This window comes from Aggregatibacter sp., from assembly GCF_057314075.1.
Genome location: NZ_DBHLAR010000004.1, coordinates 1 through 57,671 on the forward strand (window position 1 = coordinate 1; position 57,671 = coordinate 57,671).

Annotated in this window: 55 protein-coding genes, 2 tRNA genes and 1 pseudogene (1 of these 58 running past the window's edge); 41 read left to right on the forward strand and 17 right to left on the reverse strand. The window is 41.3% G+C overall.

Going from position 1 to position 57,671, the window contains the following annotated elements; translation table 11 throughout:
• Positions 1–55: 55 nt before the first annotated feature.
• A tRNA-Gly gene (locus ACO5E4_RS01770) sits at positions 56–131 on the reverse strand.
• Positions 132–282: 151 nt separating this feature from the next.
• On the reverse strand, positions 283–840 hold the full coding sequence (pgsA, locus tag ACO5E4_RS01775) for a CDP-diacylglycerol--glycerol-3-phosphate 3-phosphatidyltransferase (protein ID WP_109858983.1): 558 nt from the start codon (positions 838–840) through the stop codon (positions 283–285).
• A gap of 184 nt (positions 841–1,024) precedes the next feature.
• Between pgsA and metC the strand changes: the two genes are divergently transcribed.
• On the forward strand, positions 1,025–2,218 hold the full coding sequence (gene metC, locus ACO5E4_RS01780) for a cystathionine beta-lyase (RefSeq protein ID WP_485861861.1): 1,194 nt from the start codon (positions 1,025–1,027) through the stop codon (positions 2,216–2,218).
• 200 nt (positions 2,219–2,418) lie between these two features.
• Positions 2,419–3,483 (forward strand): porin, encoded by a 1,065-nt coding sequence (locus ACO5E4_RS01785; protein ID WP_485861862.1) that lies wholly within the window; start codon positions 2,419–2,421, stop codon positions 3,481–3,483.
• A 130-nt stretch (positions 3,484–3,613) separates the two neighbouring features.
• Here ACO5E4_RS01785 and dnaJ read toward each other — a convergent pair whose 3' ends face one another.
• From dnaJ to dnaK, 3 genes are all read right to left on the reverse strand, one after another.
• A complete protein-coding gene (gene dnaJ, locus ACO5E4_RS01790; protein WP_454905294.1) occupies positions 3,614–4,738 on the reverse strand; it encodes a molecular chaperone DnaJ in 1,125 nt (374 codons plus the stop codon).
• Between the two features lie 419 nt (positions 4,739–5,157).
• A complete protein-coding gene (locus ACO5E4_RS01795) occupies positions 5,158–5,556 on the reverse strand; it encodes a GyrI-like domain-containing protein (RefSeq protein ID WP_485861863.1) in 399 nt (132 codons plus the stop codon).
• A 120-nt stretch (positions 5,557–5,676) separates the two neighbouring features.
• On the reverse strand, positions 5,677–7,578 hold the full coding sequence (gene dnaK, locus ACO5E4_RS01800) for a molecular chaperone DnaK (RefSeq protein ID WP_314953312.1): 1,902 nt from the start codon (positions 7,576–7,578) through the stop codon (positions 5,677–5,679).
• Between the two features lie 54 nt (positions 7,579–7,632).
• Here dnaK and ACO5E4_RS01805 point away from each other — a divergent pair, with 54 nt between their 5' ends.
• Positions 7,633–7,827 (forward strand): hypothetical protein, encoded by a 195-nt coding sequence (locus ACO5E4_RS01805; protein ID WP_485861864.1) that lies wholly within the window; start codon positions 7,633–7,635, stop codon positions 7,825–7,827.
• 91 nt (positions 7,828–7,918) lie between these two features.
• Positions 7,919–9,352 (forward strand): YdgA family protein, encoded by a 1,434-nt coding sequence (locus tag ACO5E4_RS01810; protein WP_485861865.1) that lies wholly within the window; start codon positions 7,919–7,921, stop codon positions 9,350–9,352.
• A 357-nt stretch (positions 9,353–9,709) separates the two neighbouring features.
• Here the strand turns inward: ACO5E4_RS01810 and argS are convergent, their stop codons facing one another.
• A complete protein-coding gene (argS, locus tag ACO5E4_RS01815) occupies positions 9,710–11,443 on the reverse strand; it encodes an arginine--tRNA ligase (RefSeq protein WP_485861866.1) in 1,734 nt (577 codons plus the stop codon).
• Between the two features lie 86 nt (positions 11,444–11,529).
• Between argS and ACO5E4_RS01820 the strand changes: the two genes are divergently transcribed.
• The 6 genes from ACO5E4_RS01820 (at position 11,530) to ACO5E4_RS01845 (ending at position 16,387) form a co-directional block, all read left to right on the forward strand.
• Positions 11,530–12,117: a VOC family protein gene (locus ACO5E4_RS01820; protein ID WP_485861867.1), complete on the forward strand. Its 588-nt coding sequence runs from the start codon at positions 11,530–11,532 to the stop codon at positions 12,115–12,117.
• Between the two features lie 98 nt (positions 12,118–12,215).
• On the forward strand, positions 12,216–12,671 hold the full coding sequence (locus tag ACO5E4_RS01825) for an outer membrane lipoprotein (protein WP_485861868.1): 456 nt from the start codon (positions 12,216–12,218) through the stop codon (positions 12,669–12,671).
• Between the two features lie 137 nt (positions 12,672–12,808).
• Positions 12,809–13,891, forward strand: coding sequence for a peptide chain release factor 1 (gene prfA / locus ACO5E4_RS01830; protein WP_485861869.1), 1,083 nt, complete (start codon positions 12,809–12,811; stop codon positions 13,889–13,891).
• Positions 13,892–13,935: 44 nt separating this feature from the next.
• Positions 13,936–14,835, forward strand: coding sequence for a peptide chain release factor N(5)-glutamine methyltransferase (prmC, locus tag ACO5E4_RS01835; protein ID WP_485861870.1), 900 nt, complete (start codon positions 13,936–13,938; stop codon positions 14,833–14,835).
• Between the two features lie 9 nt (positions 14,836–14,844).
• Positions 14,845–15,699: a 3-deoxy-8-phosphooctulonate synthase gene (kdsA, locus tag ACO5E4_RS01840; protein ID WP_109127853.1), complete on the forward strand. Its 855-nt coding sequence runs from the start codon at positions 14,845–14,847 to the stop codon at positions 15,697–15,699.
• Between the two features lie 175 nt (positions 15,700–15,874).
• A complete protein-coding gene (locus ACO5E4_RS01845) occupies positions 15,875–16,387 on the forward strand; it encodes an NlpC/P60 family protein (RefSeq protein WP_314953294.1) in 513 nt (170 codons plus the stop codon).
• 85 nt (positions 16,388–16,472) lie between these two features.
• Here the strand turns inward: ACO5E4_RS01845 and ACO5E4_RS01850 are convergent, their stop codons facing one another.
• Positions 16,473–16,922 carry a LexA family protein gene (locus tag ACO5E4_RS01850; RefSeq protein WP_314953292.1) on the reverse strand — a complete coding sequence of 150 codons (450 nt, stop codon included), beginning with the start codon at positions 16,920–16,922 and terminating at the stop codon, positions 16,473–16,475.
• Positions 16,923–17,239: 317 nt separating this feature from the next.
• On the opposite strand from ACO5E4_RS01850, the gene sstT reads away from it, so the two are divergent.
• From sstT to ACO5E4_RS01880, 6 genes are all read left to right on the forward strand, one after another.
• Positions 17,240–18,487 (forward strand): serine/threonine transporter SstT, encoded by a 1,248-nt coding sequence (sstT, locus tag ACO5E4_RS01855; protein WP_454906729.1) that lies wholly within the window; start codon positions 17,240–17,242, stop codon positions 18,485–18,487.
• Positions 18,488–18,624: 137 nt separating this feature from the next.
• On the forward strand, positions 18,625–19,731 hold the full coding sequence (gene dinB / locus ACO5E4_RS01860; protein ID WP_485861871.1) for a DNA polymerase IV: 1,107 nt from the start codon (positions 18,625–18,627) through the stop codon (positions 19,729–19,731).
• Positions 19,732–19,821: 90 nt separating this feature from the next.
• Positions 19,822–20,649 carry a dihydropteroate synthase gene (folP, locus tag ACO5E4_RS01865; RefSeq protein WP_485861872.1) on the forward strand — a complete coding sequence of 276 codons (828 nt, stop codon included), beginning with the start codon at positions 19,822–19,824 and terminating at the stop codon, positions 20,647–20,649.
• A 93-nt stretch (positions 20,650–20,742) separates the two neighbouring features.
• A complete protein-coding gene (gene glmM, locus ACO5E4_RS01870) occupies positions 20,743–22,077 on the forward strand; it encodes a phosphoglucosamine mutase (protein WP_485861873.1) in 1,335 nt (444 codons plus the stop codon).
• An 18-nt stretch (positions 22,078–22,095) separates the two neighbouring features.
• Positions 22,096–22,566, forward strand: a complete 471-nt coding sequence (gene sixA, locus ACO5E4_RS01875) for a phosphohistidine phosphatase SixA (RefSeq protein WP_485861874.1) — start codon at positions 22,096–22,098, stop codon at positions 22,564–22,566.
• Between the two features lie 95 nt (positions 22,567–22,661).
• Positions 22,662–23,153 (forward strand): hypothetical protein, encoded by a 492-nt coding sequence (locus tag ACO5E4_RS01880; protein ID WP_485861875.1) that lies wholly within the window; start codon positions 22,662–22,664, stop codon positions 23,151–23,153.
• 18 nt (positions 23,154–23,171) lie between these two features.
• Here ACO5E4_RS01880 and minC read toward each other — a convergent pair whose 3' ends face one another.
• Positions 23,172–23,834: a septum site-determining protein MinC gene (minC, locus tag ACO5E4_RS01885; protein ID WP_485861876.1), complete on the reverse strand. Its 663-nt coding sequence runs from the start codon at positions 23,832–23,834 to the stop codon at positions 23,172–23,174.
• Between the two features lie 84 nt (positions 23,835–23,918).
• Between minC and ACO5E4_RS01890 the strand changes: the two genes are divergently transcribed.
• From ACO5E4_RS01890 to truB, 8 genes are all read left to right on the forward strand, one after another.
• Positions 23,919–24,170 carry a YcgL domain-containing protein gene (locus ACO5E4_RS01890; RefSeq protein ID WP_048748887.1) on the forward strand — a complete coding sequence of 84 codons (252 nt, stop codon included), beginning with the start codon at positions 23,919–23,921 and terminating at the stop codon, positions 24,168–24,170.
• 99 nt (positions 24,171–24,269) lie between these two features.
• Positions 24,270–24,346, forward strand: a tRNA-Met gene (locus ACO5E4_RS01895).
• A gap of 155 nt (positions 24,347–24,501) precedes the next feature.
• A complete protein-coding gene (gene rimP / locus ACO5E4_RS01900; RefSeq protein WP_485861877.1) occupies positions 24,502–24,957 on the forward strand; it encodes a ribosome maturation factor RimP in 456 nt (151 codons plus the stop codon).
• A 23-nt stretch (positions 24,958–24,980) separates the two neighbouring features.
• A complete protein-coding gene (gene nusA, locus ACO5E4_RS01905) occupies positions 24,981–26,477 on the forward strand; it encodes a transcription termination factor NusA (protein ID WP_485861878.1) in 1,497 nt (498 codons plus the stop codon).
• 15 nt (positions 26,478–26,492) lie between these two features.
• Positions 26,493–28,982, forward strand: coding sequence for a translation initiation factor IF-2 (gene infB / locus ACO5E4_RS01910; RefSeq protein WP_485861879.1), 2,490 nt, complete (start codon positions 26,493–26,495; stop codon positions 28,980–28,982).
• A gap of 62 nt (positions 28,983–29,044) precedes the next feature.
• Positions 29,045–29,320 (forward strand): hypothetical protein, encoded by a 276-nt coding sequence (locus ACO5E4_RS01915; RefSeq protein ID WP_485861880.1) that lies wholly within the window; start codon positions 29,045–29,047, stop codon positions 29,318–29,320.
• 48 nt (positions 29,321–29,368) lie between these two features.
• Positions 29,369–29,755, forward strand: a complete 387-nt coding sequence (rbfA, locus tag ACO5E4_RS01920; protein ID WP_314816096.1) for a 30S ribosome-binding factor RbfA — start codon at positions 29,369–29,371, stop codon at positions 29,753–29,755.
• On the forward strand, positions 29,755–30,675 hold the full coding sequence (gene truB, locus ACO5E4_RS01925; protein ID WP_485861881.1) for a tRNA pseudouridine(55) synthase TruB: 921 nt from the start codon (positions 29,755–29,757) through the stop codon (positions 30,673–30,675). The genes rbfA and truB overlap by 1 nt, the downstream gene beginning before the upstream one ends.
• A 37-nt stretch (positions 30,676–30,712) precedes the next feature.
• On the opposite strand, the gene ACO5E4_RS01930 is transcribed toward truB, so the two are convergent.
• The 4 genes from ACO5E4_RS01930 to ACO5E4_RS01945 all read right to left on the reverse strand — a co-directional run bounded on the left by ACO5E4_RS01930 (position 30,713) and on the right by ACO5E4_RS01945 (position 34,980).
• Positions 30,713–31,543 (reverse strand): DNA ligase, encoded by an 831-nt coding sequence (locus ACO5E4_RS01930; protein ID WP_485861882.1) that lies wholly within the window; start codon positions 31,541–31,543, stop codon positions 30,713–30,715.
• A 177-nt stretch (positions 31,544–31,720) separates the two neighbouring features.
• Entirely contained in the window at positions 31,721–32,464 is a 744-nt protein-coding gene (locus ACO5E4_RS01935) for a YdcF family protein (protein ID WP_485861883.1), read from the reverse strand.
• A gap of 30 nt (positions 32,465–32,494) precedes the next feature.
• Positions 32,495–33,460 (reverse strand): polysaccharide pyruvyl transferase family protein, encoded by a 966-nt coding sequence (locus ACO5E4_RS01940; RefSeq protein ID WP_485861884.1) that lies wholly within the window; start codon positions 33,458–33,460, stop codon positions 32,495–32,497.
• On the reverse strand, positions 33,457–34,980 hold the full coding sequence (locus ACO5E4_RS01945) for an oligosaccharide flippase family protein (RefSeq protein ID WP_485861885.1): 1,524 nt from the start codon (positions 34,978–34,980) through the stop codon (positions 33,457–33,459). Before ACO5E4_RS01945 ends, ACO5E4_RS01940 begins: the two co-directional genes overlap by 4 nt.
• Positions 34,981–35,116: 136 nt before the next feature.
• On the opposite strand from ACO5E4_RS01945, the gene ACO5E4_RS01950 reads away from it, so the two are divergent.
• From ACO5E4_RS01950 to rfbB, 8 genes are all read left to right on the forward strand, one after another.
• Positions 35,117–35,887, forward strand: a complete 771-nt coding sequence (locus ACO5E4_RS01950; protein WP_314953255.1) for a glycosyltransferase family 25 protein — start codon at positions 35,117–35,119, stop codon at positions 35,885–35,887.
• Between the two features lie 8 nt (positions 35,888–35,895).
• A complete protein-coding gene (locus ACO5E4_RS01955; RefSeq protein ID WP_485861886.1) occupies positions 35,896–37,095 on the forward strand; it encodes a hypothetical protein in 1,200 nt (399 codons plus the stop codon).
• A complete protein-coding gene (locus ACO5E4_RS01960; protein ID WP_485861887.1) occupies positions 37,088–37,969 on the forward strand; it encodes a glycosyltransferase family 2 protein in 882 nt (293 codons plus the stop codon). The genes ACO5E4_RS01955 and ACO5E4_RS01960 overlap by 8 nt, the downstream gene beginning before the upstream one ends.
• A 95-nt stretch (positions 37,970–38,064) precedes the next feature.
• Positions 38,065–38,868: a glycosyltransferase family 2 protein gene (locus tag ACO5E4_RS01965; RefSeq protein WP_485861888.1), complete on the forward strand. Its 804-nt coding sequence runs from the start codon at positions 38,065–38,067 to the stop codon at positions 38,866–38,868.
• A gap of 1 nt (position 38,869) precedes the next feature.
• A complete protein-coding gene (locus ACO5E4_RS01970) occupies positions 38,870–39,988 on the forward strand; it encodes a lytic murein transglycosylase (RefSeq protein ID WP_485861889.1) in 1,119 nt (372 codons plus the stop codon).
• A 22-nt stretch (positions 39,989–40,010) separates the two neighbouring features.
• Positions 40,011–40,814, forward strand: coding sequence for an exodeoxyribonuclease III (xthA, locus tag ACO5E4_RS01975; protein WP_485861890.1), 804 nt, complete (start codon positions 40,011–40,013; stop codon positions 40,812–40,814).
• Positions 40,814–41,602 carry a TIGR01619 family protein gene (locus ACO5E4_RS01980; protein WP_485861891.1) on the forward strand — a complete coding sequence of 263 codons (789 nt, stop codon included), beginning with the start codon at positions 40,814–40,816 and terminating at the stop codon, positions 41,600–41,602. Before xthA ends, ACO5E4_RS01980 begins: the two co-directional genes overlap by 1 nt.
• Before the next feature lie 6 nt (positions 41,603–41,608).
• The gene (rfbB, locus tag ACO5E4_RS01985; protein ID WP_485861892.1) at positions 41,609–42,637 is read left to right on the forward strand and encodes a dTDP-glucose 4,6-dehydratase; all 1,029 of its coding nucleotides are present in this window, start codon (positions 41,609–41,611) and stop codon (positions 42,635–42,637) included.
• A gap of 71 nt (positions 42,638–42,708) precedes the next feature.
• On the opposite strand, the gene ACO5E4_RS01990 is transcribed toward rfbB, so the two are convergent.
• The 4 genes from ACO5E4_RS01990 to ACO5E4_RS02005 form a co-directional block, all read right to left on the reverse strand.
• Positions 42,709–43,011, reverse strand: coding sequence for an ArsR/SmtB family transcription factor (locus ACO5E4_RS01990; protein ID WP_485861893.1), 303 nt, complete (start codon positions 43,009–43,011; stop codon positions 42,709–42,711).
• Positions 43,012–43,124: 113 nt separating this feature from the next.
• On the reverse strand, positions 43,125–43,655 hold the full coding sequence (locus ACO5E4_RS01995; protein WP_485861894.1) for a rhodanese family protein: 531 nt from the start codon (positions 43,653–43,655) through the stop codon (positions 43,125–43,127).
• A 73-nt stretch (positions 43,656–43,728) separates the two neighbouring features.
• The gene (locus ACO5E4_RS02000; RefSeq protein WP_006717876.1) at positions 43,729–43,920 is read right to left on the reverse strand and encodes a YgaP family membrane protein; all 192 of its coding nucleotides are present in this window, start codon (positions 43,918–43,920) and stop codon (positions 43,729–43,731) included.
• A gap of 247 nt (positions 43,921–44,167) precedes the next feature.
• A complete protein-coding gene (locus ACO5E4_RS02005) occupies positions 44,168–44,722 on the reverse strand; it encodes an NAD(P)H nitroreductase (protein ID WP_485861895.1) in 555 nt (184 codons plus the stop codon).
• A gap of 134 nt (positions 44,723–44,856) precedes the next feature.
• Here ACO5E4_RS02005 and sppA point away from each other — a divergent pair, with 134 nt between their 5' ends.
• From sppA to dapD, 6 genes and pseudogenes are all read left to right on the forward strand, one after another.
• The gene (gene sppA, locus ACO5E4_RS02010; RefSeq protein ID WP_485861896.1) at positions 44,857–46,725 is read left to right on the forward strand and encodes a signal peptide peptidase SppA; all 1,869 of its coding nucleotides are present in this window, start codon (positions 44,857–44,859) and stop codon (positions 46,723–46,725) included.
• 39 nt (positions 46,726–46,764) lie between these two features.
• Positions 46,765–47,888 (forward strand): annotated as a pseudogene (tyrA, locus tag ACO5E4_RS02015) (bifunctional chorismate mutase/prephenate dehydrogenase).
• Positions 47,889–47,967: 79 nt separating this feature from the next.
• A complete protein-coding gene (locus ACO5E4_RS02020; RefSeq protein ID WP_314953234.1) occupies positions 47,968–48,591 on the forward strand; it encodes an L-threonylcarbamoyladenylate synthase in 624 nt (207 codons plus the stop codon).
• A 45-nt stretch (positions 48,592–48,636) separates the two neighbouring features.
• The gene (gene rluB / locus ACO5E4_RS02025) at positions 48,637–49,623 is read left to right on the forward strand and encodes a 23S rRNA pseudouridine(2605) synthase RluB (protein ID WP_314953233.1); all 987 of its coding nucleotides are present in this window, start codon (positions 48,637–48,639) and stop codon (positions 49,621–49,623) included.
• 34 nt (positions 49,624–49,657) lie between these two features.
• A complete protein-coding gene (gene cysB, locus ACO5E4_RS02030) occupies positions 49,658–50,629 on the forward strand; it encodes an HTH-type transcriptional regulator CysB (protein WP_314953232.1) in 972 nt (323 codons plus the stop codon).
• A 43-nt stretch (positions 50,630–50,672) separates the two neighbouring features.
• Positions 50,673–51,500, forward strand: a complete 828-nt coding sequence (gene dapD, locus ACO5E4_RS02035) for a 2,3,4,5-tetrahydropyridine-2,6-dicarboxylate N-succinyltransferase (protein WP_485861897.1) — start codon at positions 50,673–50,675, stop codon at positions 51,498–51,500.
• Between the two features lie 72 nt (positions 51,501–51,572).
• Here the strand turns inward: dapD and tehB are convergent, their stop codons facing one another.
• On the reverse strand, positions 51,573–52,433 hold the full coding sequence (tehB, locus tag ACO5E4_RS02040; RefSeq protein WP_485861898.1) for an SAM-dependent methyltransferase TehB: 861 nt from the start codon (positions 52,431–52,433) through the stop codon (positions 51,573–51,575).
• Between the two features lie 428 nt (positions 52,434–52,861).
• Here tehB and aceE point away from each other — a divergent pair, with 428 nt between their 5' ends.
• The 3 genes from aceE to lpdA all read left to right on the forward strand — a co-directional run.
• On the forward strand, positions 52,862–55,519 hold the full coding sequence (gene aceE, locus ACO5E4_RS02045; RefSeq protein ID WP_485861899.1) for a pyruvate dehydrogenase (acetyl-transferring), homodimeric type: 2,658 nt from the start codon (positions 52,862–52,864) through the stop codon (positions 55,517–55,519).
• A 72-nt stretch (positions 55,520–55,591) separates the two neighbouring features.
• Positions 55,592–57,472, forward strand: coding sequence for a pyruvate dehydrogenase complex dihydrolipoyllysine-residue acetyltransferase (gene aceF / locus ACO5E4_RS02050; RefSeq protein ID WP_485861900.1), 1,881 nt, complete (start codon positions 55,592–55,594; stop codon positions 57,470–57,472).
• Between the two features lie 98 nt (positions 57,473–57,570).
• Positions 57,571–57,671, forward strand: the beginning of a protein-coding gene (gene lpdA, locus ACO5E4_RS02055) for a dihydrolipoyl dehydrogenase (RefSeq protein WP_485861901.1). The gene runs 1,324 nt beyond the window's last position; the window shows 101 of its 1,425 coding nt (coding positions 1–101); it begins with the start codon at positions 57,571–57,573; the stop codon falls past the right edge of the window.

The following is a 57,671-nucleotide window of genomic DNA, read 5'->3' on the forward strand; positions in this document are numbered from 1 at the left end:
TCGAAAGGCGAGGGATTTTAAATCCCTTGTGTCTACCGATTCCACCACTCGGGCTTGGAGCGGGAAACGAGGCTCGAACTCGCGACCCCGACCTTGGCAAGGTCGTGCTCTACCAACTGAGCTATTCCCGCGTCATCATTTAGCAGTGCTAAACAACGGAGTGCATTTTACTCATTTATGATTGTGAGTCAAATAGAAATTTAAAAAAATTATTTAACTGCTTAAAAAAAATTCAACTTTCAAAATACACAAAATAAAAATAGGGTTAAAAACGACCGCACTTTATTTACGTAAGTCTTCTAGTAAGCTGTCTTTAGCCGCATTCAAATATTGCAACATAGACCAAATTGTTAAAATTGCAGCAACATAAAGAAGAATGATGGCAATGATTTCCATCGCAGTGTTATAACGCCATAATAATCCGCCTAATGCGAGCATTTGGGATGTGGTTTTTACTTTGCCTAGCCAAGATACAGCAACTTTACTACGGCTACCTAATTCAGCCATCCATTCACGTAAGGCAGAAATAATAATTTCTCGTGAAATGACCACGATTGCCGGAATCGTAATCCAAAAAGTATGGTTATATTCCACCACCAATACCAAGCCTGCGACTACCATGATTTTATCTGCAACAGGATCCAAAAAGGCACCGAATCGGGTAGTTTGTTTCCATTTTCTTGCTAAGTAACCGTCAAGCCAATCGGTGACACCGGCAATGAAGAAAAGCAGAGTAGTTAAGAAAGGTGCCCAATCGAAAGGCAAATAAAAGGTAATAACAAAGAAAGGAATCAAAATAACACGAAAAATCGTAAGAAAAATGGGAATATTAAGTTTCATGATTCATTTTTGCTAGAGGTGAATGGTGCGTTTATTCTAAATCAGATTCACCTCTTTTAAAATGCCAATTTAGAAATTTGATTTAAAAAGAAGCTAGTGATGATAAGAATTTAGCGTTAATATTTTTAACGGTAAAAACGACCGCACTTTTACTTGATTTTTTATTGTTTTATAGGATGTCATCATGTCAGAAAAATCTCTTGCAACCGCATTAGTTCATGCGGGTAGAAAAAAACGTTATACCCAAGGTTCTGTGAATCCGGTGGTACAGCGTGCTTCTTCTTTGGTTTTTGATTGCTTAGCCGATAAAAAACACGCCACGATTAATAGAGCAAAAGGTGAGCTTTTTTATGGCAGACGCGGCACGTTGACACATTTTGCTTTGCAAGATGCGATGTGTGAATTAGAAGGCGGTGCAGGTTGTTATTTATATCCTTGTGGTGCAGCTGCTGTGACAAACAGTATTCTGTCCTTTGTGCAATCCGGTGATCACGTATTAATGACCGGCGCAGCTTATGAACCGACACAGGACTTTTGCAATATCATTCTGAAAAAAATGGGGATAACAACCACATATTATGATCCGATGATTGGCGAAGATATAGCCCGGTTAGTTCAACCGAATAGCAAAGTCTTATTCCTTGAATCGCCGAGTTCGTTAACCATGGAAGTGCCCGATATTCCCGCCATTGTAAAAGCTGTTCGAAAAGTTAATCCGGATATCGTGATTATGATTGACAATACGTGGGGCGGCGGTGTCCTTTTTAAAGCTTTAGAACATGATATTGATATTTCTATCCAGGCGGGAACAAAATATTTAGTAGGGCATTCTGATGTGATGATCGGTACCGCCGTGTCTAATGCGCGTTGTTGGGATAAATTGCGTGAGCATTCCTATTTAATGGGACAAATGGTAGATGCTGATAGCGCTTATACGACAGCTCGAGGTTTGCGTACGTTGGGTATTCGATTAAAACAACATGAGGAAAATAGCATAAAAGTGGCACAATGGTTGGCACAGCAACCTGAAGTCAAAGCGGTATATCATCCAGCATTGCCAAGTTGCCCGGGGCATGTATTTTTCCAACGAGATTTTCTTGGGGCAAGTGGCCTATTTTCATTTGAATTAAAACAAAGGCTTACTCAACAACAGCTGGAAGCATTTATGGACCATTTTGAATTATTTACGATGGCGTATTCTTGGGGCGGCTTCGAATCACTTATTCTTTGTAATCAACCGGAAGAAATTGCCAAAATTCGCCCGAATATTTCACGTAAATTAGAGGGAACGTTGATTCGTATTCATGTTGGTTTGGAAGATGTTGATGATTTAATTGAAGATTTAAATGCCGGATTTAAACGATTAAATGCAATTTAAAAATGTTTTTTCGTAAATTGACGTGGAAAAATGTGATCTGTGTCAGAAAATGGGGAGAAAAAATTGAACTTTTTATTGACGGTCTAATTTTTCTTTGGCAAGATTTAACCACTTCAAAAGAAGTAGCTTGGACTATTCGCAATTTGAAAAGTTCAAATTTACCTTAATAACAAGTAAAGTTCTGAAAAGGAATGAAGATTATGAAAAAGACAGTAATCGCATTAGCAATCGCTGCTTTAGCAGCAGCAGGCACTTCAAGTGCAGCAACAGTTTACAACCAAGATGGTACTAAAGTTGAACTTGGTGGTTCAATTCGTATTTTCTTAGGTAAATTAGGTGAAAACCAACGTGGTAATTTAGTTAACGATGGTTCCCGTATTAATATCAAAGCATCTAAAGCATTAGAAAATGGTTTATCTGCATTTGCAGGTTATGAATTGCGTTTTGAAAGAGATGCACTTAAAAACAAAGAAGCATCAAATAATAACTTTGGTGACCCAACAACCCGTAAATTATTTGTTGGTTTAGGCTTTGAAAATGTAGGTAAATTAAGCTTTGGTCGTCAATCAACCACAGCTGATGATGTTGTGGGCGATAGCTTATACTATGATTCTGGAGCATTAAACCCATTAACAACTCGTTCAGACAAATCTGTTCAATTCCGTTCTGATGAATTTGGTGGCTTTAGTTTCGGTGTAGATTACTTGTTCGGTAATGCTGAGAAACACACTGCAAAAAATTATAAAAATGGTTACCAAGTTGGTGCATTTTATAACTACGAAATTGCTGATAACCACAAAGTTGATGCCGCTGCAGTTTATACAGTAGATCAATATGATACTCAAGCAAGCTCTGAAACTAACCAAAAAAATCATACTTGGGTCTTAGCAACTCATTATCAATTGCAAGACTTGAAATTAGGTGCTGCTTATGGTCAAGGTGTTCATAAATATAGAACTCAAGATGATAATAACAAATCTAAGTATATTTTCTTAGAAGCTAAATATGACTTAAATGGTCTTACAGGTATTCCTACGACATTTGGTTTACAATGGGAACGTTTGAGTAAGAAATATGATACTGCAGCAGCGACAGCGCAAGATGACGGTAAAACTATCAAAAACCATTATATTGCGGTTGTTGATTACAAACTTCACAAAAATGTAGTTCCTTATGTACAATATACTCGTGCAACTGAAAAAGATAACCTTGGTCAACGTACCAACGAAAATATCTACGGTGCAGGTTTACGTGTACACTTCTAATTTGAGTTAATACTCATTAAAAAGACCGACATAATGTCGGTCTTTTTTTGTTCCTGAGTTTTTATGATTAAAAAGTGCGGTAGAAATTCTAAGTATTTCTACCGCACTTTGGTGTTAGATTTTGTTAACTTTACTTCGTTAAATCATCAAAGAAGCGTTTTACACCATCGAGGAAGCTAGAGGATTTCGGGCGCTGTTTGGTTTGCCCTTCTAAGCTTTCTTCAAGCTTCCGTAGCAATGCTTTTTGTTCTTCGTTGAGTTTTACCGGTGTTTCTACCACAATTCGACAGATTAAATCACCGGCATAACCGCCTCGTGAGGTAACGCCTTTGCCACGCATACGGAATAATTTGCCGGTTTGGGTCTCTTCCGGAATTTTTAATTTAACGCGTCCATCCAATGTTGGCACTTCAATTTCACCACCAAGAGCAGCCATAGTGAAGCTAATCGGCACTTCACAATAAAGGTTGCTGCCATCACGCTCAAAAATGTGATGCTCTTTCACATGGATTACAACATATAAATCGCCTGCCGGTGCGCCATTTTCACCTGCTGCGCCTTCGCCTGATAAGCGTAATTGATTTCCTGTATCCACACCTGCCGGGATTTTTACGGAAAGGTTTTTCGGTTTATTCACTCTGCCGTCACCATGGCAAGTTTTACACGGTTTCTCAATTTTCTTACCGGTCCCATGACAGAAATGACAAGGTTGTTCCGTCACAAAGAAACCTTGTTGGCGGCGTAAGCGGCCAGCTCCGTGACAATGTGGACAGGTTTCCACTTTTGAACCGGCTTCAGCGCCAGAGCCATGACAAGTTTCGCAAGGGGCAAGCGTATGAATTTTAATGTCTTTTGTCGTGCCTTTGACGGCTTCTTCAAGGGTGATTTCTAGGTCATAGCGTAAATCATCACCACGCACAACACGTTGGCGACCACGTCCGCCGCCACCGAAGATATCCCCGAACATATCGCCAAAAATATCGCCGAAATCTGCACCGCCAAAACCACCACCGCCGGCACCAAAACCTTGTTCAAATGCGGCATGTCCGTATTGATCATAGTTGGCCCGTTTTTGCTTATCGCTAAGGACTTCATAGGCTTCTTGGATTTCTTTAAATTTTTCTTCTTTCGCTTTATCACCTTGAGTTCTGTCCGGGTGATATTGCATAGCAAGCTTTTTATAGGCTCGCTTAATTTCCTTTTCATCGGCGGATTTAGAAACGCCGAGAAGTTCGTAGTAGTCTTGTTTTGCCATAATGTTTCAATTTTCCGTTTAAAATATCAAATGCTACTTCTATGATTATGTATTGTATTATATGAACAATAGTTTTAAACACCAAAATGATGTCAAAGGCAGAAATATCAAGAGCCAACACATGAATTTATTAAGGTATGACCCAGCTTATTTTCGTTTGTATATAGCCAAATGAAAATCAACAAACCAAAATGAGCCGTTCATATTTCTGTTACGATATGTTGTTGTTCAAAGAGGCAGGCTGAATTACCTGTCTTGAATGCCCTTATTTTGCTGCAGAGGAAGAAATAAAGTGATCGTCGACTTCTAAAATATTCAACATTGCATAAAAAACCGCAGATTGTCCTGATGCGGAACACATTATCGCCACATGACCTTAAAGTGCGGTCATTTTTTATAAAATTTTACGCACTTTGGGCTTAGCAATGTGGTGCAATGGCGATATAAATTTCTACTAAACCATCAGGGTGGTATTTTTCAAAATCCACCGAATAAGCCCGCTTAAGTAAACCTTGTTGTTCTTTTTTCCAGATCAGTTGCCATGTTTGATAAATTTCATCTATTTTACAGCGAAAAACTTCGTAGAAACTCAAATCTTCAATTTCAATCACCGGGATATCAGTCTCTAATACTGCTTCACTTGCAATCGCAAAATCATAGTCTGATTGGTAATTCGCAGCATAATTAAAATAAATGCCATAACAATAGTGACCTTGTGGCAGTCTATCGAAATTGTTTTGCCAAAGGGTTGGGATGATCTTATTTGCTATGTTGTTATTTAAGCGTTGTTGTACGATTGGGTAGAGTTTTAGCGCCATTTGTTCTCCTGGTTTATTTTTTCTGACTTCACTTTTTTAAATAAAGTCAGAAAAAATTGTGGTTGATGAATACACCAAAAGGGCGTATTGCTACGCCCTTTTATTTTAGTGAGAGTGAAACTACTTATTATCTTTCACTTCTTCAAACTCAGCATCCACAACATCATCATTTGGTTTGCCGTTGCTTTGCGCTTGTTGTGGCTCACCTTGCGGTTGTGCTGTTTGTGCAAGTTTTTGTGCAACTTCGGCAAGGGCTTGAAGTTTGGCTTCAATCACTGCTTTGTCTTCGCCTTTTGCTGCAGCTTCTAAGTCGCTTAATGCGCTTTCGATAGCGGCACGATCTGCTGCTGGTACATTGTCACCGGCTTCACTTAATTGTTTGCGGGTGCTGTGTACAAGGTGATCTGCTTGGTTGCGAGCTTGTACTAATTCTTCAAATTTACGGTCAGACTCCGCGTTCGCTTCAGCATCGCGTACCATTTGTTGAATTTCTTCATCACTTAAACCGGAAGATGCTTTAATGGTGATTTGTTGTTCTTTACCTGTGCCTTTGTCTTTCGCAGAAACGTGGATGATACCGTCTGCATCGATGTCGAAGGTTACTTCAATTTGTGGCATACCGCGTGGTGCCGGGTTGATGCCTTCAAGGTTGAATTGACCTAAAGATTTATTGGCAGAAGCCTGTTTACGTTCACCTTGTAACACATGAATGGTTACCGCACTTTGGTTATCTTCCGCAGTTGAGAACACTTGCGATTTTTTGGTTGGAATCGTCGTGTTTTTCTCAATTAAAGTGGTCATCACACCACCCATGGTTTCGATACCTAATGATAATGGGGTAACGTCTAACAACAATACGTCTTTCACATCACCGGCTAACACACCACCTTGTACCGCTGCACCAATTGCAACAGCTTCATCCGGGTTCACGTCTTTACGTGGTGCTTTGCCGAAGAATTCTTCTACTTTTTGTTGTACTAATGGCATACGGGTTTGACCGCCCACGAGAATAACATCATCAATTTGAGACGCTGTTAATCCGGCATCGTTTAATGCAACTTTTACCGGCTCAAGGGATTTCGCCACTAAATCTTCCACTAAGGATTCTAATTTCGCACGAGTCAACTTGATGTTTAAGTGTTTAGGACCGGTTGCATCCGCTGTGATGTAAGGAAGATTTACATCGGTTTGTTGTGCGGAAGAAAGCTCAATTTTTGCTTTTTCACCGGCTTCTTTTAAACGTTGCATTGCAAGTGGATCTTTGCGTAAGTCAATGCCTTGTTCTTTTTGGAATTCATCGACTAAATAGTTGATCACACGGTTATCGAAGTCTTCACCCCCTAAGTGAGTATCACCGTTGGTTGCCAACACTTCAAAGGTTTTTTCGCCACCCACTTCATCAATTTCGATGATAGATAAGTCGAATGTACCGCCCCCTAAGTCGTAAACCGCGATAGTTTTGTTACCTTGACCTTTATCTAAGCCGTAAGCTAGTGCGGCTGCAGTAGGCTCGTTGATGATACGTTTAACTTCTAGGCCTGCGATACGACCTGCATCTTTGGTTGCTTGACGTTGCGCATCGTTAAAGTAGGCAGGCACGGTAATAACCGCTTCAGTAACCGGTTCGCCCAAGAAATCTTCGGCCGTTTTTTTCATTTTTTTCAATACTTCGGCAGAAATTTGCGGAGGTGCTAGTTTGTCGCCTTTCACTTCAACCCATGCATCGCCATTATCGGCTTTTGTAATAGTAAATGGCATGATGTCGATATCACGTTTTACTTCAGCATCTTCAAAACGACGGCCGATTAAACGTTTGATGGCAAATAAGGTGTTTTTCGGGTTAGTCACCGCTTGGCGTTTTGCCGGTTGACCGACTAACGTTTCGTTATCATTTGTATAAGCAATAATTGACGGGGTGGTGCGATCGCCTTCTGCGTTTTCAATCACGCGCGGTTTATCGCCATCCATAACTGCCACACAAGAGTTTGTTGTACCTAAGTCAATACCAATAATTTTTCCCATTTGTTTTCTCCTAATGAAATTTTAAATTCGGTGTAACGATTTACGGATTATAAAATGTGGATTGAATTTTGCATTTCAAGGCATTTATTTAAAAATTTTTTCAATGCACTGCAAAGTGCGGTTCAAAAATCAGATGGATTTTCTTCACTAGCGTTACCAAAACGTATTATGAGAAAGGCACCTTGGCAGTTCAATCCTGATTCGCTTTGTAAAATGAGGATAAAAATAAGAGATTCAAGAGGAGAATAAAAATTTCGTGATCTTTTTTCTAAAGAACTAAATTCGTGTTAAATTAGCCACGTTGTTTCACCTTCTTATTTATTCATTAAGGACAAAGAGTATGAAAAAATCAGCGTTAGCATTGGGCGTTATTGTAGCATTAGGCGCGGCTTGGACCGGTGGTGCTTGGTACACCGGGAAAGTAGCGGAGACGGAATTTGCTCGACAAATTCAGCTTGCCAATAAAGATATTAATCAATCTGCGTATTCTTTAGGCTTGGATGTTCGATTTGATAATGTTTATTTTGAACGCGGTTTGTTTAGCTCCAAAACCAAATATGAAGTGCTTGTAACGAAACTTGATGATCCGAGTAAAACTTGGACGTTGCCGTTTGAAGGTACGTTATATCATGGCCCATTGCCGTTGAATCAACTGAGTCATTTCAATTTGGCGCCCCAAATGTTTTCCAGCGTGGATCAAATTACCAAAAACGAGACCACCACGCCTTGGTTTGATGCAACCAAAGGCAAAACCCCGATTAGCGTAACGACGTCGGTCAGTTATAGCCAAAGTGGTGATGCCAAAGTCGAATTGGTGCCGTTTGAGGCGGCTATGGACGATGGTATCTTGGCAGCTAGCGGACTTGATTTGACATTCGGTTTTGTGCGCGAAGGCATCAATAAATTGGATCTGGAACTTGATAAGCTCGCCTACAACGAATTTGACAAAAAAAGCGGCATTGAATTTGAGAAAGTAAAAATTGACGCTAATTACGAGCATATTCCGGAATGGGATTACCTTGCGACAGGCAAACAATTTATCTCCGGCGGGGCTATTAAAATCAACGGTACGGATGAGCAAGGCAAGTTAAATAGCTTTGGTGTTAAAGATTGGAAAATGGATTTTGACACGGTGAGAAAAGATAAAATCTTAGATTCCGGTGCAAAAATTGTGTTTAGCGGAATTTCTGTCCGTGATGCTGATTTAGGAGATTTAACCGTTGATATGGCGTTAAACCACATTGATGGTGAGATCCTTAACCAATTAATTCAAGTTTATAACGATTCTGCTAAACAACCGCATGATGAATTGAGTGATGAGGAAGTGCGGATCATGAGAAAATTCATTGATTCTCAACCGCAGTTTATTTTTAATCCGACACTTAACAATAAAGCCGGTAAGCTAGCTTCCAATTTAGATATTTCTATGGCAAGTGCTGATTTTGAAAATGCTATCAGCCAAGGAAAGATTTTCAGTTTGTTCAACCACTTTATTTTCAAAGTGGATGCTAATAAAGAGGCGCTAATTGAGGAAGCAGCGGTGATATTGCAGTTAGACCAACTTGATAAAGAACACGCAACTAAAGTGGCAACAGAACAAGTTAATTTAGGCGTTAAAAATAGTGTGCAGCAAGGTATTCTGGTTGAGGACGGAAAATCCGTTAAACTCGATCTTGTGCTAGAAAAAGGTGAGCTTAAATTAAACGGAAAAGAGATTCCGGAAGAACAGGTGGCTTCAATGTTATTCTTACTGGTGATGTCAATGGGGCAGTAGTTTATATTGATATCACTCGATAATATTAAGCATACAAAGTGCGGTCGATTTACAAAACGTTTTGAATTTCGACCGCACTTTCTGTTTATAGCGGCTTTACTTATCAGAGAATAAATTGATGTAAAACCGTGAGTTAGTTCACAAAATTACAAATAACCGTTTGCTTTATAATGTCATGTTGCTATCCTTAGCCCTAACAAAAATAAGTGCTATACAAATAGCCAAACATATTTTGCTTTCCGAGTAGTGCCTCCTGTGAGGCACTTTTTTTTACCCAATTTTTCTCCGTCTTGATGGCATGGTTTTAAGCATAAAAAAATCCCGCCATAAAAAGCGGGATGTGATTTATTAATGAGATTACATTTTCTCGACAGTTTTAATGCCGAGTAAATCCAATCCTTGTTTTAGCGTTCTTTCTGTTAACAACGCCAGTTTTAAGCGACTGAGTTTCACTTGCTGATCGTCGTGATTTAAAATCGGGCAATTCTCGTAGAAAGAAGAGAATGCACCGGCTAATTCGTATAAATAAGCGCAAAGCACATGCGGTGTACCGTCTTTTCCGACCACTTGAACCGCTTCTTCAAATTGCAATAATTTGATTGCCAAAGCACGTTCTTTTTCATCTGTAATGCTTAATTGGGCTTGTTCCACTTCGCTTAGGGCAATTTGGCTACGATTGAAAATCGAACGAATACGGGTGTAGGCATATTGCATATAAGGCGCGGTGTTGCCTTCAAAGCTCAACATATTGTCCCAGTCGAACACATAATCCGTGGTGCGGTTTTTCGATAAGTCCGCATATTTCACCGAACCGATACCAACGGCTTCAATGACATCCGCTTTTTCTTGCTCAGAAAGTGCGGTGGATTTTTGCGAAATTAATACGCCGGCACGTTCAATGGCTTCGTCTAATAAATCGGCCAGTTTCACGGTGTCGCCACTACGGGTTTTGAATGGTTTGCCGTCTTTGCCTAACATCATGCCGAAGTTTTTGTGTTCGAGTTGGAAGCTATCCGGCACATAGCCTGCTTTACGAGTAATCAGCCAAGCTTGTTGCATATGTTGGCTTTGACGCGTATCGGAGAAGACTAATGCACGCTGAGCTTTTAAGGTTTCGTAACGGTATTTCGCGGCGGCAATGTCAGTGGTAGTGTAAAGGAAGCCACCGTCTTTTTTCTGCACAATAACGCCCATTGAATCGCCATCTTTATTTTTGAATTCATCCAAATAAACCACTAATGCGCCGTCATCTTCTACAGCCAAACCTTGTTTTTTCAGATCTTCAACAATGCTAGGCAACATTGGATTATACAAGCTTTCACCCATCACATCTTTGTCTGTTAAGGTCACGTTGAGACGATCGTAGTTGTGTTGGTTTTGTTGCATCGTGATCTTCACCAGTTTTTGCCACATGGTTCGGCAATATTCATCGCCACTTTGTAATTTCACCACGTAATTACGGGCTTTTTCGGCAAATACCGGATCTTCGTCATAATGTTTTTTGGCTGCGCGATAAAAGGCTTCTAAATCGCTCAATTCCATTTCACTGGCATGTTCGTTTTCCATTTTTTCCAAATAGGCAATGAGCATACCGAATTGCGTTCCCCAGTCGCCCACATGGTTCGCGCGGATAACGTGGTTACCTAAAAATTCCAGTGTGCGTACGACGGCATCACCGATAATGGTTGAACGCAAATGTCCCACGTGCATTTCTTTGGCAACGTTTGGGGAGGAATAGTCCACCACGACCGTTTGTTTTTCCGGATTGTGTACACCTAATTTCGGATCTTGCACAGCACGGTTAATATTTTCTGCCAGCCAAGTGTTTTTTAGAAAAATATTAATAAATCCCGGACCGGCAATTTCCGTTTTTTCTGCAATGTCTTGTAATTCGGCTTTGTCTAATACGCTTTGAGCAAATTCACGTGGGTTTAAACCCAATTTTTTGGCAGCGGGCATGATGCCGTTAGCTTGATAGTCACCAAATTGCACTTTGCCCGATTGGCGAACGAGGGCTTCACATTGTGCGTCGGCACCGGCAGCGATCATCGCCTGTTTAATTTTTTCAGATAAAATAGATTGAATATTCACGACTGAACCTTAAATTCTTTTGAGGGATAAAAATAGCGGATATAATACCGTTCTTTCACTTTTCAGAAAAGCCAAAAAGGAAAATTATGTCGTGTCATTTGCCCCACGAAATGTTTCAAAATCAGACCGCATTTTTGGCTGATTTTCAGGATTTTGAACAAAAAATTCAGGCGCTTGCCGCGGAGATTCATTTAGATCTTAGCCAATATGAAATCGATCATCTGTCATTGCGTGTGAATTACGAACAAACGGCAAATGCGTGGTTAACCCGATTGTTAGCGTATGGCTCGGTGTTGAGCGATAACCTGATTAACGGTAGAGTGATTTATTTGATTCAGTTACATGAGCCTTTGCGTTTGGCGCAACAAGAGGTCGATGTGGTGGAATTACCTTTCCCAAAAGATAAACATTATCCGCAGGAAACCTGGGAGCACATTGAGGTGGTTGTTCCATTTTTACCCAATGAAACCGCTGCAGAATGGTTAGCAAGAATAAAAAATACATATTTTGGGAACCAACCTGAACGTTTTACGCTCAAAACGAGCGAACCGAAAGGGGATGGTGAAAAACTGCTCAATTTATCTGTTGCAGTAAGCTTTTTAGATAAAACGCAGAATCCTACTTGTATTAAGTTCCATCCATACAGTATCAAACAAATTGTGAGCGTAGTTTGATTATGTAAAGCGGTTTTAATAAAATTAGATTCATCGTTTATTTATCAAAAAATAAATAAGTAAAATAGAAAGGTTAATTTCGTATTTAAGGAGCGTTTATGAAAAAGATCGCATTAGCTGTTTTGATGAGCTTAACTCTTGTTAGTTGTGCCAATGAAGATATTTATGGCGGTAACGTCTATTCGGGCGCTCAAGCGAAAGAAGCCCGTTCGATTAGTTATGGCACCATTGTTTCCACCCGCCCGGTGAAGATCCAGTCGGATAATCAAGGCGTGCTCGGTACGATCGGTGGTGGCGCGATTGGCGGTATTGCCGGTTCAGCGATCGGTGGTGGCACAGGCAGGGCATTAGCTACAGCCGTGGGAGCCGTTGCCGGTGCTGTTGTCGGCACTAAGGTTGAAGAAAAAGCCAGCCAAGTTAGTGCCATTGAAATGGTTATTCGCAAAGATGACGGCAAAGAAATTGTTGTGGTGCAAAAAGCCGAAGCGAATCTCGTGCCAGGTGCGCGTGTGCGTATTGTTGGTGGCTCACGTTTGAACGTTTCCGCACTTTAATTTAACTAAGATGAGAAAGGCTTTTGAGATAGCTCGAAAGCCTTTTTTATTGCCTAAACTTCAATAACATTTCTATTCTGTGCTAGAATGCTCCGATTTTTTTATTTCCCTTTCCATTTTCCTTCGAAGGTTAAAGAATGAAACCCTCTATTATCAATAAATTAGATAGCTTAAAAGAACGTTATGAAGAGCTTGAAGCGTTGCTAGGCGATGCTTCTGTCATTAGTGATCAAGATAAATTCAGAGCCTATTCCAAAGAATATGCGCAACTTGAAGACGTGGTGAAAAGTTTTAGCCGTTGGAATCAGCTCAATGCCAATTTAGAAGAAGCACAGCTCCTGCTTGACGATCCGGAAATGAAAGAAATGGCACAAATGGAGATTGAAGAATCCAAAGCCGAACTGGAACAAGTTGAGCAGCATTTACAAATTCTCTTATTACCGAAAGATCCGAACGACGAATATAACTGCTACCTTGAGATCCGCGCTGGTACCGGTGGTGATGAAGCCGGGATTTTCGCCGGCGATCTTTTCCGTATGTACAGTCGTTATGCGGAAACCAAACGCTGGCGTGTTGAAGTGCTGAGTGAAAACGAAAGCGAGCAGGGCGGATTTAAAGAAATTATTGCCCTTGTGAGCGGTGAGGGTGTTTACGGCCAATTAAAATTTGAATCAGGCGGACACCGTGTACAACGTGTACCGAAAACTGAGTCACAAGGGCGTATTCATACCTCGGCTTGTACTGTTGCGGTGATGCCGGAATTGCCGGAATCGGAAATGCCGGAAATTAACCCATCAGATTTGCGTATCGATACTTATCGCGCCTCCGGTGCGGGGGGGCAGCACATCAATAAAACTGATTCCGCCGTGCGTATTACGCATATTCCAACCGGCATGGTGGTGGAATGTCAGGATGAGCGTTCACAACATAAAAATAAAGCCAAAGCCTTGTCCGTGCTTGCTTCCCGCTTAGTGCAACAAGAACAGGAAAAATTGGCGCAAGAGCAAGCGGATACCCGTCGTAACCTTTTGGGTTCCGGTGACCGTTCTGACAAAATTCGTACCTATAATTACCCACAAGGGCGTGTGACTGATCACCGCATTAACCTGACGATTTATCGCTTAGATGAGGTGATGAACGGTAAAATTGACGACTTGATTCAGCCGATTATTACTGAATATCAGGCGGATCAGTTGGCGGCATTATCCGAGCAGAATTAACGAGAGAACGAGCTTAACGGCTCGTTCATTTTATTTGAACAAACATGAACTACCAACAATGGCTGCAACACGCCGCGCAAGCGTTAAATCAAGCAAATCCCGCTGAAAATGGTAAAACCGATGCACAAGTGTTATTGCAATCTGTGACGCAAAAATCGCGTGCATTTATTTTGGCTTTTGGTGAGACACAGCTGGATGAAAAAACACAAGAAAAACTGACCGCACTTTTATCCCGCCGTTTGCAAGGTGAGCCCATCGCTTATCTTCTCGGTGAAAAAGAGTTTTGGTCGTTGCCGTTAAATGTCTCAGCAGGCACGCTGATTCCGCGTCCGGATACCGAAATTTTGGTGGAAAAAGCCGTGGCGATTGCCACAGAGGCGTTACAAAAGTGCGGTCAATATTCCCAATGTTTTCGTATTTTAGATTTGGGTACCGGCACGGGCGCGATTGCCTTGGCGTTAGCCTCTGAACTGAAACCCATTGCGCAAAAACAGCATATTCAACTAGAAATTATCGGCGTGGATGTCATGCCGGATGTGGTGGCGTTGGCGACATCCAATGCGGAAAAAAATCAGTTAGACGTTCGTTTTTTACAAAGCCATTGGTTTGACAAGGTGACAGGCGTATTTGATTTGATTGTGAGTAATCCGCCTTATATTGATGCAAAGGATGAACATTTAACCCAAGGAGATGTACGCTTTGAGCCCTTGTCAGCGTTAGTGGCGGAAGACGAAGGCTATGCGGACTTACGTCATATTATCGCCAACGCACCGAAATTTATGCGGACAGGCGGTTATTTGTTGGTGGAACACGGTTGGCAACAAGGGGAAAAAGTGCGGTCGATTTTCCAAGAGAATTTTTGGACATCGATTGAAACTTTACGGGATTACGGAAATAATGAGCGGGTAACCTTAGGTTGTTGGGCTCAAACTGAAAATAAATAAGGAAGACATATGCAAAATAAATGCATTCAATTAGGCGATATTCAAATTGCCAACGATAAACCCTTTGTCTTATTTGGCGGCATGAATGTGCTCGAAAGCCGCGATATGGCAATGCAAGTGTGTGAAAAATATGTGGAAGTGACGCAAAAATTGGGCGTGCCTTATGTGTTTAAAGCCTCTTTTGATAAGGCGAACCGTTCTTCCATTCATTCTTATCGCGGCCCGGGCATGGAACAGGGATTGAAAATTTTTGCTGAGTTAAAGCAAACATTCGGTGTAAAAATCATTACGGATGTACATGAAATTTACCAATGCCAACCGGTTGCCGAGGTGGCGGATATTATTCAGTTACCGGCATTTCTTGCTCGCCAAACAGATTTGGTCGAAGCGATGGCGCGCACCGGTGCGATTATTAATGTGAAAAAACCGCAATTTTTAAGTCCGGGACAAATGGGCAATATTGTGGAAAAAATCGCTGAATGCGGCAACGATAAAGTAATTTTGTGTGATCGTGGCACGAATTTCGGCTATGACAATTTAATTGTTGATATGCTGGGTTTCAGCGTGATGAAAAATGTCTCTAAAGGTTGTCCGGTGATTTTTGATGTAACCCATTCATTGCAATGTCGTGACCCGTTTGGCGCGGCCTCCGGTGGACGTCGCGCGCAAGTCACCGAACTTGCTCGTGCCGGTTTAGCGGTTGGTTTGGCGGGCCTATTCCTCGAAGCTCACCCGGAACCGAGCAAAGCCAAATGTGATGGCCCGTCAGCCTTACCGTTAGATAAATTGGAAGCTTTTGTTTCACAAATGAAAGCGGTGGATGATTTGGTGAAATCCTTCCCTGAATTAGACACCTCTAACTAGTCTCTTCAATATTCAATATATAGTGCATAAAATTCTTTTTATGCACTATATAGGCGATAAAACATGAATTTTATGAAATTAAATTGCACTTTTTCTGGATTTTTTCTTCATTTTACGCTAGGATTCAGCAAAATTTTGTCAATGAATCTCTATTTAAATAAAAAATTTAATGTTTATGTTTAAAAAATTTTTGATGATTGTTCCTTTATTTGTTTTGACGGCATGTTCAAATTCTACAAAGAATGTTGCAGCTTCAGTGCAAGATCAAGAACAGTTAAACCAATTAATTCATGCGCAACTGAAAACGAATAAGCCGCATCAATATTCTGAAGTAATGGATAAACGACTTGCAAACGTATATCAAGAATGGGCGGGCACCCGTTATCGTTTAGGTGGTCTCACGAAAGGGGGGATTGATTGCTCCGGTTTTATGCAAACTACTTTTTTAAAAGCTTATGGTTTAGCATTGCCTCGTTCTACATCTGAACAACGTCATGTCGGTACAAAAATTGAAAAAAGTGAATTAAAAGTTGGTGATTTAGTTTTCTTCCGTAAGAATAATCATGTTGGCGTGTATATTGGTGGTGATAAATTTATGCATTCTAGTACAAGTCGTGGCGTGATTATTGAGTCATTAAATGACGATTACTGGGCAAGAACTTATACCCAATCTCGTCGAGTGCTTTAAGTTTATTTTCTGAAACATAAAAGAGCGGTCAAAAGTGTTAGCATTTTTGACCGCTCTTTTATTTGAGATGCAGGTAGTTATTTTATTAGGCGGCAAACCGGAGTGTATTTTTACGTTGTAGTTGATGAATGACGTTGGTTACAGTGCCTACAATCGGTAGTTCTCGCCAATTGGTTGTTTTAATATTTTCCATTTTAGAGTCCAAAGATAAGAAAATAAATTCCCCGTTGTTGTGTGCAATAAACTCATATACGTGAAATTCATTGTTTACTTCAAGGACGATCAATTCGTCTAAAAATAATTCCTCATTATTTTCTACGACCAACATATCACCTTCTTCAATTCCCCAGGCGAGCATATTGGGATTTGTCATTCGAATAAAACATGTTTGTTGAGGACGTTTAATGCAGTACAAGTTGAGATCAAGTTTTTTATTGAAACCACGATTTTCTTGTTTCATATCTTCAAAAAAAGGCATGGGTTGATAAGAAAATATATGATCGTTTTGGGCAAAAACATTGTGATGGTAGTTCATATCTGCTCCTCAGTAAAATAAACTGTATTTTTATACAGTCAAATATACTGTTTTTATATCCAGTAAGTCAACAGGTGAAAAATAAATTTTTGAATTATTTTTTCGATAGGATAATGTAGGAATTATTTTTTTCTAAAAAAGTATTAGGTTTATTGGATTTAATCTAAAGAAATTCATCAAAATTTCTATAAACTTAATGAAAGTTAAATGTTCATATTTATTTTATCAAAAAATTCCGCTATCTTTATTGGCCTAGGGGAATCAGTTTTGATTCTAAGATCAACCGCAAGTAATTGCATAACTCTCGTTAACTTATTATGAATATGTCTCGTTTAATTTCGCTCTTCTTCCAAGGCAGTTTGGTCAAACGTATTGCTGCTGGTTTAGTGTTGGGTATTTTGGTCGCACTCATTACGCCTATGTTACAACCGACATTAGGTTTTAACTTGGCCGAGAAAGTTGGTGTGTTAGGTCAAATTTTTGTTCGTTCACTACGTGCTGTTGCACCATTATTGATCTTTGTTTTGGTTATGGCAGCAATTGCCAATAAGAAAGTGGGCTCCAAAACCAGCATGAAATCCATCATTGTGTTGTATTTGGTCGGTACTTTCTTAGCTGCATTAGTTGCTGTTATTGCAGGGTTCTTGTTCCCAACAGAAGTGGCATTATCAGTGAAAGAAGATATTTCCGCTGCACCCAAAGGTGTTGGAACCGTATTGTTAGATTTAATTTTCAATATGGTAGATAACCCGTTAAATGCCTTATTTAAGGCGAATTTCATTGGCGTATTAACTTGGTCTATTGGTTTAGGTTTGGCCTTCCGTCATGCTTCTGATGCAACTAAAACCGTGATTTCTGATATTTCTGAAGCGGTATCCAAAATTGTTTATGTCGTTATTTCATTTGCACCAATTGGAGTATTCGGTTTAGTTTCTGAAACATTAGCGGATAAAGGCTTAATGGCATTAGGTGGCTATATTCAATTACTAAGTGTGTTGGTCGGTTCCATGTTGTTTGTGGCTTTTGTTGTGAATCCTGTTTTAGTTTTCTGGAAAATCCGTCGTAATCCGTATCCACTGGTTTGGACTTGTTTGCGTGAAAGTGGCGTAACCGCATTCTTTACCCGTAGCTCTGCAGCGAATATTCCGGTGAATATTAATCTTGCTAAACGCCTGAATTTAGATGAAGAAACGTATTCTGTTTCTATCCCATTGGGTGCAACCATTAATATGGCCGGTGCTGCGATTACCATTACGATTTTAACGCTTGCGGCCGTGCATACCTTAGGTATTGAGGTTTCTTTCGGTAGCGCGATTCTGCTAAGTCTTGTTGCTAGTTTATGTGCTTGCGGGGCTTCAGGGGTTGCAGGCGGTTCATTATTGTTAATCCCATTAGCATGTAGCCTATTTGGAATTTCTGATGATGTTGCGGCACAAATGATCGGGGTTGGTTTCATTATTGGTATCTTACAAGATTCTACAGAAACCGCACTTAACTCATCTACTGATGTACTTTTCACAGCAGCCGCTTGTATTGCAGATGAAGGGAAAAATAATAACAATTGATTGTCGATTTATTTAGTGAAAAGGATGGGGGGTAACCATCCTTTTTTTATTTCCAAAAACTAAACACTGTTTTTTTATCCAGTGATTTATGCTAAAGTGCGGTTAGAAAATAACATGTTTTTTAACCGCACTTTTTTATGCCTGATTCTCTTTCCTACAAGCCTAGAAAAATTATTCACATTGATATGGACTGTTTTTACGCTTCCATTGAAATGCGTGAAAATCCTACATTGGCGGATAAACCTGTTGCTGTTGGTGGAAGACCAGAGCAACGAGGCGTGCTGACAACATGTAATTACATTGCCCGCAAGTTTGGGCTACACAGTGCAATGCCAACCGCACAGGCGCTAAAATTGTGCCCTCATTTGGTTTTACTGCCGGTTAACATGCCTCTATATCGCGAGGTTTCCCGTCAAATTCATCAAATTTTCCAGCGTTATACGACGATCATTGAACCGCTTTCTTTAGATGAGGCTTATTTAGATGTAACCAATTGTGATAAATGTGCCGGTTCGGCAACTTGGATCGCACAAGATATTCGCCAAGCCATTTGGGATGAACTTCGGTTGACCGCTTCTGCCGGTGTTGCACCATTAAAATTTTTAGCCAAAATCGCCTCTGATCAAAATAAACCGAACGGGCAATTTGTGATTGATCCCAAAGATGTCGATGAGTTTGTTGCTCATTTGCCACTCAAAAAAATTCCAGGCGTGGGCAAAGTAACCTCGGAAAAATTACTGCAAATGGGCTTAGCATGTTGTGCAGATGTACAAAAGATTGATCGGCATATCTTGTTAAACGCATTGGGTAAGATGGGACAACAAATTTGGTCATACAGCCATGGTATTGATGAGCGAATGATTCAGCCTCATCGAGAGCGTAAATCTATTGGTGTTGAAACGACATTATTGACGAATATTATTGCTTTGGAACAGGGAGTTGCCGTGTTGGATGAGCTATATGCTCAATTAGTAAAACGAGTGCAACGTTCTGCTGCCAATATTCCTTTTTCACAGTTGAGAAAAATCGGCGTGAAACTCAAGTTTGAAGATTTTCAGGTAACAACTCTAGAAAAAAGTGCGGTAGTATTTTCGAGAGAAAATTTTGAACAGCTGCTAAGTCAAATTTGGCAACGGAGACAAGGGCGAAGTATTCGTTTAATTGGTTTGCATGTCATGTTGCCGGAAGAAAATCATTCAGGGCAAATGAGCTTGTGGGGATTTTCTGAAGAGGGTGATAAATAACCGCCTTTCTTTATGCTTTTTTTTTGGCAGGCTATAGAAATTCTCTTATAATACACCGCACTTTTTACCTAAACGGTAAGCGAATAATCTATGAAATTAACAGCAAATAATAAAACACTCGATCTTTCTACCCCTAAAATTATGGGAATCCTCAATTTCACTCCAGATTCTTTTTCTGATATCGGTAAATTTTTCCAATTAGACAAGGCGTTGTTCCAAGTAGAAAGGATGTTGAATCAAGGCGCATCGATTATTGACATTGGGGGAGAATCAACCCGTCCGATGGCAGAAGAGGTAACGTTAGAACAGGAACTGGAGCGCGTTGTCCCTTTAGTGGAGGCGGTAAGAAAACGGTTCGATTGCTGGATTTCGGTGGATAGCTCCAAAGCACAGGTGATGCAAGAGGCCGCTAATGTGGGCATGGATTTGATTAATGATATTCGCGCGTTACAAGAACCTGATGCATTACAAACTGCCGTTCGTTTGGCATTGCCTGTGTGCATTATGCATATGCAAGGGCAGCCGCGAACAATGCAGCTCAATCCGCATTACGATGATGTGGTGGCGGATGTTTTAAAATTTATGCAACAGAGAACGGAACAATGTTTGGCTTCGGGAATCAAAAAAGAGAATCTGATCTGGGATCCCGGCTTTGGGTTTGGCAAAAGCGTGCAACATAATTATTGTTTGTTACAACAATTTTCTGTTTTCTGTGAACAAGGGTATCCGGTGTTGGCGGGAATTTCCCGTAAATCCATGATTGGTGCCGTGTTGGATAAGCCTGTAGAACAACGCACAGTGGGTAGTGTGGCTGCCGCATTAATTGCTGCGATGAAAGGCGCCAGCATTTTGCGTGTGCATGATGTTGGTGAAACTGCCGATGCGCTTAAAATTTGGTTGGCAACGCAAAATGCTTAAATACGTAGTTGTGCTGTCGGACGCTAGCTGTCTTATCGGAAGAACGATAGCATAAAATAATAAATAACATTTTTATTGAGAAGGAATTGAAACATGGCTGAACGTAAATATTTTGGGACTGATGGGGTGCGTGGCAAAGTCGGTAGCTATCCGATTACGCCTGATTTTGTTTTAAAACTCGGTTGGGCTGCAGGTAAAGTGTTAGCGACACAAGGGTCTCGTATCGTGCTGATTGGTAAAGATACCCGAATTTCGGGCTATATGCTTGAATCCGCCCTTGAAGCCGGTTTAGCGGCAGCCGGTTTATCCGCTGCATTCACCGGCCCAATGCCGACCCCGGCCATTGCTTATTTAACCCGCACTTTCCGCGCGGAAGCCGGTATCGTGATTTCCGCTTCCCATAATCTGTATTATGACAATGGGATTAAATTCTTTTCTACACAAGGGACGAAATTACCCGATGATGTGGAAGAAGCCATCGAAGCCATGTTGGAGCAACCTATGGACTGTGTTGAATCTGCTGAATTAGGTCGAGCCAGCCGAATTAAAGATGCTGCAGGCCGTTATATTGAATTCTGTAAAAGTACGTTTCCGGCGCATTTGAGTTTAGAAGGTTATAAAATTGTGGTGGATTGTGCCAATGGCGCAACCTACCATATTGCGCCGAATGTTATGCGTGAATTAGGTGCAGAGGTAATTGAAATCGGCACCCATCCGAATGGCATGAACATTAACGAAAAATGCGGTGCAACGGATATCAAATCCTTGCAACAAAAAGTGTTAGAAGTAAAAGCGGATGTGGGGTTGGCATACGATGGTGATGGCGACCGTTTAATTATGGTGGATCATCTCGGGAATAAAGTCGATGGTGACCAAATATTATTTATTATTGCGCGTGAAGCCTTGCGCGAAGGGCGTTTGCAAGGCGGTGTCGTAGGCACCTTAATGAGCAATATGAGTCTTGAACTTGCCTTAAAACAATTAGCCATTCCGTTTGTGCGCGCCAATGTGGGCGACCGTTATGTGTTGGAACAAATGCAAGAACGCGGTTGGGGCTTAGGCGGTGAAAACTCGGGGCATATTATTATTGCTGATCGCAATACGACCGGTGATGGCATTATCGCTTCTTTAGCCGTGTTGACAGCAATGGTAAAACATCATTTGTCGCTGAACGAATTAGCAGATGCAGTCAAATTATTCCCTCAAGTGTTAATTAATGTGCGTTTTGCCGGTGGTAAGAATCCATTAGAAAGTGATGCTGTAAAAGCAGTGGCTGCCGAGGTTGAAAAACGCCTTGCCGGCAAAGGACGTATTTTACTGCGTAAATCAGGCACTGAGCCGTTAATTCGCGTGATGGTGGAATGTGAAGATGGCACATTGGCTCAGCAATGTGCAGAAGAAATCGCGGAAGCGGTGAAGGCCAATTAATCTTTAAGGTCGTTATAAATGCATTTATTTATTATGCGTCATGGCGAAGCAGAATTGATGGCGAACTCGGATAAAGCGCGTCATCTTAACGCTAACGGCAGAGAGCAATCCCGACTTCAAGGAATGTGGCTAAAATCCACCGCACTTGAGTTCGATAAAGTCTTGGTGAGCCCTTATACCCGTGCTTTAGAAACCTTTGATGAAATTAATCAGGTTTTTGACCAACAACTTTCTGATAAATTGGAAGTGTGGGAAGGCATTACGCCTTATGGTGATTCCGGCTTGGTTAGTTCTTATGTGGCTTTGTTGGAAAAAGAAGGACATTGCAATCTCCTGCTGATCTCTCATTTGCCTTTAGTCGGTGATATTGTGAAAGAATTGTGCGGTCGAAATCCGGCGAGTTTTTATCCCGCTACGATTGTTGAGGTTCATTTGAATAATCACCGAGCTGAAGTTAAAGAAATAAAATATTTCAGTAAAACGAATTAAAAAACATTTCTTTTTACGTCATTTTGTTACACACTGTAAACGTCTTACAAAATAGGTTTGTGAGGCGTTTATTTTTTTATTTGTTAGGAGCTACTATGAAAAAATCAGTATTAACCGCCTTAATCTTAGGTGCAGTGTTAAGTCTTACCGCGTGTGATGACAATAAAACTTCACAACAAGTTGAACAGGCTAAAGCCAGTGTTTCAGAAGCAAAAGAAGCGGTAGTCAGTGCAGCACAAGATGTAAAAACAGCAACCGTTGAAGCTGTTAAAGAAACAAAAGACGCTGTGGCAGCAAAAGCAGGCGAAATGAAAGATGCCGCTGCTGAGAAAGTCTCTGAAGCAAAAGAAGCTGCAACTGAAAAAATGGATGCAATGGCAACCAAAGCAGGAGAAATGAAAGACGCTGCGGCTGAGAAAGTGGCTGAAGCAAAAGAAACTGCAGCTGAAAAAATGGATGCAATGGCAACTAAAGCAGGTGAAATGAAAGATGCCGCAGCAGAGAAAGTGAGTCAAGCTGCAGATGCAGTATCTGAAAAAGCGGCTGAAGTGAAAGAAGCCGTAAAAGAACGCACTGAAAATAAATAAAAAGCAGATTGTCTGCTTTTAGAATGGGATAAAAACTAATTTATCCTTTTCAGCAAAAATCCTGACTGAACGATATAAAAATTCAGTTGGGATTTTTTCTTTGTGTAAGAAACGGCTATTTACCGCTAAAAATTCGGCATCTAAATATTGTGTATAGATCGCACCGGAATTGCTGTTGACCCCCGCCATGGCACGTCCTAATAATTCGCCATAAATATGAATATTGCCATCTGCGGCGACTTCAGCACCTTGTTCTACGTCGCCATGAATAATCAAATCACTGTTTTTCGCATAAATGACCTGTTTATCAATAACATTGTGGGTTATGACTTTTGTCGGCAGATAACGTGGCTCGGGAAGTATTTCTGAAAGATTATCAATATTGCCTAGAATCGGTAAATCGGCGGTTAAAATTAATTCTCTTTGCAGATGGTTTTGCCAGTCGGCAACCCCAATGACGTGAATGTGATATTCGGCAAGCAGGGCTTTTAGGTCGGTTAAATTCACTTTTTCCAGCATAGGATTGAATTGCAAAATTACTTCAATGTTTTTAAATAATGAAGGGGAAGTTTTGCTTTTCTTCACCAATGCGCGCTTAATTGCGGTCAAGCTTGAACTATGGATACTGATAAATACAGCAGAAAATTGACCTGTTCGTAGTTCGATAATATCTTGAGCCATAAAGAAATTCCAAGGAAAAAAGTTGCTTAATGATAATGAATTATTGCAAAATCGGCAACTTGAACCTTGTCTTGGAGCAAAATTATGCTATGTGCTATTTATAAAAGCCCAAAAGAAGCGGGCATGTATCTTTATATTGAAAAACGCGATCAATTTGATGCGCTACCTGAAGCGTTATTAACGGTTTTTGGTAAACCGGTTTTTGTTATGTTGTTTAATCTTGCCGGTACAAAACCGTTGGTAAATGCCGATAAAACGGAAGTGTTGCAGCAAATTAAAGAAAAAGGATTTTACTTACAAACACCGAAAAAAGACGATTGGTTGTTTAGTCTTTAAAAGTGCGGTGGATTTTCAGGCATTTTTTTCTCAGGCTTTTACTGAATTAAATCTTGCTATTTGTGTTCTAGAACACTATAATACGCCACATATTTCGGACGCGGGGTGGAGCAGCTTGGTAGCTCGTCGGGCTCATAACCCGAAGGTCGTCGGTTCAAATCCGGCCCCCGCAACCAATCACAAGTTCAGTAAAAAGAACCCCAATTTTGGGGTTTTTTTATACGATAAATTTGTTGTTTAAATATCAACGCGTTGTTTTTAATACGTTGATAATTATTGAAAAACTGGGCTGTAAGCCCTTTTTTTACGTCTATCGTTTAGGGAGGTTGTTTTGGCAACTTTGGAACAAAAATTACAGGATTTATTACAAGGTTCGGTAGAAGATCTAGGCTGCGAGCTTTGGGGCATTGAATGCCAACGCGTCGGTCGTTATTTAACCGTGCGTTTATTTATTGATAAAGAAGGTGGCGTAACAGTAGATGATTGTGCCGATGTAAGCCGTCAAGTGAGCGCTGTGTTAGATGTGGAAGATCCGATTGCCGATAAATATAACCTAGAAGTCTCTTCACCAGGTTTAGATCGCCCATTATTTACCTTGGCGCAATATGCCCGTTATGTCGGGCAGGAAATTGTTGTGCATTTGCGTATTCCGGTGGCGGATCGTCGTAAATGGCAAGGCGAATTGGCGAAAATTGAAAATGACATGATTACGTTGATTGTGGATAAACAAGAACAGGTTTTGGCGTTTGGCAACATTCAGAAAGCCAACGTTGTTGCGAAATTTTAAATTTAAAGAAGGATAGAAAAAGCATGAGTAAAGAAATTTTATTAGCGGCAGAAGCCGTATCCAATGAGAAATTGCTTCCGCGTGAAAAAATTTTTGAAGCGTTGGAAAGCGCCATCGCCCTTTCCACCAAAAAGAAATACGAATATGACGTTGATGTTCGTGTTGCAATTAATACTAAGACCGGTGAGTTTGACACATTCCGTCGTTGGTTAGTGGTGGAAGAAGTGAATAACCCGACAAAAGAAATCACCTTAGAAGCAGCTCGTTTTGAAGACCCTGATGCACAAATTGGTGATTATGTGGAAGATCAAATCGAATCTATCGCCTTTGACCGTATTGCGATGCAAACTGCGCGTCAAGTGATTAGTACGAAAATTCGTGAAGCGGAACGTAGTAAAATTGTTGAACAATTCCGCGCGAAAGAAGGACAAATTATTACTGCGACGGTGAAGAAAAGTAACCGCGACAGCCTGATTTTGGATGTGAACGGTGAAGATGGTAATAAAGCTGAAGCCGTGATGTTGCGTGAAGATATGTTGCCACGTGAAAACTTCCGTCCGGGTGACCGTGTGCGCGGCGTGTTATATAAAGTAAGCCCGGAAAGCAAAGGTGCACAATTATTCGTAACACGTGCTAAACCGGAAATGTTAATTGAATTGTTCCGTTTGGAAGTGCCGGAAATTGGTGAAGAATTGATCGAAATTAGAAGTGCAGCACGCGATCCCGGTTCTCGCGCCAAAATTGCGGTGAAGAGCAATGATAAACGTATTGACCCTGTAGGTGCTTGCGTAGGGATGCGTGGTGCTCGTGTTCAAGCGATTACCAATGAGTTAGGCGGCGAACGTGTTGATATCGTGCTTTGGGATGACAATCCGGCACAGTTCGTGATTAATGCTATGGCGCCGGCAGATGTGAGTTCTATCGTTGTGGATGAAGATAAACATGCGATGGATATTGCGGTAGAAGAAGCTAACTTGGCGCAAGCCATTGGTCGTAATGGTCAAAATGTACGTTTGGCCACTCAATTAACCGGTTGGATGTTAAATGTCATGACTACACAAGACTTAAATGCGAAACACCAAGCAGAAGACGACAAAGTATTGAACTTGTTCATTGATGCGTTGGAGATTGATGAGGAATTTGCACAGTTATTAATTGATGAAGGTTTCTCTACGTTAGAAGAATTGGCTTATGTTTCCGTGAGCGAATTAACCGCCATTGACGGTTTGGAAGATGAAGATTTAGTAGAGGAATTGCAAACCCGCGTGAAAAATGCCATTACAGCGAAAGCATTGGCAGAAGAAGAAGCGTTGAAGAAAGCAAAAATTGAAGATCGTTTGTTGAATCTTGAAGGCATGAATCGTCATATTGCCTTTAAATTGGCAGAAAAACAAATCACGACCTTGGAAGATCTTGCTGAGCAAGGCGTTGATGATTTAGCCGACATTGAAGGACTCAGTGCCGAACAAGCTGCAGATTTCATTATGGCAGCTCGAAACATTTGTTGGTTCACTGAGTAATGAAGGAGTGAAAAGATGACAGAAGAATTAAAAAATGCCCCAAAGAAACTGAGCTTGCAGCGTAGAACAAAAACGACCGTGAGCGGAACGAGCGCTTCCGGTAAGAGTAAAGAAGTGCAGGTTGAAGTGCGTAAAAAACGTACAATTCCAACAGAGGCGGCACAAAGAGCTGAAGAAGCTGCAAAATTAAAAGCGAAACAAGAAGCTGAACAAAAAGCGGCGGAAGAAAAAGCGCTAAGAGAAAAAGCGGCAAAAGAGAAAGCAGCAAAAGACAAAGAAGCGGCGGAAAAAGCGAAACAAGCACAAAGTGCGGTTGAAAATAAACCTAAATCGGTTGATCCGGAAAAAGAAAAACGTAAAGCCGAAGAAGCAGAATTACGCCGTAAAGCGGAAGAGTTAGCCCGTCAAAAAGCGGAAGAACAAGCGCGTAAAGCGGCTGAGGAAGCAAAACGTTATGCTGAAGCTGATACGTCAAGCAATGAAAGCGCATCAGAAGATTATACCGATTACAATTTAAGCTCTCGTTATGCTTTAGAAGCAGAAGATGAAGAAGAACGTCGTAATGAAAATCGTGGCCGCGGTAAAAATAAAGTCGCTAAAGCGAAAAAAGGCGGGCGTGATGATGAAAGCAATAAAAACGAGCGCGAGTCTAACCGCCGTAATCTAAAAGACGGTAAATTCGGCAAAGGTAAAAATGGTAAGAAAGGTGCTGCATTACAACAAGCCTTTACAAAACCTGTTCAGGCAGTGAAAACAGATGTTGTCATTGGTGAAACCATTACCGTTGCAGAATTAGCAAATAAGATGGCGACCAAGGCGACTGAAATCATCAAAGCGATGATGAAAATGGGCGAAATGGTGACCATTAACCAAGTGCTTGACCAAGAAACGGCGCAATTAGTAGCAGAAGAATTAGGTCACAAAGTTATTCTTCGTAATGAAAATGAACTTGAAGAAGAAGTATTAGGCGATCGTGATATTAATGCTGAAAAAGTAACTCGTGCGCCGGTTGTTACCATTATGGGGCACGTTGACCATGGTAAAACCTCATTACTTGACTATATTCGTAAAGCCAAAGTGGCAGCCAGCGAGGCGGGTGGTATTACTCAGCATATTGGTGCATACCATGTAGAAATGGATGACGGTAAGATGATTACTTTCCTAGATACTCCGGGACACGCGGCATTTACCTCTATGCGTGCACGTGGTGCGAAAGCAACGGATATTGTTGTGCTTGTGGTGGCAGCTGATGATGGTGTGATGCCTCAAACCATTGAAGCGATCCAACATGCGAAAGCAGCCGGTGCGCCTTTAGTCGTTGCGGTAAATAAAATTGATAAACCGGAAGCTAATCCGGAGCGTGTAGAACAAGAACTACTTCAACATGAAGTCATTTCTGAAAAATTCGGTGGTGATGTGCAATTCGTACCGGTTTCTGCGAAGAAAGGTATGGGTATCGATGATTTATTAGATGCCATCCTACTTCAATCAGAAGTCCTTGAATTAACCGCAGTGAAAGACGGCATGGCAAGTGGAGTTGTTATCGAATCTTACCTTGATAAAGGTCGCGGTCCGGTGGCAACCATTCTGGTTCAATCCGGTACTTTACGTAAAGGCGATATCGTACTTTGCGGTTTTGAGTATGGCCGTGTACGTGCAATGCGCGATGAAAATGGCCAAGAAATCAATGAAGCAGGCCCATCTATTCCAGTGGAAGTGTTAGGCCTTTCCGGTGTGCCGGCAGCCGGTGATGAAGCAACAGTCGTTCGTGATGAGAAAAAAGCACGTGAAGTGGCATTACACCGTCAAGGTAAATTCCGCGAAGTGAAACTTGCTCGTCAGCAAAAAGCGAAACTCGAAAATATGTTTAGCAACATGACAGAAGGTGATGTTGCTGAACTTAATGTCATTGTGAAAGCTGACGTACAAGGTTCTGTAGAAGCGATTATTCAATCGTTACAAGAGCTTTCTACTGATGAGGTAAAAGTGAAAGTAGTTGGTTCCGGTGTAGGCGGTATTTCTGAAACCGATGCAACGTTAGCGGCAGCTTCTAACGCGATTATGGTTGGCTTTAACGTTCGTGCGGATGCCTCTGCTCGTCGTATTATCGAAGCCGAAAATATCGACCTGCGTTATTACTCCATCATTTATGAGCTATTAAATGATGTAAAAGCAGCGATGAGCGGTATGTTACAACCTGAATTTAAACAAGAAATCATTGGCTTGGCTGAAGTACGTGATGTGTTTAAACATCCGAAATTCGGTGCTATCGCAGGTTGTATGGTGACCGAAGGTGTTGTGAAACGTAACAACCCAATCCGGGTATTACGCGACAACGTGGTGATCTTTGAAGGTGAATTAGAATCTCTTCGCCGCTTTAAAGATGACGTATCTGAAGTGCGTAACGGTATGGAATGTGGTATCGGCGTGAAGAACTACAATGACGTAAAAGTTGGCGACCAAATCGAAGTGTTTGAAGTCGTTGAAATTAAGCGTTCAATCTAATCGATAAAAAGAGCGGTCAAAATTCAACGTATTTTTGACCGCTTTTGTCATGGGAGCTAAAAATGGAATCAATGGTTGGTTGGGCAGCTATCAATGCTATTTTGATTGCTTATGGGTTTGGGCAGAAGAAATGGAAATTTCTAATGCTCCCCATTGCTGTAAAACTTTGTTTTTGGATAGCCAGCATTTATCATGCCCAGTTATCCTATGAAGAACGTGGGGCAGACTGGAGTCTAGTTGTTGTTGTGATGGATGTCATCGTGAATGTCATCGCAGGTCTCATTGGCGTAGTGATCGGTTTTATCCTTCGCCGAAATAAAACCAAATCAGAGAAATAATTTGTAACCTATAAATGTAGGTAACACTTACTTAGTAAGAGAAATATTATGGCAAGAGAATTTAAACGCAGCGATCGTGTCGCACAAGAATTACAAAAAGAAATCGCCATCATTTTGCAACGTGAAGTGAAAGATCCGCGTATTGGCATGGTGACGGTGTCCGATGTGGAAGTATCCAGTGATTTGGCTTATGCAAAGGTTTTTGTCACTTTCTTATTTGATCATGATGAACAAGCGATTGCGCAGGGCATGAAAGGCTTGGAAAAAGCCGCACCGTATATTCGCACGCTGTTAGGTAAAGCTATGCGTCTGCGTATCGTGCCGGAGATTCGTTTTATCTACGATCAATCCTTAGTGGAAGGTATGCGCATGTCTAACTTGGTGACAAATGTTGTGCGCGAAGATGAGAAAAAACACGTTGAGGACAAAGACTAATGTCCAAACCGCGTAAACGTGGGCGTGATATTCACGGCGTGTTTTTATTGGATAAGCCGCAAGGTATGTCTTCCAATGACATCATGCAGAAAGTGAAACGCATTTTTCAGGCGAACAAAGCAGGGCATACCGGCGCGTTAGATCCTTTGGCTACCGGCATGTTGCCTATTTGTTTGGGCGAAGCCACCAAGTTTTCGCAGTTCTTGTTGGATGCCGATAAACGTTATTTAGTCACGGCAAAACTGGGAGAACGTACCGACACATCGGATGCAGAAGGACAGGTTGTCGACACCCGTGAAGTGAAGGTTAAAACGCCTGAAATTTTGACCGCACTTGAGCAATTCCGTGGGGATATTTTGCAAGTGCCGACCATGTTTTCAGCATTGAAACACAATGGTAAACCGCTTTATGAATATGCTCGTCAAGGTATTACGGTAGAGCGGGAAGCACGTCCCATTACGATCTTTGAACTGAACTTCATCGAATACAATGCGCCTTATTTAACCCTTGAGGTACATTGTTCCAAAGGCACTTACATTCGCACCTTGGTGGATGATTTAGGTGAGCTATTGGGCTGCGGTGCCCATGTAACGATGTTGCGTCGCACGGCAGTGGCAGATTACCCGACAGAAAAAATGCTAGATTGGCACACTTTACAAAGCTTGGCAGAACAGCAAGATTTGAGTTCGTTAGATGCTTTATTATTGCCGATGGATACTGCTGTGGCAAAATTGCCGGCATTAACCTTAAATGAAAGTCAAAAACAAGGTATCGGATTTGGTCAACGGATAAAATTTGATAACCCTAACAGGTTGCAAGGACAAGTGCGGTTATTTTCCTATGAAAATCGCTTTCTTGGCGTGGCGGTGATTGATGAGAATAACGTAATCCGCCCACAGCGATTAGTGGTGTATGAATAAAAAGTGCGGTGAAATTTCACCGCACTTTTTTTATGTTTTATGGTGCGCTAGGTTCTTCGATTTTTTTGCGCCAGTAAGTAGCAAATCTTGGTTTCCCCTTGTTGGTTAACCCGCGGTATTTATAGGTTATGCTTGAGCCGATAGGTGGGGGATTGAGGCGATCAGCCAATTTAAACCCGGAACCAATTTTGAATTGACCACGGTGATTCTCACAGGTAATCGAACCCATGACATTTTCAAATTGCCCTTTGCCTACGTGGTGGGCAATCACCGTGCATTCTTCATCAAGTGCGGTCTTTAATTTGAGAATTTGTGCGCTACGTTTTCTTTCGTAGGGCGCATTGGGATTACGAATCACGATACCTTCGCCTTTTTGCTGTTCCACCTGTTGTAAGAATTGTTGAATGTGTTGCGAATTTTCAATGGGGATTTGTTCGATAATTTCGATGGGCGCCGTTGGGTGTTGTGCCAAATAGATTTTTAATTGCGCTAAGCGTTCAAATAAATTGCCTTTGGCATCAGGCACATCAAACACATGAAGCTTTAGCTTATGCCAACCTTTATCTTGTTGAGAACGAACAATCGAGGAAATTTCCGCAAATTGATCACGTTGGCTAAATAATTCGCCATCAATGGCAAACGGAGGAAATTCCGCTAAAAAATCCTTTGGTGGCGATAGTGTTATTCCACCTCGAGTAAAAAGCTGTTTGCCGTCCCAATAGCCACGGACACCATCCAATTTTTCACTCATCACCCATCCAACCACGTTTTGATCTTTATAGTTTTCTAACAACATTAAATCAGGTTTTTCGGCGTGACAGGAAATACTAAAAAAGAGTAGATTAAAGAAAAGTTTAAAATAGCGCATAAGGAGACCTTGAAATAAAAATTATCCTAAAACAAGGCGGCGAGACTCATGAAAAATGTCCTCGACTTTTGTGAACCTGATCGCAAATAAAAGATAAATGGATATAAAAAATGCGCCTGAAGAAGAGCGCATTTTTACGAAGAATTGATTAAAAGTGCGGTGAGAAAAACAGAGACATTATTTCTCTTTGAGATAGCCGATCCACTCTTTCAGTAATTGCATATTTTTTGCCATTGCACCGGCTTGAGGCACAAAGTGCATCATGTTTAATCCGTAAGAGTCAGGTGTAATGCCTTCGCCTACGCTTGCCGGCAAGACATCAAAGCCTTGCTGTTGAAACAAGAGTTTTGCCCGTTGCATATGCCATTCATTGGTCACCAGAATGATTTTATGGATGCCTTCTTTTTCTAATAATTGACGGGTGTATAAGGCATTTTCTTTGGTGGTTAAAGATTTTTCTTCTAGCCATTTCGTCGGCACATTAAAGAAAGTTTGTAATTCTTGGGCAGAAACCTTGCCTTCTGAGGCACCGGTCGGGCTGACTCCGCTAATCAACAAGGGCAGTTGCGTTTCTTTTTGTAAGTAAGCCGCATAGCGCAAACGTTCCAGCTGTGTAGCAGAAGACGCCAGTGGCGCATAGAGTTCTTTGCTATCACGTACACCCCCACCCAATAAAACAATGGCTTGTGCTTGTTTATAATCGTTTAAGGTTAAATGATCTTCGGTGACTAAGCTGTCTTTTAACGTTTGTGCCGTATAGGGAATGCTGACCAGATAGAGCAACACAATGCCGGAAAAAGCACAAAGGCGGCTTAGTGTTTTGTATTTAAAGACTGAAAATAAAAGCGAGAATAGCCATAAAATCAAAATATTAAATGGCGGTAGCATCATGGCGGTGATGAGTTTTTTTAGTTCAAACATGATTTCTTCCATTAATCAAGGCACAACATCTCATTTGTGTTGTGTGTAAAACGCAACGAAATCCAATGTTTTTGTCCATAAATTGGCGTAGCCGGTGTTTTTGCCGTAAGAGTTATCACAAACCACGTTTGGAATTTCCAATAAACAGGAAAAAATGTGACCGTGAAGACGGGTCGTGGTGATGTTGTCATAGCTTAAAAAGGTTTTGGCAACGCGTTTTATAATGCATCGGGTGTATGCTTTCCAAAAGCGGTGGACAAGGTTTTTTAAACCGGTTAACTGATGACGCTTGGCGAATTTAGCTAAACGCCAAGTAACGGCTAAGACTAAATCATCTCGTTCAGATAACATATCTTCCCAGTCTTTAATATGACTTCCCGCAGGGAGTTGAGCGGTAATATTTTTTTCGATATCACTGGCTTCGATGTCTTTTCGTAAGAAATAAAGCGATTGCCCTGTTTGGGTATTTTTTGTTGGCAATGTCCCATACAGTTCATGCGCCATGTCCGGTGATAAATACACGTTGGTCGAAAATTGTTCAAAAGTTTTTGCCGTTCTTTCGTCACGCGCCAATAAATGACAATCAGGATGTTGAGCAAAAAGTGCGGCGGATTTTTCCAGTGTTTCTTGGCTTTTATAGAACAACGTTTGTGGTAACACAATTACACGGTTGTGGAGAAACGTTTGCACCACCATTTCGCGAATTTTTTGGTGTTGTGGATAAAGATCGCCGAAATTCCCCCCACCATGCAGCAAAATCGTGGTGTGTGGTGTGATTTTTTGTTTAAGCTCTTCAATATCCACATCAAATTCACTGCGTTTTAAGGTGACACGAATATTGTGATCCGTAAAAAACTGTTCTGTTCCGTGATAAATCAATAAATCGCCCACGTTTAAATGCAACGGGTAATCAAGATAAAAAACATCGTTTTTATCTTCAATTAAATCTGCAATCGGAGCTAACTTGTTTTTTAAATCAATGAGTTGTTGATTCATCTTTTCACTCTTTTTCTTAAATAGCTAAATAAAAAGTCTTTTTCAGATTTGTTGAGACCCATTATGAGAATCACTGAAATTAACACAACTTCAAGCAGGATAGCTTCTCCCACGAATTCAAAGAATGAATAAGTGCGTTGGGTATCCGAGAAATAAATTAAGCCTAATAATAAGGCGAAAACCAAGCTAATATTTGTTAAGTATGAGACAAATTCTTTGCGATTAAATTTAATTCTTTTGTTTATAAAGTAGAGGCGATAAAGCTGCATGAAAAGTGCGGTGCAGAATTTTCCAATAAAGGCATAGACCGGATTGTAGCCTAAAGTAAACAGATAATAGGCAAGCGGCACAGTGCAAAGATCGATAATCGCCAAGATAACGTTGTATTGTTTAATGGTTTTAGAACCGATAGCCAGCGCCGTCATCCAAAATGACCCTGCCATGGCACTGATGAGAGAACAAACAAGCGTGGCTTGTACGAGTTTATCGGTATACATTGGCACATGATCGCCCAGCCATAATGTCAGCAATGTGTGGCTGAAATACAACACCGGTGCAGATAAAATGGCAATTAGATAAAAAGAATATTTTGAGGTGCCCAAGATTAGCTTTTTATTTCGCTCATAGTCTTTTGCCGCATAGGATTGCACCAATTGCGGGTTAAACGCCACTTGGAAGTTGTTTACAAAACTATACACGGCGGTATCCACTTGAGTCGCAATGCCCACCGCCGCATTTGCGGCAACACCGAAGAACAGGTTAGTCACCATATTCAGCCCTTGCGTTGATCCTACATACGCAAGTTGCCCCACCAGCATCCAGCCGGAAAAACTCATCATTTCTTTGGTGGTATGCCAATCTTTTTCAAAATGGAAACGGGTTTCCGTGTAGAAAGCTTGGCGTGTGAAACGAAAATAAAGGGTAAACACCAATAGGCTGACACACAACAACAAGAGGCTGTAAGAAATCAGTTTGTCGTAGTGTTCGATATGCATCAAGATAAAGATGGCCGTCAGTTTAAAAGCGGTTTCAGCTAACCCCAACCAGGCATAAAAAGCCATTCTTTCATGGGCAACAATCATGGCGTTAAAAGGCACTTTGATAATTTCAATCAAGGCAATGATCAAGGCGACCTGATAAACAATATTGGCCGCTTGCATACGCGCGGCAGGAATAATTAATTTATGGTTAAGGAACCACAGCCCAACGGTTTCTGCCAATAGCACCACAACCAACATAATCAATAAGTGATTGAGAATACTGATGTTAAAGACTTTATTAATGCGCTTGCTGTCGTTGGAGGCTTTTTCGACGTTAATGAAACGTTGTGTGGTGGCAGTCATGGTGCCGTTAAAGAAGGAGAATAAAATCACCACGCCCATAACAATGTTGTAGATCCCGAAATCTTCCACGCCTAATACGCGCAACACCACGCGTGAGATATACAGCATCGCGCCCATATTGAATAACATACGGACATAAAGAAAGAGGGTATTTTTAGCAATGGTTTTGTTGGACATCGGGAAAATCGAACTTGTGTTTTTGCCGTAAAATAGGTGGGGGATTATAGATTTCTTTAGTATAATCAGCAATCTTTTATGCAACTATTTCCCCTTAATAGCATCAAATGGGAAATGGATTTTAACTGAGATAATTATGAATAAATATTTGATTTCACTTGATAAAGATGTTCAGCGCCGTGAGCTGTTTTTCGCTCAACCCGATACCGCCGATTTCGCGGTTTTTTCAGCGATTAATACCATGCAAAAAGAATGGGATGCGTTGGCAGAGGTGTTTAATCCAACGAAGTTTGAGCAGCATTATGGACGCAGCGTCACAAAAGGCGAAATTGGTTGTACATTAAGCCATTTAGCGGTTTATCGTCAGATCGTAGAAGATCAAAATGTGGCAGAGAATGACTATGCATTGATCTGTGAAGATGATGCCTTGTTCAATGCAAATTTATCGCCAAAAACGACCGCACTTTTAACCGAAAAATGTGATGCGGATATTGTATTAATCGGGCAATCAAAAATTGCGGAATTTGACGATGTGGAATTAGAGATTAATTATCCAACCACCTTTTCTTTTTTACGTCAAACCGTTGGCGATGTTACCGTCGCGTATCCGTATAAAAGTTATTTTGCCGGCACGGTGGCATATTTAATTAAAAAATCCGCGGCACGTGCATTTTTAAAACAACTTGAACAGGAAAAACCGTTTTGGCTTGCCGATGATTTCTTATTATTTGAAACCCAATTCCAGATTAATAACAAAGTGGTTCGCCCGCTTATTGCGATTGAAAACCCACAATTAGTGAGTAATTTGGAAGCGATTCGTGGTTCAAAATCCAATAATTGGGTGAAGAAATTAATGAAATATCCGCTCAAAAAAATCTTAGCAGTGAAAAAAAATTTAGGAAAATAACGTAAAAAATGACCGCACTTTTTAACCTTTTTTATCTTTACGATCCTTGGCTGTTTCATGTTGTACGAATGTCATTTGTCGCAGGCCTCGCCGCATTGGTTGTGTTGGCGTATCAGTACGTTAAAAAGCAGAAACCGCAAGGCATCATTCTGCCGTTAGACAGTCTGGCTGTCTTAGGTGGATTGATTGTTTTCAGTGTGATTCCGTTACTGCTTAATGGGACAAAAGATCTTTCCGTCATCATCATGTATGTGAAAGCACTGATTTTATTTATCTTTGGTGTGGGGCTTTATAATGCCTTTTACGCCAATGTAAATGGTCAACAGAACGTGGTGCGTGATTTGCAAATTGGCGTGGTGGTGCAGTTTATCGTAGGCGTGATTGGCTTACTGGGCGCATCATTTATGATTGATTTCTTGCTTTCAACCAATGCGGTGTTGCCTGCACGTTTTTATGGTTCAGAGCAGGAGTATCGCTTATATAACATCACTGCAACCGCCTTTTTTCAGCTGAGTTTATTCTATTTAATGCTGTTGCATTTTTTGCTGGCTTACAACGCTAAACATAATACGCTTCCAAGTGTTTTAGTCTTTTTTATGCTATGTATTGGATTGATTTCAGGACGTACATTCCTCCTATTATCCGTCGTGAGCATTTTCGTGTATTTCAAAGTGCGGTATCTTCCGGCATTAATTTCTTTTGCGTTTTTAGTGTTGTTACTGGCGTATTTCCTACCGGAAAATCCTTATGTGGCCCATGCGTTAGAACCCGTGATTAATCTGCTACACGGTGCGGGATTTGTGAGTTCCTCCACGGATACCTTAATGAAAAACCACCTCTTTATGCCAACACTCAAGCAGTTCATTTATGGCGATGGCATGTATATGACCGGTGAGTTAGAAGTTGGCCGTTATTATGGACATACGGATTCCGGTTTCTTACGCCAAATTCTTTATGGTGGCCTGTCTTATGCTTTGGTGTGTTTTGCTGTGACTTTCTATTTTGTCCGCAAAGTTGCCTTAAACTGGTTTGATGGTAGCTGGAAATTTATCCTTTCTGCCTTTGTGATTTTAGCGTTCTGTAACATCAAAGCAGACACCTTCGCTTTCCCGGGCATTATGTTTGTCATGCTGATGTTCTTGTCGCTTTTTGGTACTCACGGTAAGCAATTGATTTTATTTAAACAAAAGGAGCCGAAAGATGTTTAGTATCATCGTGCCTTCTTATAATCGGAAAGAAGAAATTCCTGCCTTATTGGACAGTTTAACCAAGCAAACCACCTATAATTTTGATGTGGTGATTGTGGATGATTGCTCAAAAGAACCTGTTGAAGTGACACAATCGTATCCATTTGCTGTTAACGTTATTCGTAATGAAACCAATCAAGGGGCGGCAGAAAGCCGAAATATTGGGGCAAGAAATGCCGATAATGAGTGGTTGTTATTCTTGGATGACGATGATCGTTTTGCAAATGATAAATGTCAGAAATTAGCCGATGTGATTGCTGATCATCCTGATGTGAATTTTATTTATCATCCGGCTAAATGCGAAATGGTCAATGAAGGTTTTAGCTATGTGACAACCCCCATTGAGCCGCAAGAGATTAGTGTAGAGCGAATTTTATTAGCGAATAAAATTGGTGGCATGCCGATGATTGGTGTGAAAAAAGATCTGTTTTTAAAAATAGGCGGATTATCCACCGCACTTCGTTCTTTGGAAGACTATGATTTCTTGCTGAAGCTTGTACAAGATCCAACGTTTAAAGCGTACAAAGTGGCAGAACCATTAACTTACTGTACCTTCCATACCAAGCGCTCAAGTGTTTCTACGGATACCACCAATACGCAAAAAGCGATTGATTATATCCGTGAACATTATGTGAAAACGGCACAGCAAGAAAAGCATTTTGCTATTAACGCACAATATATGTTGGCTTATCCACATATTATGAATTTATCCCGTAAGGCCGCTTTTTACTATTTTGAGATTTTTAAATTAACGAAAAGTATTAAGCAGCTTGTGATTGCCATTGTGGTTCTAATTTCCCCTAAATTGGCAATTAATTTGAAACGGTTTATGTGATGTTTGTGGGGCAGGCGTTATACCTGTCCTATGTCAAAATTGAATGTGTAAGGACAGACATAAAGTCTGTCCCTACGAAGACAAAGAGAAAAGAGATGAAATTTTCAGTTTTAATGTCCCTATATATTAAGGAAAATCCACATTATTTAAGAGAATGTTTTGAAAGTTTAGTGGCTCAAACTTATCCGGCTGATGAGATCGTGTTAGTATTTGATGGTGCGGTAACGCCGGAATTGGAAGCCGTGGTTTCTGAATTCGAAACCAAATTACCTTTAAGCTTAGTGAAATTGCCAAAAAATTTAGGTTTAGGTAAAGCACTCAATGAAGGATTGAAACATTGTTCATACGATTGGGTCTTCCGTATGGATACGGACGACATTTGTGTGCCGGAGCGCTTTGAAAAGCAAGTGGCATTTATTGAACAACATCCGGATACGATCATTTTCGGCGGACAAATCGTTGAATTTGGTGACAATGTGAATGATATTGTGGCGTATCGTCATGTGCCGACTGAGGCACAAGAGATTGTGAAATTCACGCAAAAACGTTGTCCTTTCAATCACATGACCGTGGCGTATCAAAAAAGTGCGGTCATCAATTGTGGCGGATATGAAGATCTGCAAGAAGATTATTATTTGTGGATCAAGCTTGTGGCTCAAGGTCAAAACGTGGCGAATTTGCCGGATATTTTGGTGTACGCTCGTGTTGGTAACGGCATGGTAGGACGCCGTCGCGGCTTAAATCAAGCCAAAGCGGAGTGGCGTTTATTTAAATTGAAATATCGTTTAGGTATTCAAGGCTTATTTTCCGGCTTATTTACGTTTGCTTTGCGCTTTGGTTCCCGCTTAATTCCCACCGCCTTATTAAAAGGGATTTATCAAACATTTTTGAGAAAATAATATGATGAAATTGACAACCTTTTTAAAATTTTCTTCCATTTTGACCGCACTTTCGTTAGCCGGCTGTTCAAGTGATGTGACTTCCGTAGCATCAGGCAACGGAATTCATCGTGTGGATCTTCATGCGAGCTACAATAAACCGCGCACCTTAGAAAACTTTCAGGATTATGTAAATTTCTTGAAAGGCAAAGCCGCCGCTGAAGGGGTTTCATTGGCGATCTTAAATGCGCAAAATAACATTAACTACATTCAAAAATCCGTGGATTTGGACGATCAACAAGCAGGACGAATTCGTAAACGTGATCCTAATGCACCGCCGGTGGTCAATCCCAATGGCACGACCAATTACTTAAATCGTGTGTTAACTCAAAACAAAGTGGATATTGCCGTCTCAAAATATTGGGCGCAACTGCCGCAACAGGAAAAGGCAAGCCGACGATTTGGCGTACCGAAAAATTATTTGATGGCGTTGTGGGGCATGGAAAGCAGCTTCGGTCATTATCAAGGCAAGTATGACGTGTTATCTGTGTTGGCTACCTTAGCCTTTGATGGTCGCCGCGAAGCGCTGTTTAGCAAGGAGTTTATTGCTGCTATGAAAATGCTGCAACGGGATCATATCCAACGCCACCAGATGTTGGGTTCTTGGGCAGGTGCCATGGGGCAAACGCAATTCATGCCAAGTTCTTATTTGAATTATGCTGCTGATGGAAACGGCGATGGCATGAAAAATATTTGGACAGAACACTATGACGTGTTTGCCTCTATTGCCAATTATTTGCACACAGAGGGCTGGAATCCGAATTTGCCTTGGGGCGTTGAAGTGACCGTAAATCAGCCGATTGATATGGCTCTCTCCGGCACGGAAGAGGGGAAGCAGCGTCGCTTAACCGATTGGCAAAATCGAGGGGTTAGCCTGAAATTCCAAACACCGGAAACGCAGCAAAAATTGACCGCACTTTCTCAAACAGATCTGTGGTTGGTGAGACCGGATCGGGAATTAGGGCGAGCATTTTTAGTGTCAAATAACTATCGCACGCTATTGCATTGGAACAAGTCGAATTATTTCGCCGTGAGTATCGGTATGTTTGCTGATAGAATTCAGCAACGTGTAGGCGAGTAACGCAATTAAATAAGGAATGAATATGAAAGTGATGTCGTTTAACATCAACGGACTAAGAGCAAGACCTCATCAATTAGAAGAAATTATTAAGAAATACCAACCGGATGTCCTTGGTTTGCAAGAAATTAAAGTGGCGGATGAAGTCTTTCCTTATGAGTTGGTGGATCATCTTGGCTATCACGTCAACCATTTTGGTCAAAAAGGGCATTATGGCGTGGCTTTGTTGAGTAAACAGGCGCCGTTATTGGTGAGAAAAGGTTTCCCAACCGATGATGAAGAAGCCCAAAAACGCATTATCATGATTGACTTAGACACGCCATTTGGGCAATTAACGGTGATTAACGGCTATTTCCCCCAAGGTGAAAGCCGTGAACATCCAACCAAATTCCCGGCAAAACAAAAATTCTATGCGGATTTACAGCGCTATTTGGAACAAGACCATAATGCAGAAAATCCCGTGATTATTATGGGCGATATGAACATCAGCCCGTCTGATTTGGACATTGGTATCGGCGAAGAAAATCGTAAACGCTGGTTGCGCACCGGTAAATGTTCCTTCTTGCCGGAAGAGCGCGAATGGTATCAGCGTTTATATGCATATGGTTTAGAAGACACCTTCCGTTATTTGAACCCGACGGTAAACGACAAATTCTCATGGTTTGATTACCGCTCAAAAGGGTTTGATGATAATCGCGGTTTACGCATTGACCATATTTTGGCAAATAAAGCATTAGTAGCGCATTGCGTGGATACCGGGATTGCGCTTGATATTCGTGCCATGGACAAACCATCGGATCACGCACCGATTTGGGCGGAGTTTAAATAATGCCGTTAAAAAATCCTGAACAAAATTGGCAAAATTACCGTACGTTAATTAACGGCAATATGGCTTCGTGTACCGTTAATTTAGATATTTTTGAACAATTTACCCCTGATAAATTTAACAAGATTGTGCAGGTTTCATTGCCTTATGAAGCGGATGAAAATACGATGCCGACGTTAGATGAACATCATCGGGTGGTGAAGGAATTATTCAAAATTTTGGTGCAGGCTTCCGCATTACCAGAGCTACTTTATGCCGGACATATTTTTACTGAAGGGCATTTAAAGCTTTATTTTTATTGCGATGAAACCACCGCACTTTTCGATGTACTCGACCAGTTTAAGGAAGACATTGAAGAGATTACGGTGCAAGAGGATCCGAATTGGGATACTTATTTTGATTTTTTATTGCCGTCACCACTGGAAATGAAACTCAATGTCACAGAAGAAATTTTGGATATGTTGCTACAAAATGGCAGAGATTTAGCGGATAACTATCTTGTTGAACATACGTTTCAGTTTGCAGAAGAACAGCAGATGTTCCAATTTATGGAAGCGGTCAATCTTGGCGATCTTTCTTTTCATTCCATGAGTTACAGCAGTGCCCCGGTGATTTTTGAGGATGAAGACGACAAAGAAGGGTTTTATATCGTCAAAATAGAACAGGAAATGACGTTAGACAACGATGATATTTTCCATTATGTAGAGCAGTTTGAACGTTTGGCAGAAAAATTCTCCGGTGAGTATGTGGGCTGGGAAAGTGATACGATTAATCAGGTGAAAGCAAATTAATCTTCTATGAAAATTCTTGTCACCGGCGGTGCCGGATTCATTGGTTCAGCGTTTATTCGTCATAGCATTCATCACACGCAAGATCAGATTGTGAATCTGGATAAATTGACTTATGCAGGCAATCTTGAGTCGTTGCATGAGGTGGCGACTAATCCGCGTTATGTTTTTGAACAGGCTGATATTTGTGATGCGCAAGCGGTTCAACGCATTTTAAAAGAACATCAGCCCGATTGTGTGGTGCATTTTGCGGCAGAAAGCCATGTGGATCGTTCTATTTATGGCGCGGCGGCATTTATCCAAACCAATATTGTTGGCACCTATACGTTGTTAGAAGCCTCAAGTGATTATTATCAACAACTGTCAGCCGAGAAGAAAAAGACCTTCCGTTTTTTGCATATTTCGACAGACGAAGTTTATGGTGATGTGGCAGGGACGTCAGATTTGTCTTCGGAAACATCAGCTTATGCACCTAGTAGCCCTTATTCAGCTTCAAAAGCCTCATCGGATCATTTGGTTCGTGGTTGGCACCGCACTTATGGACTGCCGATAATCATCACGCATTGCGCGAATAATTACGGACCTTACCAATATCCGGAAAAATTGATTCCAGTGATGATTTTAAATGCATTAAGTGGAGAGCCATTGCCGATTTATGGTAATGGGCAACAAATTCGGGATTGGCTATACGTTGAGGATCATGTGCAAGCGTTGTATCTCGTTCTTCAGCAAGGGCGTATTGGGGAAAGCTACAATATTAGCGCGCATTGTGAAAAAACGAATCTTGAGATTGTACAGGTACTTTGTGATATTTTGGAGGAATTGGTTCCCAATAAGCCTCAGGGAATAAAACATTATCAAGATCTTATTGTGCATACGGCTGACCGTCCCGGACATGATGTGCGTTACGCCCTTGATGCCACAAAAATTCGCCAAGAATTGTATTGGCAGCCGCAAGCGGACTTTATGGAGGCGATGCACAGTACTGTTCAATGGTATCTAGCACATCTTGATTGGTGCGCAAAAGTGCGGTCATAAAATTCGATAAAAATGCAAGTATGGATTTTATAAAATGAAAAAACGCAGAAGTGGTTCTGCGTTTTTTATGTTCATTTTTCAGCGGATGAGTCACAGAAAAAGCCGTGCAATAATTTCATCATTTCAACAACTTTGGGATCGTTAATGTAATACACACGTTCCCGATGTTTGACATCACTTGCCACTAAGCCTGCTTTACGCAAAAGGGCGAGTTGGTTAGACATAGCGGCTTGTGGCATGTTCATTTTGATAGTCAATTCAGTGACGTTATATCGCTGTTCATGTAAGCAGCACAAAATGGCTAAGCGATTTGGATTGGCTAACAATTTTAAGAAGTTGCTGGCTTCGTTACTTTTTTCCAATATATCTTTCATCAGATTCTATTTCAGTCTTTACTCATTATGGGTAGGGTCACGTATTCTACACACCTCGACGAGTGAAACCAATAACCGAACTGTTTTTTTCCGTTATTTTATGATCTAATCGACTATTTTTGATTCCATGGCATGAGGGCTAGTAGTTTAGCCATACCACAAAAACCGCTGATTCCGGCAAACGTGAGTCCTGCACCGACAAATACGGGTAGCCAATAAAAATAAAGTGAAACAGACCACCCTAATACTGAACCTAGTAAAATCAAGCTTCCTGCAGCAATTTGAACTTGACGCATAATATCAATCGGTTGTGAGAGATTAACTCGTGTGGCAAGTCCGGCATTTTTCCAACCGGTTATCCCATCTTGAAGAAGATATGCTTCGCAATGATGCTCTTGTGCCAGTTGTTTGAGAAACGTCGATTGGCTACCGGTTCTTGCACCGGATTTACAGTGGAAAATAAGGTAACTTCCTTGTTTTAGGGTTTTATCTAGACCTTGACGTTGTAATTCAGAAAGGGGATGTAACATTGCTCCTTCAATATGTTCACGTTGATATTCTTCAGGTTGGCGAATATCAATTAATAATGCTCCGGAGGCTAACTTATCTTTTGCTTCTAGAGCAGAAATGATGGAAATCGTCATAGTATTTTTATGTTTTCTTTAAAATAGAAAAACACTCGGCATTTCTGCCGAGTGAAAATGATGTGTTAATGAATTATTTTTTTAATGGGCAGGTGTTGATGCCAAGTAGTGAATAAAGACCGCAGCGTGAGAATAGTCCGGTTAATAACGGAACAACACCAATCCAGCCCCACCAACCGATAACGTTCGTTAAGGTTAAGGCAATGAGAACGATGCCTAGAACGATTCGAATAACTTTATCCATACCACCAACATTTGGGTTCATATTTGTCTCCTTAAGTTTCAATTAATAGTTAACAAAGAGTTAACATATAAAAATAGTATTATATGATATGATGCATTGTCAAAACTTTTCTATTTATTTGGCATTATTTTTTATCATGACAAATAAAGGAAAGAGATTAAAGCAGAGAAAACGTTCGTTTGCTGTGCTGAAAATAATGAAAAAACAGACTGCACTTTACTCATTCTATCTAAAGTGCGGTCTGTTTTTCTGTTGTTTTTTAGGGGATTTACAGGGAAGAAACTACATCATCTAAACTGAGTACTTTTTTCTCTCTTTCTAATTTTTCTTCACCGGAACCTAACATAATAAAACCGATAATTTTATCTTGCGCTTCACATCGGAAAGCGTTGCGTAGTGCCGAACCTTCTAGCCAAGGGCCGCTGATCCAAACGTTTTTAAAGCCTAACGCGTTGGCGGCAAGTTGCATCGCATAAGTGGCACAGCCGGCGCAGAGCAGTTGTTCCCATTCCGGCACTTTCTTGATGGTTGGATTTAATTTCGCGACCACACCAATAACCATCGGTGCGCGACCGGCAAGGTTTTCAGCTTTTTTCAAACGTTCTTCACCCAGATTGAGTTCATGCACCGCACTTTTTAACAAATCGCCGAAGGTGGCCATTTTTTCTTTTTCGATAACCACAAAACGGTAAGGTTGTAATTTGCCGTGATCTGGTGCACGCAAGGCGGCTTGAAAGATTTGGTTTAATTGCTGTTTATTGGGTGCCGGTTCGTTAAGTTTTTTTTGTGAACTGCGTTTCGTGAGGAGTTGTAATGCATCCATTTGAGCTTCCTTTTATAGAAGAAATAACGTGCGGTGGATTATAGCACAGTTTTTAAAACAGGCTTTTCTCTAGGTTTATTCAGACGTAGGTTTATGGTATTTTAAACGCCATTTTGTTGATTTTTAGAGGTTATATGAAATTTATCGTCTCTTTGGTGAAGTTTGCCTGGCGTATCCTTAATTTTATTCGTGATTTAGTCATGAATATCGTTTTCTTGATTTTTGTTTTATTGGCACTTTCCGTTTTTATCCTGATTGTTGGGGCGGATAAACAGGAAAAACAAGGGGCGTTGTTATTACAACTGGATGGCTATTTGGCAGATAATCGCGATGATCAAAGCAGTTTCAAAAGCATGCTAAAAGAATTGGATGATCAACGTATTGCGCAACAATATTCGACCTTTGATGTCATTTATGCCATTGATTCAGCAGCACAAGATGACAACGTGAAAGGCTTGGTGTTGGATCTCAATTATTTTCAAGGAGGCGATTTGCCATCGCTTGAATATGTCGGTGAAGCGATTGAGAATTTCAAAGATAGCGGTAAACAAGTGATCGCCTATTCGGACAGCTACAACCAATCTCAATATTTCCTCGCCAGTTATGCCGATGAAATTTACATGAATCCTATCGGCAGTGTTTCTATTGAGGGCTTGGCACAGGAAACGCTGTATTACAAAGAGATGCTGGATAAATTAGACGTGAACCCGCATGTGTTCCGAGTGGGTACCTATAAATCAGCTGTTGAGCCGTTTTTGCGTAATGATATGTCGCCTGAAGCACGGGCTAATTTACAACGTTGGTTAAACACCATGTGGGAGAATTACACGGCACAAGTGGCAGCGAATCGGGACATTCCGAAAGCACTTGTAGCGCCGACGGCAAATACCTATTTAACCGAGTTGAAGGCTTTGAAAGGCGACAGTGCGGCATATGCGGTAAAACGTAAATTAATTACTGATGTGTTGGATCGTTTCGATTTAAATAAAAAATTGACCGCACTTTTTGGTGAAGATAAAGCGCACCAGCCAAAAACCGTGGATTTTGAAACCTATTTAGCTTCTTTACCGGAGCGTTTAATCGGCGAAACAGACAATAAAATTGCCGTGGTGAACGTAGAAGGCGCGATTGTGGACGGTGAAAGTGATGAGGAAAATGCCGGAGGCGATACGATTGCGACATTATTACGTCAGGCGAATGATGATAAAGAAGTAAAAGGCGTGGTATTACGTGTCAATAGCCCTGGCGGTAGCGCTTTTGCTTCTGAGATCATTCGCCAAGAAGTGACACATTTACAAAAAGCCGGTAAGCCGGTGGTGGTTTCCATGGGTGGTATGGCGGCATCTGGCGGTTATTGGATTTCTTCCACGGCGGATTATATTGTGGCAGATAAAAACACCATTACCGGCTCTATCGGTATTTTTGCCGTGTTACCCACTTTCGAGAACACCATTAAGAAAATTGGCGTTTCTGCCGATGGCGTGAAAACTTCCGATTTGGCGTTAGGTTCTCTTTTAAGCCCGTTGTCCGCTGAATTAAATGATGTATTACAGCTGGAAATTGAACATGGTTACGATCAATTCTTAACTAAAGTAAGTGAGGGGCGTCATTTAACCAAAGCCCAAGTGGATAAGGTTGCACAAGGTCAAGTTTGGCTTGGTTCCGAAGCGTTAGCACATAAATTGGTGGATGAGTTAGGTAATCTTGATACCGCTCTAGGAAAAGCCATGGAATTGGTGAATGAAAGACGCTCAGAGCAAGAGAAAATTGATGAAAGTCATTTTTCTGTGGAATGGATGGTGGACGAGGAACGCACGTTGATTAAGAAGATCATGCGTGATTTCAAAGGTGAGGGTCGTCTTTGGTTACAGCGCGTGATGGCAGAAACTGTCGGATTGCCAAAAGAAATGACACAGTTTAAAAAACAACTTGGTTTGTTAAATACGTTTAACGATCCGAAAGGGCAATATTTATATTGCTTAACCTGCGGTTCTGTGAAATAAAAGTGCGGTCGGTTTTTCGGGTGTTTTAGCGGAGATAAGATGGAACGGTTAGCGGAGTTAAGAGCGCAAATTGATCAATTAGATCAAGAATTGCTACAGCTTTTGGCAAAGCGCTTGGAGGTGGTACATAAAGTCGGTGAAGTTAAACAACAACATGGCCTGCCTATTTATGTGCCGCAACGGGAAATCGAAATGCTGCAACGAAAACGTGAAGCGGCTGAGCAACTTGGACTGTCACCGGATTTAATCGAAGATATTTTGCGCCGTATTATGCGTGAGTCTTATGTCAGTGAAAATCGTTTCGGCTTTAAAACCGTAAATCCCGCAATTCGCAAAATTGTTATTGTGGGTGGGCGAGGCAAACTTGGGCGTTTGTTTGGTCATTACTTGCAAGGTTCCGGTTATCCTGTTGTGGCGTTGGAACAAGAGGATTGGCCTCAGGCAGAGAACATTTTGCAAGAGGCGGATGTCGTGATTGTTTCTGTGCCTATCGCCAATACGCCTGAAGTGATTGAATGTCTTAAGCCCTATCTTACCGAAAATATGTTGTTGGCGGATTTAACCTCTGTGAAACGAGTGCCGTTACAAAAAATGCTGGAAGTGCATCAAGGCGCCGTGCTGGGGTTACATCCGATGTTTGGGCGGATATCGCCAGCATGGCAAAACAAGTGGTGGCATATTGCGATGGGCGTTTTAGCGAACGCTATCAGTGGTTGTTACAACAAATTCAAATTTGGGGTGCCAAAATCTACCAAGTAGATGCCGCGGAACATGATCACCACATGACCTATATTCAGGCGTTGCGTCATTTTTCCACGTTTGTATATGGCTTGTATTTATCCCAACAGCCGGTGGAATTGGAAAAATTATTAGCATTATCTTCGCCGATTTATCGTTTGGAATTGGCAATGGTCGGACGTCTATTTGCACAGGATGCGGCATTATATGCCGATATTATTGCGGATAAACCGGAAAATTTAGCGGTGATTGAACATCTGAAAAACAGTTATGAAGTTGGCTTTGATTTTTTCAAAAACCATGATCGTCAAGGCTTTATTGACCAATTCAATCAAATTCGCGACTGGTTCGGTGATTATTCAGAACAATTTTTACAGGAAAGCCGTCAATTATTGCAGCAAGCCAGTGATGCAAGAAATGTTTAATGGCTCGATACAAAGCGTTATCTTACAGGGACTTAAACTGCTATAATACGCCGCAATTTTACTCGGAGAGTGAAAACATATGAGTCAATTTTTTTATATCCATTCGGAAAATCCGCAGGTGCGTTTGATCAATCAAGCGGTTGAAATTTTACGTAATGGTGGTGTGATTGTGTATCCTACCGATTCCGGCTATGCTTTGGGCTGCATGATTGGTGATAAGCATGCGATGGATCGTATCGTGCAAATTCGCCAATTACCGGAAGGACATAATTTTACCTTGGTATGTAGTGATTTATCGGAGTTATCCAATTATTCCTTGGTGACGAATTCTGCTTATCGTTTGATTAAAAACAACACGCCGGGACGTTATACTTTTATTCTAACGGCAACCAAAGAATTGCCACGCCGTTTAATGACGTCAAAACGAAAAACCATCGGGATTCGTGTGCCGGATAATCAAATTGCCTTGGATTTATTGAAGGCATTAGGTGAGCCAATTTTATCTTGTTCCTTAATGTTGCCAAACGAAGAACATATTACCCAGTCGGATCCGGAAGAAATTCGAGACCGCCTAGAGCATCAAGTGGATTTAATTATTCACGGCGGTTATTTAGGACAAGAACCAACCACTGTGGTTGATTTAACGACAGAAACACCAGTAATTTTGCGTGAAGGCAGTGGTTCGGTCACCCCATTTATTTAAACTTATTTTTGAAAAAGACGCTTGGGAAAGCGACAACGAGGATTTATGAAACCCACAATACAAAAACGCGTTCAAAATCGACCGCACTTAACACAGAAAAAACAACCGGCCGTAGTAACGAATCGTCCAGTTTCAGTAAAGCCAAACGGAAAAAATGAGATGAAAGGAACTTCAACTGAAGGCGAGAAGTTACAAAAAGTATTGGCAAGAGCCGGACAAGGTTCCCGTCGCGAAATCGAAAACATGATAGCAGAGAATAGAGTAAGTGTGGACGGTAAAATTGCAACGCTAGGCGACCGAATTAACGTGAATTCCGGTGTGAAAGTGCGTATTGACGGTAATTTGATTAATCTGACACAAGCGCAGAAAGAAGTGTGTCGTGTATTGATGTATTACAAACCGGAAGGTGAGCTTTGTACTCGTCATGATCCGGAAGGGCGTGCTACCGTGTTTGATCGTTTGCCGCGTTTAACCGGTGCCCGTTGGATTGCAGTCGGACGTCTAGATATTAATACATCGGGTTTATTGTTATTCACAACGGACGGTGAATTGGCGAATCGTTTAATGCACCCAAGCCGTGAAGTCGAGCGGGAATATTCCGTTCGTGTGTTTGGTGTAGTCGATGACGCTATGTTGAATCGCTTAAAGAAAGGCGTTCAATTGGAAGACGGCCCGGCAAATTTTAAGGAGATTAAATTTGTTGGTGGGGTGGGGATGAATCAATGGTTTGATGTGACCTTAATGGAAGGGCGTAATCGAGAAGTTCGTCGTTTATGGGAATCGCAAGGCATCCAAGTGAGCCGCTTGATTCGTATTCGTTATGGCAACATTAAATTAATGAAGAATTTACCACGTGGTGGCTGGCAGGAGATGGAACTGGCAGACGTGAATTATTTACGTGAGTTGGTTGGTTTACCACCGGAAACCGAAACCAAATTAGACATGAATAAGCAACGACGTAAGCCAAAGACAGGGAAAATCCGTAAGGCAGTTAAACGTTATTCAGAATTAAGCAAACGTTATAAAAAATAACCGCACTTTACGATTGTCATTAAAAGGAGAATTTATGAAATTTCAACAGCTTCGCTATATTGTTGAAGTCGCTAATCAAAATATGAATATCACGGAAGCCGCGCATGTTCTGTTCACATCGCAACCGGGGATTAGTAAACAGGTACGCTTATTGGAAAATGAGCTAGGCGTAGAAATTTTTGAACGTAATGGTAAGCACATCAAAGGATTAACGCCACCAGGGAAAAAGATTGTGGCGATTTCTCGTGAGATTATGATGAAAATGCAAGGCATTCGTTCTGTGGCTGATGAATATACCAAGCCTGAGCAGGGAGTATTACGTATTGCAACGACAAACACGCAAGCGCGTTATATGTTGCCAGCGGTAGTAGAAAAATTTTCTAAGCGTTATCCTAAGGTAAGTTTGCATATTCATCAGGGTTCACCTACCCAAATTTATGATGCATTGATGTCTGATGAAGTGGATTTAGCCATTACTACCGAAGCGCAATATCTCTTTGATGATGTGGTCTTGTTACCGTGTTATTTATGGAATCGCTCAGTGATTGTGAAGCCTGATCATCCTTTAGCTCAATGTGAACATCTTACAATTGAAGAGTTGGGGAAATATCCTTTAATTACCTATACCTTTGGTTTTACCGGCGCTTCTGATTTAGATTATGCTTTTAATAGTGCGGGTATTCTGCCAAATATTGTGTTTACTGCAACGGATGCGGATATTATCAAAACCTATGTACGTATGGGCTTGGGTGTAGGGATCATGGCTGCTATGGCACATACATCGGCAGATAAGGATTTGGTGGCTATCAAAGCAGATCATTTATTCCGTCCGAGTATGACACAAATTGCATTTAAGAATGGTGCATTTTTACGAAATTATATGTATGACTTTATTAATTATTTTTCACCGCACTTGACTCGTACTAATGTCGAAAAAGCTGAAGCATTGCATGATAATAGCGACGTGAAAAAGTTATTTAGTAATGTCACCTTAGAAGTATTGTAATACTAACTCATTTATTTTTCTTAACATTGATATAGGAAGCAAGATGTCAAATTTACAACAAATTATTGAAAATGCCTTTGAAAAAAGAACGGAAATTACTCCCAACACCGTTGATGCACAAACCCGTGCAGCTATTGAAGAAGTGATTGAAGGCTTAGACTGTGGTAAATATCGTGTGGCAGAAAAAATTGATGGAGAATGGGTCACTCACCAATGGTTGAAGAAAGCGGTATTGCTCTCTTTCCGTATCAATGACAATCACATTATTGATGGTGCAGAAACCAAATACTACGACAAAGTGGCCTTAAAATTTGCCGATTACACGGAAGAACGTTTCCAACAAGAAGGTTTCCGTGTAGTGCCTTCCGCCACTGTGCGTAAAGGGGCATACATTGCTAAAAACACAGTTTTAATGCCATCTTATGTGAATATTGGTGCATATGTGGGCGAAGGAACGATGGTGGATACTTGGGCAACAGTCGGCTCTTGCGCACAAATCGGTAAAAACGTGCACTTGTCCGGTGGCGTAGGGATCGGTGGCGTGTTAGAACCATTACAAGCCAACCCAACCATTATCGGCGATAACTGCTTTATCGGCGCACGTTCTGAAGTGGTAGAAGGGGTGATCGTTGAAGACGGTTGTGTGATCTCCATGGGCGTATTTATTGGTCAATCTACCAAAATTTACGATCGTGAAACCGGTGAAATTCATTATGGTCGCGTACCGGCTGGTTCTGTCGTTGTTTCCGGTAGCCTTCCGTCAAATTGCGGTAAATACAGCCTTTACTGTGCTGTTATCGTGAAAAAAGTGGATGCTAAAACGCTAGGAAAAGTCGGCATCAACGAGTTATTGCGTTCTATTGAAGAATGATTAAAAACGCAATAAAAAAAGACCGCACTTTATATCGCAAAGTGCGGTCTTTTTCTTTTCTAAATCGGCAAACTATTTCTTTCTTGCCAACATGGTTACAAATTTCATTTTATAGCGATTGCCGTTTTCATCGGTTTTGTGCAGTTCACCCATGTTTTCGTTGTATTCCAAGAATTCCCAATCTTTGTAGTATTCTTTCAATTCATTTTCACCAAATGTGAAAGAGAAGGGGACCGGGCAAGGCACTTCCGGTGTGGACATGGCGGCCACGATTAAATTGTAACCACCCGGATTGGTGTGGTTTTGCATGTTTTCAAGAATTGCCGGTACGCGAGTACGATCGAGGAACATAAAGACCACAGTCGACAAAATAAAATCATAGTTTTCTTGAATGTTTGCATCGTTGATATTGTAAAGTGCGGTCTGAATTTTCAGATTTTCTTTCTCTTTAGTCTCGTTTAAAAATTGGAGACTGTTTTCATTGTGATCCCAAGCGGTAACATCATAACCGAGTAAGCTTAAATAGAGGGAGTTACGGCCTTGTCCACAACCTAAATCCAGCACTTTACAAGGTTTGATGATTTTAGCGGCATCGATCACATCACCGTGGGTAGCAGTCATATTGTATTTCTTGCTGAAGTAGTCTTCCTTGGTGCAATAAAATTCAAGGAAACATTCCAAATCATCGGAAAGGGCTTCAACACGGTGCCATTGTTGCGGTTCAACAAAAGGGGTTTCATCTTGTGGCGTGAAAATGTGTTCGCTCACAATATCGCCATTTTCTGTGAGGACATAAAATTTAAGTTTGCCTTTTAGTACGGTGAGTTTTCCCCAAGTGCCGACTTTCGTGTTGTGTTTTTCTTGAAACATTTTTGGCAAGCTGTCTTTGGTCCAAACCGGCATTTTTTTATAGCAAATAAGTTCGTTTTGCATTTTTTTCTCCAAATTTTTAGGGTGTTAATAGTTGAGTTTAATGGTAGGTTAATTGTGTGAAATACGCAATATTTAATTCTTTTTCAAACGAAGATATGATAAAAATCAATCATTTTAGAAAGTGCGGTTGTTTTTTTTAAGGATTTTTTGGACACTACAACTTTTAATATATTAATTTATATAACGATAATTTTAAACTGCACAAATATGGGGTATTTTCAGGCGAGGAGAGAAAAATTACTATCATTTTTTCAAAAAATCTAATAACATTTATATCATTTGTTAAAAATTTGTAATTTATATTTTTATACAAATTTATCTAGTAACTTTGACAAATTAAACTATTTTTAGTTATCAATTCGTTGTTTAATTGCTACCAAAAGTAGCGTTAAACGTACTTCTAACTTAACAAAAATAAGGAAAAAACTATGTCAGAATTGTTAAAAAATGACGTAGACCCGATCGAAACTAACGATTGGTTGGCAGCAATTGATTCGTTAATTCGTGAGGAAGGCATTGAGCGCGCTCAGTTCATTATCGATCAAGTTATGCAACAAGCTCGCGCTGGTGGCGTTTCTTTACCAAGTGGGATCACAACCGATTATGTGAATACCATTCCTGTTTCCGAACAACCGGCTTATCCGGGTAATTTAGAGGTTGAACGTCGCATTCGTTCTTATGTTCGTTGGAATGCTGTGATGATGGTATTACGCGGACAGAAAAAAGACCTTGATTTAGGTGGCCACTTATCCACTTTCCAATCTGCGGCAACCATGTATGAAGTCGGTTTTAACCATTTCTTCAAAGCGGCAACAGAGAAAAACGGCGGTGACTTAGTCTTCTTCCAAGGCCATGCGGCGCCGGGGATGTATGCTCGTGCTTTCCTAGAAGGACGTTTAACAGAAGAGCAATTAGACAACTTCCGTCAAGAAGTACATGGCAAAGGTTTGTCTTCTTACCCTCACCCGAAATTAATGCCGGATTTCTGGCAATTCTCCACTGTTTCTATGGGTTTAGGCCCGGTGAACGCCATTTATCAAGCCCGTTTCTTAAAATACTTACAAAATCGTGGTTTGAAAGACACTGCTGATCAAAAAGTGTATGCCTTCTTAGGCGATGGTGAGATGGATGAAATTGAATCTAAAGGTGCATTAACTTTCGCCGCACGCGAACATTTAGATAACCTCATTTTCGTCATTTCTTGTAACTTACAACGCTTAGACGGCCCGGTAAACGGTAACGGTAAAATCGTTCAAGAATTAGAAGGTTTATTTGTGGGCGCCGGTTGGGACGTAATCAAAGTTATGTGGGGTAGCCGTTGGGATAAATTATTTGCCAAAGACACCACAGGTAAACTTACCCAATTAATGATGGAAGTGGTTGATGGTGACTACTTAACCTTCAAATCTAAAGACGGTGCTTACGTACGTGAACACTTCTTCGGTCGTTACCCAGAAACAGCTGCATTAGTTGCTGATATGACTGATGATGAAATTTGGGCGTTACAACGTGGCGGTCATGATCCGCTTAAAGTGTTTGCTGCATTCAAGAAAGCACAAAATGCCGGTAAACCGGTTGTTATCTTAGTGCAATCAGTAAAAGGCTATAAAATTGCTGAAGCAGAAAGTAAAAATACTGCACACCAATCCAAAAAAATGTCTGCTGAGAGTATCAAAGCTTACCGCGACTACTTCCACATTCCAGTGAAAGATGAAGATTTGGAAAGCTTGCCATATGTCACCTTCCCAGAAGGTTCCGAAGAGTACAAATACTTGCATGAACATCGTAAAGCCTTGCAAGGTTATGTACCTGCACGTCACCCGAAATTTACCGTAGACTTCAAAGCGCCTGAGCTTTCAGAATTCTCTGCGTTGTTAGAAGCGCAACCGCGTCCGATTTCAACCACAATGGCATTTGTTCGTTTCTTAAACACTTTATTAAAAGATAAGGAAGTGGGCAAACATATCGTTCCAATCGTGGCAGACGAAGCACGTACTTTCGGTATGGAAGGATTATTCCGTCAAATCGGTATTTACAACCCGCATGGTCAAAATTATGTCCCATCCGACCGCGATTTAGTAGCTTACTACCGTGAAGCGAAAGATGGCCAAGTCTTACAAGAAGGGATCAACGAATTAGGTGCAACCTCTTCTTGGTTAGCAGCAGCAACGTCTTATTCTGTAAGCAATATGCCGATGATTCCATTCTTCATCTATTACTCTATGTTCGGTTTCCAACGTGTGGGTGACTTGATGTGGGCAGCAGGTGACCAATTGGCACGCGGTTTCATGATCGGTGGTACGTCAGGCCGTACAACATTAAATGGTGAAGGTTTACAACACGAAGATGGCCACAGCCACATTCAATCTTTAACGATTCCGAACTGTGTGTCTTATGACCCGGCATTCGCTTATGAAGTCGCGGTTATCATGCAAGACGGTATTAACCGTATGTATGGTGAAAAACAAGAAGATGTGTTCTATTACATCACCACGTTAAATGAAATTTACGATCAACCGGCGATGCCAAAAGGTGCGGAAGAAGGTATCCGTAAAGGCTTATATAAATTTGAACACGTACAAGGAAAAGGTAAAGGCGAAGTGCAATTACTTGGTTCCGGTGCGATCTTGCGTCATGTACGTGAAGCAGCTCAAATCTTGGCGAACGACTACGGCATTAGCTCTGATGTTTATAGTGCGCCATCCTTCACTGAAGCGGCTCGCGAAGGAGCGGATGCGGTTCGTTGGAATATGTTACACCCAACCGAAACCCCACGCGTGCCATACGTTGCTCAAGTGATGAACGACAAGCCTGCCGTTGCAGCAACTGACTACATGAAGCTTTTTGCTGAACAGATTCGCGCTTATGTACCGGCTAAACATTATCATGTGTTGGGTACGGATGGTTTCGGTCGTTCCGATAGCCGTGCGAACTTGCGTGACCACTTTGAGGTAGATGCACATCACGTTGTGGTTGCCGCATTACATGTGTTGGCACAAGAAGGCACGGTTGACAAGAAAGTGGTTGCCGAAGCAATCGCAAAATACGGTATCGATCCTGAAAGATTGAATCCGTTATACGCATAAAAAATAACGAAAAAAACGACCGCACTTGATGAAAGTGCGGTTGGTTTTCCAAACGTTTAAAAGGTAAAAAAAATGGCTAAACAAATTCAAATTCCGGATATCGGTAGTGATGAAGTTACCGTTACCGAAGTGATGGTAAAAGTTGGAGATACGATTACTGCGGATCAATCCATCATCAATGTTGAAGGTGATAAAGCTTCGATGGAAGTGCCGGCACCTGAAGCGGGCGTGGTTAAAGAAGTGTTAGTGAAAGTGGGAGATAAAGTGACCACCGGCACGCCTATGTTGGTATTAGACAGCGCTGACGCAGCACCTGCACAAGCCGCTCAACCAGCCGCAGCACCTGTCGCTGCACTGGCGACTGCACAAGTGGTTGATGTGAATGTACCGGATATCGGTTCTGATGAAGTCAACGTTACCGATGTTATGGTCAAAGTAGGCGACCGTGTTGAAGTGGATCAATCCATTATTAACGTTGAAGGCGATAAAGCGTCTATGGAAGTGCCAGCGCCTGTTGCCGGTATCGTGAAAGAAATCATCATTAAAGCAGGCGATAAAGTGTCCACCGGCACATTGATTATGCGTTTTGAAGTTGCCGGCAGTGCGTCTGCTTCAGCACCAGCGGTCTCTGCGCCAACTGCTGCACCTGCCGCACCGGTTGCCGGTGGTGTGAAGGATGTGAATGTTCCGGATATTGGTGGTGACGAAGTGAATGTCACTGAAATTATGGTAAAAGTAGGCGATAGCATCACAGAAGAGCAGTCATTAATTACCGTTGAAGGTGACAAAGCTTCGATGGAAGTGCCAGCACCGTTTGCCGGTGTCGTTAAAGAAATTTTAGTGAAAGCAGGCGACAAAGTGTCAACCGGTTCTTTGATTATGCGCTTTGAAGTCGCTGGTGCCGCTCCGGCTATTGCCGCTGCACCACAAGCGACTGCACCTGCACAGGTAGCTGCGCCAGCTGCCGCACCTTCTGCACCGGCAGTAACAGCATCTGATGCTGATGTCACTTCAGCGAAAAGTTTTGCACACGCCACACCGGTGATTCGCCGTCTTGCCCGTGAATTCGGTGTTAACTTAGATAAAGTGAAGGGTACCGGACGTAAAGGTCGTATCTTAAAAGAAGACGTTCAAGCTTATGTAAAAGCAGCAGTGAAAGCGTTAGAAAGTGGTTCCTCAGTAACTACTGGTGCTGCAAATGGCGCAGGTTTAGGCTTGTTACCATGGCCGAAAGTTGATTTCAGCAAATTTGGTGAAATCGAAGAAGTGGAATTAAGCCGTATCAATAAGATTTCCGGTGCGAACTTACATCGTAACTGGGTTATGATTCCACACGTTACTCATTTCGATAAAGCAGATATCACCGAGTTAGAAGCTTTCCGTAAAGAACAAAATACCTTAGCGGAAAAACAAAAACTTGGCGTGAAAATCACACCGGTTGTATTCATTATGAAAGCGGTTGCTAAAGCATTAGAAGCGTTCCCACGTTTCAACAGTTCTATCACTGAAGATGCGCAGCGCTTAATCTTGAAAAAATACATCAACATTGGTGTGGCAGTAGATACACCAAATGGTTTGGTTGTACCGGTATTCAAAGATGTGAATAAAAAAGGCATTATCGAGCTTTCCCGTGAATTGGCAGAAGTTTCTAAGAAAGCTCGTGACGGTAAATTAACGGCATCCGATATGCAAGGCGGTTGTTTCACAATCTCCAGTATCGGAGGTTTGGGTACAACTCACTTTGCGCCAATCGTGAATGCGCCGGAAGTGGCGATTTTAGGTGTATCCAAATCTTCAATGGAACCTGTATGGAATGGTAAAGATTTTGCCCCACGCTTAATTCTTCCGATTTCCTTGTCATTCGATCACCGTGTTATTGACGGTGCCGACGGTGCACGCTTCATTAGCTACATCGGTTCTGTGTTGGCAGATTTACGTCGTTTAATTATGTAATTTATTGTGCCTCTCTCAAGTGAGAGAGGCATTTTAAACTATTGAGCGCTTGATTGATGAAGTGCGGTCATAAAAAATCGCATTTTTAAGGAGACAAAATGAGTAAAGAAGTGAAAACCCAAGTCGTTGTGCTTGGTGCAGGCCCGGCAGGTTATTCAGCTGCATTCCGTTGTGCTGACTTGGGCTTAGAAACAGTCAT

Bases quoted from the DNA above. Each gene is read 5' to 3' on its own strand.
- pgsA (WP_109858983.1), bottom strand. From the start codon at position 840: ATGAAACTTAATATTCCCATTTTTCTTACGATTTTTCGTGTTATTTTG.
- metC (WP_485861861.1), top strand. From the start codon at position 1,025: ATGTCAGAAAAATCTCTTGCAACCGCATTAGTTCATGCGGGTAGAAAA.
- ACO5E4_RS01785 (WP_485861862.1), top strand. From the start codon at position 2,419: ATGAAAAAGACAGTAATCGCATTAGCAATCGCTGCTTTAGCAGCAGCA.
- dnaJ (WP_454905294.1), bottom strand. From the start codon at position 4,738: ATGGCAAAACAAGACTACTACGAACTTCTCGGCGTTTCTAAATCCGCC.
- ACO5E4_RS01795 (WP_485861863.1), bottom strand. From the start codon at position 5,556: ATGGCGCTAAAACTCTACCCAATCGTACAACAACGCTTAAATAACAAC.
- dnaK (WP_314953312.1), bottom strand. From the start codon at position 7,578: ATGGGAAAAATTATTGGTATTGACTTAGGTACAACAAACTCTTGTGTG.
- ACO5E4_RS01805 (WP_485861864.1), top strand. From the start codon at position 7,633: ATGTGGATTGAATTTTGCATTTCAAGGCATTTATTTAAAAATTTTTTC.
- ACO5E4_RS01810 (WP_485861865.1), top strand. From the start codon at position 7,919: ATGAAAAAATCAGCGTTAGCATTGGGCGTTATTGTAGCATTAGGCGCG.
- ACO5E4_RS01820 (WP_485861867.1), top strand. From the start codon at position 11,530: ATGTCGTGTCATTTGCCCCACGAAATGTTTCAAAATCAGACCGCATTT.
- ACO5E4_RS01825 (WP_485861868.1), top strand. From the start codon at position 12,216: ATGAAAAAGATCGCATTAGCTGTTTTGATGAGCTTAACTCTTGTTAGT.
- prfA (WP_485861869.1), top strand. From the start codon at position 12,809: ATGAAACCCTCTATTATCAATAAATTAGATAGCTTAAAAGAACGTTAT.
- prmC (WP_485861870.1), top strand. From the start codon at position 13,936: ATGAACTACCAACAATGGCTGCAACACGCCGCGCAAGCGTTAAATCAA.
- kdsA (WP_109127853.1), top strand. From the start codon at position 14,845: ATGCAAAATAAATGCATTCAATTAGGCGATATTCAAATTGCCAACGAT.
- ACO5E4_RS01845 (WP_314953294.1), top strand. From the start codon at position 15,875: ATGTTTAAAAAATTTTTGATGATTGTTCCTTTATTTGTTTTGACGGCA.
- ACO5E4_RS01850 (WP_314953292.1), bottom strand. From the start codon at position 16,922: ATGAACTACCATCACAATGTTTTTGCCCAAAACGATCATATATTTTCT.
- sstT (WP_454906729.1), top strand. From the start codon at position 17,240: ATGAATATGTCTCGTTTAATTTCGCTCTTCTTCCAAGGCAGTTTGGTC.
- dinB (WP_485861871.1), top strand. From the start codon at position 18,625: ATGCCTGATTCTCTTTCCTACAAGCCTAGAAAAATTATTCACATTGAT.
- folP (WP_485861872.1), top strand. From the start codon at position 19,822: ATGAAATTAACAGCAAATAATAAAACACTCGATCTTTCTACCCCTAAA.
- glmM (WP_485861873.1), top strand. From the start codon at position 20,743: ATGGCTGAACGTAAATATTTTGGGACTGATGGGGTGCGTGGCAAAGTC.
- sixA (WP_485861874.1), top strand. From the start codon at position 22,096: ATGCATTTATTTATTATGCGTCATGGCGAAGCAGAATTGATGGCGAAC.
- ACO5E4_RS01880 (WP_485861875.1), top strand. From the start codon at position 22,662: ATGAAAAAATCAGTATTAACCGCCTTAATCTTAGGTGCAGTGTTAAGT.
- minC (WP_485861876.1), bottom strand. From the start codon at position 23,834: ATGGCTCAAGATATTATCGAACTACGAACAGGTCAATTTTCTGCTGTA.
- ACO5E4_RS01890 (WP_048748887.1), top strand. From the start codon at position 23,919: ATGCTATGTGCTATTTATAAAAGCCCAAAAGAAGCGGGCATGTATCTT.
- nusA (WP_485861878.1), top strand. From the start codon at position 24,981: ATGAGTAAAGAAATTTTATTAGCGGCAGAAGCCGTATCCAATGAGAAA.
- infB (WP_485861879.1), top strand. From the start codon at position 26,493: ATGACAGAAGAATTAAAAAATGCCCCAAAGAAACTGAGCTTGCAGCGT.
- ACO5E4_RS01915 (WP_485861880.1), top strand. From the start codon at position 29,045: ATGGAATCAATGGTTGGTTGGGCAGCTATCAATGCTATTTTGATTGCT.
- rbfA (WP_314816096.1), top strand. From the start codon at position 29,369: ATGGCAAGAGAATTTAAACGCAGCGATCGTGTCGCACAAGAATTACAA.
- truB (WP_485861881.1), top strand. From the start codon at position 29,755: ATGTCCAAACCGCGTAAACGTGGGCGTGATATTCACGGCGTGTTTTTA.
- ACO5E4_RS01930 (WP_485861882.1), bottom strand. From the start codon at position 31,543: ATGCGCTATTTTAAACTTTTCTTTAATCTACTCTTTTTTAGTATTTCC.
- ACO5E4_RS01935 (WP_485861883.1), bottom strand. From the start codon at position 32,464: ATGTTTGAACTAAAAAAACTCATCACCGCCATGATGCTACCGCCATTT.
- ACO5E4_RS01940 (WP_485861884.1), bottom strand. From the start codon at position 33,460: ATGAATCAACAACTCATTGATTTAAAAAACAAGTTAGCTCCGATTGCA.
- ACO5E4_RS01945 (WP_485861885.1), bottom strand. From the start codon at position 34,980: ATGTCCAACAAAACCATTGCTAAAAATACCCTCTTTCTTTATGTCCGT.
- ACO5E4_RS01950 (WP_314953255.1), top strand. From the start codon at position 35,117: ATGAATAAATATTTGATTTCACTTGATAAAGATGTTCAGCGCCGTGAG.
- ACO5E4_RS01955 (WP_485861886.1), top strand. From the start codon at position 35,896: ATGACCGCACTTTTTAACCTTTTTTATCTTTACGATCCTTGGCTGTTT.
- ACO5E4_RS01960 (WP_485861887.1), top strand. From the start codon at position 37,088: ATGTTTAGTATCATCGTGCCTTCTTATAATCGGAAAGAAGAAATTCCT.
- ACO5E4_RS01965 (WP_485861888.1), top strand. From the start codon at position 38,065: ATGAAATTTTCAGTTTTAATGTCCCTATATATTAAGGAAAATCCACAT.
- ACO5E4_RS01970 (WP_485861889.1), top strand. From the start codon at position 38,870: ATGATGAAATTGACAACCTTTTTAAAATTTTCTTCCATTTTGACCGCA.
- xthA (WP_485861890.1), top strand. From the start codon at position 40,011: ATGAAAGTGATGTCGTTTAACATCAACGGACTAAGAGCAAGACCTCAT.
- ACO5E4_RS01980 (WP_485861891.1), top strand. From the start codon at position 40,814: ATGCCGTTAAAAAATCCTGAACAAAATTGGCAAAATTACCGTACGTTA.
- rfbB (WP_485861892.1), top strand. From the start codon at position 41,609: ATGAAAATTCTTGTCACCGGCGGTGCCGGATTCATTGGTTCAGCGTTT.
- ACO5E4_RS01990 (WP_485861893.1), bottom strand. From the start codon at position 43,011: ATGAAAGATATATTGGAAAAAAGTAACGAAGCCAGCAACTTCTTAAAA.
- ACO5E4_RS01995 (WP_485861894.1), bottom strand. From the start codon at position 43,655: ATGACGATTTCCATCATTTCTGCTCTAGAAGCAAAAGATAAGTTAGCC.
- ACO5E4_RS02000 (WP_006717876.1), bottom strand. From the start codon at position 43,920: ATGAACCCAAATGTTGGTGGTATGGATAAAGTTATTCGAATCGTTCTA.
- ACO5E4_RS02005 (WP_485861895.1), bottom strand. From the start codon at position 44,722: ATGGATGCATTACAACTCCTCACGAAACGCAGTTCACAAAAAAAACTT.
- sppA (WP_485861896.1), top strand. From the start codon at position 44,857: ATGAAATTTATCGTCTCTTTGGTGAAGTTTGCCTGGCGTATCCTTAAT.
- ACO5E4_RS02020 (WP_314953234.1), top strand. From the start codon at position 47,968: ATGAGTCAATTTTTTTATATCCATTCGGAAAATCCGCAGGTGCGTTTG.
- rluB (WP_314953233.1), top strand. From the start codon at position 48,637: ATGAAACCCACAATACAAAAACGCGTTCAAAATCGACCGCACTTAACA.
- cysB (WP_314953232.1), top strand. From the start codon at position 49,658: ATGAAATTTCAACAGCTTCGCTATATTGTTGAAGTCGCTAATCAAAAT.
- dapD (WP_485861897.1), top strand. From the start codon at position 50,673: ATGTCAAATTTACAACAAATTATTGAAAATGCCTTTGAAAAAAGAACG.
- tehB (WP_485861898.1), bottom strand. From the start codon at position 52,433: ATGCAAAACGAACTTATTTGCTATAAAAAAATGCCGGTTTGGACCAAA.
- aceE (WP_485861899.1), top strand. From the start codon at position 52,862: ATGTCAGAATTGTTAAAAAATGACGTAGACCCGATCGAAACTAACGAT.
- aceF (WP_485861900.1), top strand. From the start codon at position 55,592: ATGGCTAAACAAATTCAAATTCCGGATATCGGTAGTGATGAAGTTACC.